Origin of the sequence: Paenibacillus thalictri, from assembly GCF_004307995.1 — a bacterium.
In the GTDB taxonomy this organism is placed as follows: Bacteria; Bacillota; Bacilli; order Paenibacillales; family NBRC-103111; genus Paenibacillus_AF; species Paenibacillus_AF thalictri.
Map to the genome: position 1 here is coordinate 1 of NZ_SIRE01000044.1, position 57,671 is coordinate 57,671.

Sequence of the window (57,671 nt, forward strand, 5' to 3'; positions counted from 1 at the left end):
GGGCGGCGCGCTCGGCGCGAGCCGCCACCGCGCGCGGCTCGCTGCCGCGGCGGCGCAGCTCACGGCGGCGGAGCGCGCCATCGGCGACATCCGCGCGCTCGCTTCGGTGGCGCGCGCGATGCGCGAGAAGGCCGGCCGGCTCGCCTCGAGCCGCTTCACGATCGCGCTGTTCGGCGCTTTCAGCGCGGGCAAATCTTCGTTTGCCAATGCGCTGATCGGCCAGCGTGTGCTGCCGGTGTCGCCGAATCCGACGACCGCGGCGATTAATAAAATCATGCCGCCGGAAGCCGATTGGCCGCACGGCAGCGTTAAAGTAAAGATGAAAACGCTGGATGCGCTGGGCAGCGACATTTTGCATTCGCTGAAGGTGCTTGGCTCTGAGAGCGCCGATCTGCCTTCAGCGATCCGCGCGATTGGCAAGCTGTCGCCCGCTCATGTGACGGCCAAGGGTAAACCGCATTTTACCTTTTTAAAAGCCGTAGAGAAGGGCTGGACGGCGGCTGAGCCGCATCTGGGCCAGGAGCTGCGCGTTGGTCTGGACGAATTCCGCGAATATGTGGCCGACGAAAGCAAATCGTGTTTTGTCGATTATATCGAGTTGTATTATTCCAATCCGTTGACTGAGCAGGGGATCGTATTTGTCGATACGCCGGGTGCGGATTCGATTAACGCGCGCCATACGGGAGTTGCTTTTAACTATATCAAAAACGCGGACGCGATCCTTTTTGTCACCTACTATAATCATGCGTTTTCGCAGGCGGACAGAGAATTTCTGCTGCAGCTCGGCCGGGTGAAAGACAGCTTTGAAATGGATAAAATGTTTTTTATCGTCAACGCCGCCGATCTGGCGTCGAGCCAAGAGGAACTGGACGGCGTCGTAAAACACGTCGAGGATAATTTGCTGACGCATGGCATCCGTCATCCGCGCATTTACCCTGTATCCAGCCAGCGCGCGCTGGAAGGCAAGCTGGCCGGTGATGCGGAGCTGCAGGAGCAATCCGGCTTGCCGCCGTTTGAACGGGATTTCGTGCAGTTCTCGCTGGAAGAGCTGACCGAAATCGCCGTCCGTTCCGGAGAGCAGGAAGTAAAGCGGGCGGCAAATGTGCTGGAGCAGTGGATGGTGGAGGCGCAAAGCGATGTGCAGCAGCGGCAGCGGAAAGCCGAAACGATCCGCGAGGCGCATGCCGCAGCCAAACGGCAGCTGCTTGACACGTCTGCGTCCAACGACGAACGGGAGCTGGCGAAAGAAATTCAAGAGCTGCTGTATTACGTGAAGCAGCGAACCTCGTACCGTTACGGGGAGCTGTTTAATCTGGCGTTTAACCCGTCGGCCTTCCGTGAGGACGGACGCGATACGAAGACGCTGATGCAGTCGGCGTGGGATGATTTGCTGGGCATGATCGCCTTTGATTTGACCCAGGAATCGCTGGCGACCACACTGCGGATTGAGAACAAAATGAACGAGTTGGGACGCAAGCGTTATGCGGCTTGGGAAGAGCAGATTGCCGGCAAGGTGGACGCTTATTCGGCCGGTGAATATGAGCCGGGCCGTTATGTGACGCCGCAGCTGGAGCTGAAGCTGGAAGTGGAAGACGTTCAGGTCAGATGGCTCGCCGGTTTTTATAAAAATGCCAAAGCTTTCTTTGAAGGGGATGGCAAAGCAAAGCTGAAAAACGAGCTGGAGCAAAAGCTTATCGAGCCGATGAACCGTTATGCCGCCGCACATGCCGAGCTTTTGGAGCATGCTTATGTCCGGCAATACGCGGAACGTTTCGATCAGCTGCGCGAGCTGCAGCTTTCCGCCTTGGAGGAACATGTGTCGGGCTTAACCGATGCGCTCGAAATGAAGCTTGATTTAGACGAGCTGCAGCGTAAGAAAGAGGAGCTGCTTACGTTGTTGAAGTAGCAAAGGAAAACAATGCGCAAAATCGCATGATTAAGGCAGGCTTTATCGTTTTAGCGATGAAGTTTTGCCTTTTTTTATCGTTTTTACTGAAAGGGTTTTCATTGGCGGGATTTGGCACCATTTACGTGAGATAGGTGGATCAGAGGCATTTTTTGTATGGAAACGGGGTTAAATGTGTCAAAACCATGAATTATGGAATAAGCGTTTGTTGCTCCATACGATTGATGGTGTTAATATTCATAAAAACGCTTGCAGACTCGCATATTTGGGCTTGTAAAGCGGACAACGGCACACAGGTGCGGGAGGGAAAAATGGAAGTTTTCAGGCAACTGAAAGAGTATTACTGGCCCGAGAGGCGCTTTCTGTTCGCGGCGATCATCAGCTTGCTGCTCGCGACGACATTGGGGCTTGTTTACCCCAATCTGCTACGGTATTTGATCGACGAGGTGATTTCCAAAAAGCAATTTGACGGCGTACCGTATTTGGCGCTGCTTGTCGTTTGCGTAGTCACCGTCAAAGGGCTGTTCATGCTGGGCCAAGGGATGACAAGCGGCCAATTGGCCAACCGTACCGCTTACAATTTGCGCAAAGCGTTGTACGAAAAACTGCAGTATTTGTCCTTTCAGTATTACGATCAAGCCCGCACCGGCGATTTGATGTCGCGTTTGACGGCCGATCTGCAGGCAGTGCGCGATTTTATCGGGTTTGGTTTTGTGCAAATTTTAAACGTGATCTTCATGTTTACGTTTGGCACCATCATGATGATGACCATCAGCTGGAAGCTGACGCTGCTGACCATGGTGGCGATGCCATTCCTGGTTTATACGGCGATCCGGTTTGAAGGGAAGATTCATCCGGCCTTTCGCCAAATCCGCAAATCAATGAGCGAGATGACCACCTCCGTTCAGGAAAATATTACGGGTGTACGCACCGTCAAGTCGTTTGCCCGGGAGATTCATGAAATCGATAAATTCGCCCAGCGCAATGGAGATTATAAGGACAATAACGTCGTTACCTCGAATATTTGGGCCAGGTACTTTCCGCGGATGGAATTTTTCGCAAATGCGAGTGTTGTTATTCTTCTGGGGGTCGGCGGTTATTTTGTGCTGGACCGGACGATCACGCTTGGCGAGCTTGTCGCCTGCTTCTCTCTGATCTGGTATATCATCGGTCCGATGTGGCAAATCGGATTTCACATTAACAACTACACGCAGTCCAAAGCGGCCGGCGAGAGGCTGCTGGAAATTTTGCATCAATACGTACACGTCAAAAACAAAGACAATGCAATTGTACTTAATCCGCAGCAAGTCAAGGGCCACGTCAAATTTGAAAATGTGACGTTTGCTTATCCGGATAAGCAGCCGGCGCTGCAGGACTTTAATCTGGATGCTCCCGCAGGTTCGATTATCGGATTGCTGGGCGGCACCGGTTCAGGCAAATCGACGGTCATTCAGCTACTGCTGAGGGCTTATAATGTCAGGCAGGGTAAAATTACGGTGGATGGCATCGACATCCGCGACGCCCAGCTGGAAAGCTTGCGCCAGCAAATGGCGATTGTGTTCCAGGAAACGTTTTTGTTCTCCTCAACGATCCGCAACAACATCGCTTACGGCATTCGTGACGTGTCGATGGAAGAAGTGGTACGGGCGGCTAAGTTCGCTAAAGCCCATGATTTTATTATGGAGCTGCCGCTGGGTTACGACACCATTGTCGGCGAACGCGGGCTGGGACTTTCCGGCGGACAGAAGCAGCGGATTGCGATTGCGCGGGCGCTGCTGAAAAACCCGAAAATTTTGATATTGGACGACGCGACAAGCGCCGTGGATATGGAAACCGAACATGAAATTCAGCAGGATTTGCAAGAAGTTATGCAGGGCCGCACCACGTTTATTATCGCCCACCGCATCTCGTCGCTGAAGCATGCCGATGAAATTATTGTGCTGGATGAAGGCCGTATTGTGCAGCGCGGCACTCACGAACAGCTGATGAAACAGGAGGGGCCTTATCTCAAAACGTACCGGATTCAGTTTGCCGATGATCTGTCAATCGACGGGAATCAGGCGCAGGGAGCTGCCGCTGGGAACGAAGCCGAAATGCTGGCCGATTCGGAGCGCTTGACCGCCGCCGCTTCGCAAACCGAAGACGAAGAGGACCTGTACCGCGATCCGAAAGTAACGCCGATATTTAAGAAACGGCTTTCTTGATGGAAAGCCCAAGTTAACGAAGCGGGCTTTCCTTCGGAAAGCCCAAGCATATCCTTACGAAGCGAACTTTGCTATCACAAAGTTCAGCATACTCTTACGAAGCGGGCTTTCCTTCGGAAAGCCAAGCATATCCTTACGAAGCGAACTTTCCTACGGAAAGTTCTTAGGAGGTAACCACCTTGAGTTCCACCGGTTCAGCAAAAGCGGGGCAAATTCCCGAAGACTCCAATCAAAAGCAAGGCGTGCAGCATCGTTTCGTATACCAGGACGATGTGCAGATCGAAAAACCGTTCGACTGGACGCAGATCAGGCGTCTGGGCAAATATATCAAACCATACGGCAGGCAGCTTTTGCCGGTCATGATTGTTATGATGTGTGTCGGCGCGTTGTCAAAGCTTTTTATTCCGCTGATTATCAGCTTTGCGATCGACAAGGCGCTGCTCGTCGGCAACGGAAAGCTGCTGGCGCTTTCCGTTGCAGGCATTTTGGCCTTGTATTTGATTCAATGGGTAGCCAATACATATCGGATCCGTTACACAAATACGATTGGCCAGCGCGTTATTTACGACTTGCGGGACGACTTGTTCAGCCATATTCAGAAGCTCAGCTTCAATTTCTTCGATAAACGTCCGGCCGGTTCGATTCTCGTACGGATTGTCAACTATGTCAATTCGCTGCAGGATTTGCTGACCAACGGTATCGTTAACTTGCTGATCGACTGCGTGCAGCTGACAGGCATCATTATTATTTTGCTCATTTTTAATTTCAAGCTTGGCGCCGCCATTATGATTACCGTTCCCATCATGTTCCTTGTTTCAACCAAGCTGCGGGTAGCCATTCGCCGGGCTTGGCAGCTGGTGCAGATCCGCACTTCGCGGATTAACGCCCACTTGAACGAATGTATTCAGGGCATCAAGGTAACGCAGGCTTTCACGCAGGAGAAGGAAAACATCGCTTTCTTCGACCATATGAACGTCGACAATACGAAACATTGGAACCGCGCCTCCACGATGAACCAAAGTTTTAACCCGATCATCGAAGTCACGGGAGCCATCGGTTATTGCATCTTGTTCTGGTACGGGGCTTACCTCATCCAGCAGGGGGAAATTACGGTGGGGCTGCTTGTCGCATTCGCCAACTACATCGGCAACTTCTGGGAGCCGATCAACCGGCTTGGCCAGATGTATTCCAACTTGCTTGTCGCGATGGCTTCTTCGGAGCGGATTTTTGAATTTATCGATGAACAGCCCTCTGTTCCCGAGAAGAAAAATCCGAGCGAACTGCCGCCCGCCAAGGGAGACATCCGCTTCGAAAATGTAGTGTTTGAATATGAGCCGGGCCGGCGGGCGTTAAAGGGGCTTAACCTGGACGTCAGCGCCGGGCAATCCATTGCCCTGGTAGGCCATACCGGTTCAGGCAAAAGCACGATCATCAACCTGCTCTGCCGCTTCTACGATGTAACAAGCGGAAGTATTACGATCGACGGTCACGATATTCGCGATGTGTCATTGAACAGCTTGCGTTCGCAGGTCGGCATCGTGCTGCAGGATACGTTTATTTTCTCCGGCACGATCCGCGACAATATCCGTTTCGGCCGGCTTAACGCCACCGACGAAGAGGTGGAGCAAGCAGCAAAGGCGGTCAGAGCGCACGATTTTATCGCAAAATTGCCCAGCGGCTACGATACCGAAGTGCAGGAGCGCGGTAACGTGCTGTCGATGGGGCAGCGCCAGCTGATCTCGTTTGCCAGAGCGCTGCTCGCTGATCCGCGCATTCTCATCTTGGATGAAGCGACGGCCAGCATCGATACCGAAACGGAGCTGAAAATTCAAGAGGCGCTGAAAACGCTGCTTAAGGGCCGCACGTCCTTTATTATTGCACACCGCCTGTCGACGATCCGGGGAGCCGACAATATCGTGGTCATGGACCACGGAGAGCTGATGGAAATGGGCGATCACAGCCAGCTGATGGAGCATAAAGGGATTTATCACGGCTTGATCCAAGCGCAGTACAAATTTTTAAAAGAAGTGATTTAATCTAGGGCCGTCTCTTGCAAAAGGAGGCGGCTTGTTTTAGAATAAAATAGGAACATATGATCCTATTTGATCATCCTAAGCATGAAACTGGCAATTCCGCTTAACACTACTAGCGGAGTTGTTTTTTTGTCCATTCCCGCTGGCACATATTTGCAAAATCGGATCAGAAGCTTTACTCTTGAACTATTGTTATGCATGTTTCACTTCAAGCTTGAGCTGTCGGGGGGACCATCGGTGAAATCGACAAAATGGATGTGGCGTACAGTAGCAGTTTGCGCCGTTCTTGCAACGGCCCTTTGTATTTTCGGATTTGTATATGGCGTAAATCAGATTATGTACCCAAAGGCATCCGCCGGTTTGCTGCAGCAGCAGCCTGCCGAAGAGGCCAAAAAAGCGGAACCGCTGGCGGACAAGCAGCAGGTCCGGATCGTGGCGTTGGGCGATTCTCTAACATCCGGAACGGGCGATTTGTCGGGAAAAGGTTATGTCGGACAAGTCCGCGACAAGCTGGAGAAACAGCTTGGCAAACCGGTATTTGTCTACAACAATTATGCCGTGCCGGGCTACCGCACCAAAGACGTGCTGACCGCTATCGATACGAAGAAGGATATGTCCGCGGCGCTCAAAGAAGCCGATCTTATCATGCTGACGATCGGCGGCAACGATTTATTTGAGGGCGGTACAGGCGTATTCGATCAAAGCAGCCAAGGTTTTAACGCCCAGGCCGCGGCAGAACGGATGCCGGAGGCGCTGAAGCGGCTCGAGACGATTCTCGACTATGTCGCCAAGCAGAACGATCAGGCGCCGATTTTTTATATCGGCTTGTATCATCCGTTTTTGGATATGGATCCGGCGCGGGAAGGGTCGGCGGTTGTTCAGAAATGGAATCAGGCGGCCTTCGAAATCGCGAATAAATATCCTCACATGATCATGGTGCCGACCTACGATTTGTTCGAATTGAACCTGAACAAATACCTTTACAGCGATCACTTTCATCCGAACCAGGACGGTTATGAGCGGATTGCCGAGCGGGTCGCTCAGATTTTGAAATAATGCGAAGAGGGGGCCTTCAGCTTGATGCATGAACGTGAAGTCGTCTTGTCCGTCAACCGGCTGCGCAAAAAACTAAGCGGCAAGTGGATCATAAAAGGCATTTCTTTTGAAGTGTACGCAGGAGAAATCTTTGGTTTTCTTGGTCCGAACGGCTCCGGGAAAACAACAACGATCCGGATGCTTGTCGATTTGATCGAACCTACGGAAGGCAGTGTGGAGATTTGCGGTTATGACGTGCACAAAGCTCATAACCAAGCGCTGCGAAATGTAGGTTGTATCGTGGAAAATCCGGAGTTGTATTCGTATTTGTCGGGCTGGGAGAACTTGGAGCATTTCGCCCGCATGCTGCCCGGCGTCGGCCAGCAGCGCATTCAGGAAGTGGTCGATATTGTCGGGATGGATCAGCGTATCCATGACAAGGTGCGCACTTATTCGCTGGGTATGCGGCAGCGGCTTGGAATCGCGCAGGCGCTGCTCGGGTATCCTAAACTTCTGATTTTGGATGAGCCGACCAATGGTTTGGATCCTCAAGGCATTAAAGAGATGCGTGAATTTATTAAACGGCTTGCCGCCACGGGTTTAAGCCTATTTGTGTCCAGTCATTTGCTCAGCGAAATCCAGATGATGTGCGATAGGGTGGCGATCATTAGCCATGGCGAGGTACTGCAGGTCGGCGAAGTCGATACGCTAATCGCACAAGCCGGCGGCAGGGTCGTATGGAACGTGCAGCCTGTCGAGCAGGCATTGTCCGTTTTTGCCGCAAACGATCATATTCAGGTTGCGGGACCGGTGAGTGCGGACGACTCCGGTGCCGGCGTTCATACCGTAACAACCCAGATGAATGAAGCGGACATTCCCGATTTGACCGCACAGATGGTGGCTGCCGGTGTCCGCATATATGGAGTGGAGACGAGAAATCCGACGCTGGAGGATTTGTTCCTGAACTTGACGGAGGGTGAGCGAATTGGGTAGCATATATCCGTTAATCCAAAACGAAAGTATTAAAATGCTCAAAAAAAAGCGGTTTTTGGTCGTGCTGCTTATTTTGGCCGCACTTATTCCGATGTTTACTTATGCGCAGTTCAAAGTATCGCAAAGCAATCTGAAGCAGTTCGGAACGGCGGATTGGCGTGTGGAGCTGCGGCAAAAAATTACGGATTATACGCGCAGCATTGGCAGCAACCGCGTTCCCGAAGAATGGAAGCAGTGGCGGCGCGTTGAGGTCAGCCGGCTGCAGTATTATTTGGACCGCGACATTAACCCTTCGGCGCCCAATGCGGTGACGTTTACGGTCGAGTTCATTAAAAACGCCATTAACCTGTTTATCCCGTTGATGGTCATGGTTATCGCATCCGACCTTGTGTCCTCCGAACATTCGAACGGAACGATTAAGCTGCTGCTAACCAGGCCGGTCGAACGATGGAAAATATTGCTAAGCAAGCTAATTACGCTTATCCTATTCATATCACTCACCGTATTATCGACGGCTGCTTTATGTTATTTGATTTCTGGTATCATATTCGGGTATGGTGGATGGGACATGCCTTTGTTTATTGGCTTCAAGGTGGCGGGTACGGAGCTTGATTTCAGCACAGTCCGGCCTGTCGGACAATGGTTGTATCTCATTATCGAATTCGGCCTCGTCTGGTTTGCGGCGCTGATCATCGGGGTGATGTCGCTGATGATTTCCGTGCTGGTGAGAAGCACCGCGGCGGGTATGGGCATCATGCTGGCGCTGATCATTGCCGGCACGATTTTGACGAATATGGTATCGTCTTGGGAGACGGCCAAATATTTGTTTATGGTCAATTTACGCTTAACGGACTACTTATCCGGCGCAATGCCGCCGATCAAAGGAATGAGCCTGGGATTCTCGTTAACCGTGCTTTCCATATGGGGAATTGCCTCGATTATCACCTCTTTTTGGGTATTTACGAAAAAAGACATCTTGAACTAGTCGGGATGAATGCATATAATGCACAATAGAACGTGTAACAAATAAGAAACAATTTCCAAGGATCGAAAATCAAGGATTCGTGACAACACGTAAGCCTTTGGTTTTTCGTCCGGACAGGATATTTTATTTAGGGGGAACCTCAATGCCCGAGCAGATCGACATATTTCCGAACACAGAAGCCCAAGCTTCCGACTACGGCGCAGACGACATTCAGGTTCTGGAGGGGCTCGTCGCTGTTCGCAAAAGGCCGGGCATGTATATTGGCAGCACCAGCTCTTCCGGCCTGCACCATCTTGTGTGGGAAATCGTAGATAATGCCGTGGACGAGCATTTGGCGAAATTTTGCTCGAAAATCGATGTAACGATACATAAAGATAACTCCGTCACCGTGACGGACAACGGCCGCGGCATTCCGACAGGGATGCACAAGGCGGGCATACCGACACCGCAAGTCGTCTTTACGATGCTGCATGCGGGGGGCAAATTCGGAGGCAACGGCTACAAAAAATCAGGCGGCCTTCACGGCGTCGGCGCATCCGTTACCAACGCGTTGTCCGAATGGCTGGAAGTCGTCATTTACCGTGAAGGCAAGACGCATCGCCAGCGGTTCGAATATTGGACCGGCCCGGACGGCAAGGAGCATGTCGGGGAACCGGTAACGGGTCTTGAAATTACGGGGAATACAAATAAAACCGGCACCAAAGTGACGTTTAAGCCGGACAAACGTGTTTTCCAAAACGGCATAGCGCTGAGCTACGATACGTTGTCCGAACGTCTGCAGGAAATCGCCTTTTTGAACTCCGGTCTGCAGGTGCATTTGAAAGATGAGCGCGCGGACAAAGAAGAAACCTTTCAATACGACGGCGGAGCCAGTCAATTCGTACAGTTTCTGAACGAAGAAAAGACGGTGCTGCACGATGTGATTCATTTTATGTCGGAGAAAGACGATATCGAGGTGGAAGTGGCGCTGCAGTACAATGACGGCTACACCGAAACGATTGTTTCTTTCGTCAACTCGATTCCGACCCGGGGCGGCGGCACGCATGAGACCGGGTTTAAAACCGCTTATACGCGCGTGCTGAACGATTATGCCCGGAAAAACGCCTTTTTGAAAGAAAAGGAGAAAAATTTGGACGGCCAGGATTTGCGCGAAGGCATGATGACCGTCATCAATGTGAAGATGGGCGAAGTCGAATTTGTCGGACAGACGAAGGACCAGCTTGGCAGCGCCTCGGCGCGCAGCGCGGTTGATTCGGTTGTAGCCGAGAAGATGGCCGTTTTCCTTGAGGAAAACCCGCAAACCGCGCAATTGATCATGAGAAAAGCGATTCAGTCGGCCAAAGCCCGCGAAGCGGCGCGTAAAGCCCGTGAGGAAGTGCGGAGCGGCAAGAAGGGCAAAAGCGAAAGCTCCAACTTGAACGGCAAGCTGACGCCGGCTCAATCCAAGGATTACACCCGCACCGAGCTGTTTATCGTGGAGGGCGACTCCGCGGGCGGTTCGGCCAAGCAGGGGCGGGATTCGAAATACCAGGCGATTCTGCCGCTGAAGGGCAAGCCGATGAATCCGGAGAAAGCCAAGCTGCTCGACATCATGCGCAACGAGGAGTATAAAGCGATTATTTCCGCCATTGGCGCAGGGGTTGGCCCCGAATTCGACCAATCCGAAAGCAACTATAGCAAAATCATCATTATGACCGATGCGGATACGGACGGCGCGCATATCCAAGTGCTGCTGCTGACATTTTTTTACCGGTACATGAAACCGCTCATTGACAACGGCAAAGTATATATCGCCCAGCCGCCGCTGTATAAAGTGACCAAAAAATCGGGCAAAACAAGCAATATCAGGTATGCTTGGACCGATGAGCAGCTCAGCGCTTTGACCAAGGAAATGGGCAAAAACCTGGAACTGCAGCGTTACAAGGGACTTGGCGAGATGAACCCCGACCAGCTGTGGGAAACAACGATGAATCCGGAATCCCGCACTTTGCTTCAGGTGCAGATCGAGGATGCGGCGAAAGCGGAAAGAAGGGTATCGACGTTAATGGGCGACAAGGTGGATCCGCGCAAGCGCTGGATTATCGAAAACGTCGATTTCACCGAATTCGAGGAGTAGACGCCTATGTCCGGGTGTCCGTGCAGTAGACCGCGCGGAATAAACGCCGGCTGCGCGAATTTGCAGGATAAAAGGCAACGTTATCGACAGGAGAGGTGTAAGTGAGCATACTCGAGAATTTTTTACCCGCGTATCTCGAAGAAATGGTTGGCGACCGGTTCGGCCGCTACTCTAAATATATTATTCAGGACCGAGCGATCCCCGATGTGCGGGACGGTCTGAAGCCGGTGCAGCGGCGCATATTGTATGCGATGTACGATGCCGGCAATACGCCGGACAAGCAGTACCGCAAATCGGCCAAAACCGTCGGCGACGTCATGGGCAACTACCATCCGCATGGCGATTCCTCGATCTATGACGGCATGGTGCGAATGGCTCAGCCATGGAAAATGGGCCATATGCTTGTGGATGGACACGGCAACTGGGGATCGATCGACGATGACCCGCCCGCCGCTATGCGGTATACCGAAGCAAGGCTGTCGGAGATTGCGATGGAACTGCTGCGCGATATCGAGAAACGCACTGTGCAATTTAAAGATAACTTCGATAATTCCACGAAGGAGCCGGTTGTGCTGCCTTCGCGTTTTCCAAATTTGCTTGTTAATGGGGTTAGCGGCATATCCGCCGGTTTTGCAACGGAAATTCCCCCGCATAACTTGCGTGAGGTTATCGATGCCTGCATTGCGCTGATGGACAATCCCGATCAATCCCTTGAGGATCTGATGGGCATCGTCAAAGGTCCCGATTTTCCCACCGGCGGCATTATTATGGGCGAAGAAGGAATCCGCGACGCATATCGTACCGGCAAAGGCCGGATTTACGTTCGCTCCAAAACGGATATTGAAGACCTGCGCGGCGGTAAACAGCAGATCGTTATTACGGAGATTCCTTACCAGGTCGTCAAGTCGCGGCTGGTTACGGCGATGGAAAATATCCGTCTGGAGAAAAAAATCGAAGGTATCGCCGAGGTGCGCGACGAAAGCGGCCGCAATGGTCTGCGGATCGTGGTAGAGCTGAAGAAAGAAGCCGATGCGCAAGGCATTTTGGCCTATTTGTTCAAGAAAACCGATCTTCAGGTGACCTACAATTTCAACATGGTCGCCATTGTCAACAAGACGCCGAAACAACTCGGCCTGCTGGACATTCTTCGCGCTTATATCGAGCACCAGAAGGAAGTTGTGACATTCCGTTCGCGTTATGAGCTGGAAAAAGCGGAAGACCGCGCCCATGTGCTTGAAGGTTTGGTGAAGGCGCTCAATATTTTGGACGAAGTGATCGCCACGATCAAAGCTTCCAAAAACCGCCAGGACGCGCAAAACAACTTGGTGCAGCAATATGGATTCACCGAACGCCAAGCCGATGCGATTCTGACTTTGCAATTATACCGGCTGACGAATCTGGAGATTCATTCACTGGAAAAAGAGCACAAGGAAGCGATGAAAACGATCGCGTACTTGCAAGGTATCTTGTCCAGCACCAAGAAGCTGCTTGGCGTCATCAAGGAGGAAATAACGGGAATCCGCAATAAATACGGGATTGACCGGCGTTCCGACATACAAGGCGAAGTCGAAGAGCTGAAGGTCAACCTGGAAGTGATGGTGACGGCGGAGGATGTGTACGTGACCTTGTCCAACGAGGGCTACATCAAGCGGACAAGCAAGCTGTCGTTCACCCGTTCAGGCGGCGAGATCGAAAACACCGGCGTCAAAGAAGGCGACTATGTGCGCCATCTGCTGGAGGTCAACACGCTGGAGAGCCTGATGATTTTCACCCAGAAAGGCCAGTATTATTTACTTCCCGTACATCAGGTGCCCGAATACAAGTGGAAGGAAAACGGTACGGCGATCGTCAACGTCATCCCGATTCCGAAAGATGACCGGATCGTTAATGTCATTCCGATCAAAGATTTTGAGGATCCCGGCAAATCCGTTGTGTTTGTTACGAAAAACGGCCAGGTCAAACGCACCGAGCTGAAGGAGTATATGACCAACCGCACGACCGGCATCGTGGCCTGCAAGCTGGGTGAAGGCGACGCCGTTATCGATGTGAGGTTGAGCCAGAACAATAAGGAGATTCTGCTTGTTACGAAGCTGGGGCTCAGCATCCGTTTCCGCGAAGATGAAGTGAATCCGATGGGCCGTGCTGCCGCGGGCGTAAGAGGTATTCAACTGAAGGAAGACGATGAAGTCATCGCTTCCGAGTGGGTGGAGGGCGAGGAGGGAGAAGTGTTCGTCATCTCCGATCTTGGTTACGCCAAACGTTCGCTGCTGATGGATTACTCCGTGCAAGGACGGGGCGGCAAAGGGATCTTTACCTTCGAATTCAAAGAGGGCAAGCGGGTCAAACCAAACGGCTCCAGACTCGTTCGAGCTTTTGCAGTCAAAGAAGCGTTCCACCTGGTTGCGGTACTGGGAAGCGGGCCGAAAATTACGATCTATACCGAAGACGGTCCGATCGAAGAACGCAAATCGTTCGGGAAGCAGATTGTTGCCGTGGATAAAAACGATGCGATCACCGACGTGCTCCGGCTGTCTTAATCATAACTTGAATATTCGCTTTCCAGCTTGTTAGCCAGCTGAAGCGCCAGTTCCAAGACGACCCACAACGGAACAAGCTCATCCAGCTTGTGCATCCATTGCGGGTCGTTTATTATGCCTTTCTCCAGAGCTTTTTCCGCAATTTTTATTTTCCATTCCTCCATTACAGAACGCTCCTTTACTCAAAGTGAATGTTCAAACTTCGTGATCAAAAGACGACTTTTTGAGCAACCTCTCAAAAAAAAATTTTTTTCGGCGGGCCGCAAATACGACAAGCCTCAACAGTGCGTCATCCGCCTATATGGCAGTATATGTAGAATCGGGTCAAACGGTACTTTTTTTTGGCTAGGCTTGTCCTAAAATGTTAACGGGATTAACCTTTTTTTCGCGCGAAAACCTTGGTATAATAAAGGAAAAGTCTGGTTCTACAGGAGATGATATTGTGATATCGAGCGATTTTGTCAAAGTTTGGTCCAAGCTCTCCAAAGAAATACATACGTATATGGATTCCCAGCTTTCGCCCGCACTGACCGAAGGGCAGCTTAACGTGCTGGAACTGTTATCCTCGAACGACCGCATGAAACCATCCGATTTTATCGATTATTTGGCAACGACTCCTGCCGCGATTACGACGCTGCTTGACCGCATGGAAAAAGGCGAGCTGATCGTCAGAGAAAGGGACGAGAAGGACCGCCGCATCGTGTGGGTCATCATGACCGAAAAAGGCCAGCGGGAATGCGCGCGGGGACTGGGACTCCGCGAAGAGTTCATTCGCCAATATTTAAGCCGCATCTCCTCCCATAACCAGCAGCTGCTCGTTTATTTGCTCGGGAAGATGGCGGGTTGAACGGCAAAAAAGCCGGAACCCGAAGGTCCGGCTGGTATGAAGGAACACGATAAGTGAGACTTGCTGCAATCACTCAATCATTCGCTTTATTCGGCGCCGCCAATCAGTTCCCGGTTCCACAACGTCCAAGGCTCCTCTTCGGGAGGCAGCGACGTGAAGCTCAGCGGTTCTTTGGTCGTAGGGTGTTCAAAGCTTAAATGCGTCGCCCATAACGCGATTTGCTGGCCAGGACGGTTTACCGCCGCGCCGTAACGCTGATCGCCGTATAACGGGCAGCCGATCGTTTGAAATTGGACGCGGATTTGATGCGGCCGGCCTGTATGCAGATGCACGCGGACAAGGGACAAGCCCCCGGAGGAAGCAAGCACGCGGTAATCGAGAATCGCCTCTTTGGCGCCTTCTGTTCCCGGCGGCACGGAGGTTACGGTGTTCGTCCGCGTGTCTTTGAGCAAATAATGCTTCAGCGTGTCTTGCGGGGCCTGGGGTTTGCCGCGGACAACCGCTGTGTACGTTTTGCTGATGGAGCGTGTTCTGACCGCATCGGACAGTCTGGAGGCGGCCTTCGACGTTTTGGCGAACACCATCGCCCCGCCGACCGGACGGTCCAGTCTGTGCACCAAGCCGAGGTACACGTTGCCGGGTTTGCTGTATCGCTGCTTCAAATCGTCTTTGAGGAAACTTAGCAAATCCGGGTCTCGGGATTCGTCTTCTTGTGTTGGCATATTAACCGGTTTGACAACGACAAGCAGATGGTTGTCTTCGTACAGAATCGGAACGCTGGGAAAAGCGGAGGAAGGCACGGTTAGGCCTCCCATCGTCCCAAAATCCCGCAAGGCAGCGATAAGCCGGATTTGGTGATCGGAAGTCCAATCTCTCCGCTTGTGATCGTGCCTTGGAATTTGCGGCCCAAAGATAAGCTCAGCACGTTGGTCAGCACACTTGCCGACAAGCCGGTCGTATACGAATTAATCAGGAAAAATAACGGTTGATCCGTTAAGATGCTCATGCAGGATTCGATAAACGGATACAAGTCGGTTTCGAGTTTCCACGTTTCGCCGTTCGGCCCGCGTCCGTAAGAGGGCGGGTCCATGATAATGGCATCGTATTTGCTGCCGCGCCGCTGTTCGCGCTGCACGAACTTAAACACGTCGTCGGTAATAAAACGGACCGGACGGTCGCCGAGGCCCGACAGGTGCAGGTTTTCTTTGGCCCATTGTACAACGCCCTTGGAAGCGTCGACGTGGCATACGTCCGCGCCGGCGTAAGCACAAGCGACAGAAGCTCCGCCCGTATAGGCAAACAGGTTAAGCACACGGATTTTTCGGCCGGAATGGGCGATTTTATCCATCATCCATCTCCAGTTCACGGCTTGCTCCGGGAACAAACCCGTATGCTTAAAGCCTGTCGGCTTAATGTAGAACTGAAGCTGGTCATAACGAATCGTCCAGCGCTCCGGGATACTTTGGCGGTATTCCCATTCGCCGCCGCCGCTGGAGCTGCGATGGTAATGCGCGTCGGCATTTTTCCATTCGCCGGTTTCCTTGACGATAGGCCATATAATCTGCGGATCCGGCCGGCGCAGCACCACATTGCCCCAGCGCTCGAGCTTCTCGCCGCTGCCAGTATCTATCAATTCGTAATCCATCCAATCCTGAGCTGCAAACATATGTGAAAATTCCTTCTTTCGTTCATGTTCTAGTGTCCAACTTCATATTGTACATGATGTGGCAGAAGAATACAAAATCCCCCTGTATAGGAGGCCACTGAAAAAAAGAACGCTGCATGAGCGAATCATGCTTACGATCGCCCATTGTCCCCAAATTTCTTGAATAGTACCTGCTTGTAGCAGGTGAAATTCGGGGACAAAAGCGAACGCTGATGCTTCTCCAGCATGATTTCGCTCACTCCGCTACTTTTTCGGTAGTCCCAGGGGCCTTGGCTCCGGTAACGATTCGGGGCGTTTTACCGCAAAAAAAGCCGCACAAGGCGGCTTAAGAATGCGGCGTTTTACTTCGGCATCGTGATGTTTTGAATGATTTCGTTTAATTCGCCGCCCATAAAGCTATTGTACTCGCTGCTAACCGTTTGGGCTTTCAGCTCGTCCTTCACTTCTTCAAACGGCATATTTTTGCGCAGCTCCACTCTCATGACATGGTAGCCGTAATCGGTTTCCACCGGATCGCTGACTTGGTTTAATTCCAGCGTCAGAGCCGCTTGGCGGAACGGAGCGACCCAATTGTTAACGGGAGCATTTTCGTATAAACCGCCGTTTTGCTTGGAGCCGGGATCATCGGAATACTCTCCGGCGAGCTTGGCAAAATCCGCGCCGTTCTTTAATTTGTCTTCGACTTCCTGGGCGCGTTTCAAGGCGTCATCTTTCGATCTTGCCTTGCCGTCGCTGTCCGTGAAGCCGATCAGGATGTGGCGAACCGATGCCATCGTATATTCGCCTTTCTGAAATTTGATCGAGTAGTCGTACAGCGATTGAAGCCGTTCGTCGGTTGCTTTCAGTTCCAGCACTTTCTGCGCTGTGATCGCTCCCGTAATGTACTGCTTGAGGTCGTCTTCTTGAAGTCCTGCATCCTTTAACTGCCCGGCGAAGTCGACGGTGCTTTGACTTGCAAAATACTCTTTGATCTGTTTGAGATGCTCGTCAACAATGGGAGTCACCTCGTTTTTGATGTCATCGGTGGCGCGGTCGCTTAATACGCGGTAGCTAATCATCTGTCTCAACAGATTTTCCTTGTAATTCGACGTGCTCTCGCGTGGTTTGTTGCTTGGATCAAGGAAGCTGATCACGGATACGTACCGGCTTAGCTCGCCCCATGTGACGGTACCGCTCTTATACGTGGCGACAACGGCCTTATCGTATTTGCCGATCCAGATCGTTTCGTTCTCGGGATCCCAGTTCACGTCTTTACCCAGCGCTTCGCTGAGAAAACGGATCGGTACATAGGTTGTGCCGTCATACACGATGCTTTGCTGATCATCCGGCTGCGCGATTTCTTTCCCGTCGAACATAAATTTCAGCTTTTTCATGACTACGTCTATTTGTGCGCTATCTGCAAAAGCGATGGAGCCGCTCAGCATGACGCCGACGGACATGCCAATAATCATACCTTTTAATTTGTCTTTCACTTTGTCACTTCCACCTTTCGTATCGATCCTTAAACTATTCTCCTTTATGGCTGTGAAATCCTCCTTTTTTGTCGATTAGTGCGAAAATTTGTGAAAAACTCGTGAAAATGGCGTGGATGGAAAGGAATTTTACATAGCGATGTAGTATTTGTGATATGAGGAATCCAATCCACTTCCTAAAGGGGATGACACCATGGAAAGCTTATTCCCGAGCGCCGAAGACTTGCGTTTATTTCATGAGGGCGGTTTGCATGACAGCTACCGCGTATTCGGAGCGCACCTGATGACGTGGAACGGCATCTCCGGTGTCCGATTTACCGTCTGGGCTCCGCATGCGAGCGCGGTTCGCATCGCAGGTGATTTTAACCTGTGGGACGGCCGCAGCCATCCGTTGAAGCGAATCACCGCAAATGGCGTGTGGTTTGCTTTTATCCCAGGGGTTAGGGAGGGGGACTTGTACAAGTATGAGCTGGAAACCTCAAACGGCACGCTGAACTGGAAAGCCGATCCTTACGCGTTTTACTCCGAACTCAGGCCCGGCACCGCATCCCGTGTTTATGAGCTGGGCGGTTACGAGTGGAACGACCGCGAATGGAGAAACAAGAAATCCGCGGCTTCCCCTTATCATGAACCGATGCTGATTTACGAGGTGCATCTGGGTACATGGAAAAAGGACAAAGACGGCAACAGTTTATCGTACCGTGAGCTCGCTGACGATCTTGTGCGTTACGCGGCGGAGATGGGTTTCACCCACATTGAGCTGCTGCCGTTGTCGGAGCATCCGTACGACCGATCCTGGGGATATCAGGCCACGGGATATTATTCGGTCACGAGCCGGTTCGGCGAACCCAAAGATTTCATGTATTTGGTCGACCGCTGTCATCAAAGCGGGATCGGCGTCATCATGGACTGGGTGCCCGGGCATTTCGTCAAAGATGAACACGGATTGCGCCGTTTTGACGGCGAGCCGCTGTACGAGCCTGCGGATTCCAGACTTGCGGAGAAAAAAGAATGGGGGACGCTGGCCTTTGATTTTTCCCGGCCGGAGGTTGTCAGTTTCTTGATCTCGAACGCTTTGTTCTGGATGGAGCAATTTCATATCGACGGGCTTCGCGTGGATGCGGTGGCCAGTATGTTGTACCTCAATTTTTGCAAACCGCCTGAGGACTGGGTAACCAATTCGCAGGGCGGATACGAGAACCTGCAAGCCGTCCGTTTCTTGCAAACGCTGAATGAAACGGTATTCTCCCGTTTCCCGGACACGCTGATGATGGCCGAGGATTCCAGCGATTGGCCGCTTGTGACGGCGCCGGTATATGCCGGAGGGCTTGGTTTTAATTACAAGTGGAACATGGGCTGGATGAACGATTTGCTTGCCTTTATGGAACTTGATCCGCTGTTCCGCAAGAACAGCCATCAGAAGTTGACGTTCTCGTTTATGTACACATTTACGGAAAATTACGTGCTCCCTTTGTCTCATGACGAGGTGGTGCACGGTAAAAAATCTTTGTTAAATAAAATGCCCGGCGATTATTGGCAAAAATTCGCCAATTTGCGCGCACTGTACGGTTATATGATGGCCCATCCCGGTAAGAAGCTGCTTTTTATGGGCGGTGAATTCGGTCAGTTTGACGAGTGGAAAGATCTGGAGGATGTGGACTGGGAAATGATCGAGCAATACGACAGCCACCGGAGCATGTTGCGTTATACCCGCGATATCAATCACTTTTACCTGCAAGAACGGTCTTTATGGGAGCTGGACCATCACCCGGACGGCTTTCAATGGATCGATCCTCACGACGACTCCCAGAGCATTGTTACCTACATGAGAAAAGCCAAACAGCAGGACGATTACCTCATCTTTGTTTGCAATTTTACTCCCGAATTTCACGCCGATTACCGAATTGGCGTACCGGAGCAGATCCGGTACAAAGAACTGTTCAACAGCGATTTGCCGCAATACGGAGGCTCCGGCCTGCAAAATTCCGGACTTCTTGAAGCGGAAGCGATCCCGTGGCACAACCAGCCGTATAGTGTCCGCATTGCCGTGCCGCCGCTTTCCGCCGTTTGGTTCAAACCTGAGCGCACACGGAAAAGATCGGCCCGCAAAACCAAAACAAAGGTATAGTCCCTACAAAGACCCGCCGGTTCAGGCAAACCGATAAGGAGGCGTTCTCGATGCGCAGTAAACAATGTGTAGCCATGCTGCTTGCAGGCGGCGAAGGAAGAAGACTCGGCCAGCTGACCAAAAATTTGGCGAAACCCGCCGTTCATTTTGGCGGCAAATACCGGATTATCGATTTTACGCTTAGCAATTGCACCAACTCCGGCATCGATACGGTCGGCGTGCTGACCCAATACCAGCCGCTTGTGCTGAATTCTTATATCGGGATCGGCACCCCATGGGACTTGGACCGCAAAAACGGCGGCGTCTCCGTGCTGCCTCCATTCGTCGAGCAGGGCGGAGGAGACTGGTATCAAGGAACGGCCAACGCCATTTACCGCAACATCCCTTTTATCGAGCAGTACAATCCGGAATATGTGTTAGTCATATCCGGAGATCACATATATAAGATGGACTATGATTTGATGCTGGATTTTCATAAGCGCAAGGGAGCGGAAGCGACAATCGCCGTCATTGAGGTCAAATGGGAGGAAGCAAGCCGCTTTGGCATCATGAGCACGGACGACGATGACCGGATTATCGAATTCGCCGAGAAACCGAAGGAACCGAAGAGCAATTTGGCGTCGATGGGCATTTATATTTTTAATTGGGCTACGCTGAAGTCGTATCTGGTCAAAGATGAGGAAAATGCGCAATCCAGCAAAGATTTCGGCAAAGACGTCATTCCCCACATGCTGCGCGACCAAATCGGTCTGTACGCTTACCCGTTTCAAGGTTACTGGAAAGATGTCGGTACGATTGAAAGCTTGTGGGAAGCGAATATGGACCTGCTCGAGAACGAACCGGACTTTAATCTGAACGACCGCAGCTGGCGTATCTATTCGGTAAACTATTGCCAGCCCGGCCAGTACATTGCGCCTCAAGCGCTAGTGCGGCGTTCTTTGGTTAACGAAGGCTGCTGCGTGTTTGGCGATGTCGACCATTCGGTACTGTTCTACGGCGTGGAAACGGGCGAGGGCAGTATCGTCAAAGACTCGGTCATCATGCCCGGTGTATCCATCGGCAAAAACGCCCGGATCTATAAGGCGATTATCGGCGAAGGCACGGTCGTCGACGATGGCGTCACGATCGGCAATCCGGACGGCAGCGGGGACATTATTTTGATCGGCGGAAACGAACATATCAGCTTGACGACGGCGAAAGGGTGAGTAAACATGAGACGATTAATGGGTGTTATCAATTTGGTTAACGAACCGGACGATTTGGAGGAATTGACGTATCACCGCTGCTTGGCGTCCGTACCGTTCGGCGCAAGATACCGGCTGATCGATTTTCCGCTCTCCAACATGGTTAATTCCGGCATTGAGAACGTAGCCTTGTTTACTCAGCACAAATACCGCTCGCTGATGGACCATCTCGGATCGGGAAAAGAATGGGATCTCGACCGTAAACGGGGCGGCTTGTTCCTGCTGCCCGCCGTGCTTCACGAAACGACCGGCATGGCCCGCGGCGACTTGTTCCAGTTCTACAGCCACCGCGATTACTTCTATCGGGGCAAAGAAGAGTATGTCGTCATTTCCCGCAGCCATGTCGTCTGCAACATCGATTTCAACAAGGTGCTGGATTACCATCTGGATCATACTGCCGACATTACTGTCGTGTACAAAAAAGCGGAGAACGACGAAGGCGGCAAGTTCCGCCGGCTGGCGGTTAAAGAGAGCGGCCAGGTCACGCTGATGGAAGACCATACGGGCCGGCTGCGCACGGATAATGTCTCAATGGAAATGTTCATAATGAGCAAGGAGCTGCTGCTGGATATGGTGGAATCTTGCTTGGCGCAAGGCTACGATCATCTCGTCCGCGACGGCATCATGAAAAATATCGACAAGCTGAGTGTGTACGGTTATCTTCATGAAGGCCATTCGGCTATTGTCAATACGATTCAAAGCTACTACAAACACAGCATGCAATTGCTGAACCCGCGCATCTGGCGGGAGCTGTTCTTTCAGAAGAACCTGGTCTACACCAAGGTCAAGGACGAACCTCCGGCCAAATATTTGGACAGCGCGGCGGCGCGGAATTCGCTGATCGCCAACGGCTGCGTCATCGAAGGGAAAGTGGAGAACAGCATCTTGTTCCGCGGCGTGAAAATACGCAAGGGCGCTTATGTGAAAAACAGCATCATTTTGCAAAACTGCGAAATCGAAGAAAATGTCATCATCGAAAATTCGATTCTTGACAAAGACGTCTTTATCAGCCGGGGCCGCGTGCTTACGGGCGACAACAAGGCGCCGTTCATCGCTTCCAAGACCAAGGTGATTTAAAGCATTGTAGGTTCTTGCAACCTACTTGTTGCTGAAAGCCGACTTTTTGAACTCGCACTTAAATATAGAGAACAAATCGGGGGAGTGGAAGCAGATGAAAATCTTATTTGCAGCATCAGAAGCGGTGCCTTTTATCAAAACGGGCGGACTTGCCGACGTGATCGGCTCGCTGCCGAAAGAGCTGGCCAAGCTGGGGGCGGATGTGTATGTGATCCTGCCTAAATACGGGGACATTCCGTCCCAGTATACCGAGCAGATGGAAACGGTAGCCGAGTTTCAAATCGAATTGGGCTGGCGCACATTGTATTGCGGCATTCAAAGCTTGCGTTATGAAGGAACGACCTTCTATTTCATCGACAACGAATTTTATTACCGCCGCCAAGGCTGCTACGGTTACGGGGACGATGCGGAACGGTTCGCCTTCTACTGCAAGGCTGTGCTTGAATCGCTGCAGCATATCGATTTGCTGCCTGACATCATCCACTGCCACGATTGGCAGGCCGGCATGATCCCGGTTCTGCTGAAGGCGCATTACAGCTGGCAAGAGCCATATCGGCACATTAAAACGATGTTTACGATTCATAACTTGAAATATCAAGGTGTTTTTGGCAAAGAACAATTGAAGGACTTCTTTTCTTTGGGCGATGAGCATTTCACGGGGACCGCTTTGGAAATCCATGGCGGAGCCAGTTTCTTGAAGGGCGGATTAAATTATTCGGACGTAATGACCACTGTCAGTCCGTCATATGCCGAGGAAATACAAACCCCGTATTACGGAGAAAACATGGACAGCTTGCTGCGAAGCCAATCGCACCGGCTGCACGGCATCGTCAACGGCATCGATTATCAGGAGTGGGACCCGATGACGGATGTTCACATCGAGGTCAACTACCGGGATTCCTTCAGCAAGAAGCTGCAAAACAAGATGAAACTTCAGGAGCGGCTTGGACTTCCGGTCAACAAGCAGGTGCCGCTCATCGCGCTGGTGACACGTCTTGTCGACCAGAAAGGGCTGGATCTGATTGACGGTGTGATCCATCAATTGCTGTCGATTGATGCGCAATGGGTGATTCTTGGCACGGGCGAATCCAAATTCGAACAAATGTTCCGCTGGGCGGCCAGCAGTTTTCCCGAGAAGGTGTCGGCGAATATCCTGTTTGATGAGGCGCTGGCCCATCAGATCTATGCGGGATCGGATTTGTTCCTGATGCCTTCCAAATTCGAGCCGTGCGGGATCGGCCAAATGATCGCCATGAGGTACCGCTCCGTTCCGATCGTCAGGGAAACGGGAGGTTTGCGCGACACGGTACAGGCCTACAACGAGGAAACCGGGGAAGGCACCGGCTTTAGCTTCGCTTATTACAATGCCCACGACATGCTGCATACCGTATATAGAGCCGTAGCGTATTATCAGGATGCGGATTTATGGACGGCGATCTTAAACAATATCAAAAAGAAAGATTTCAGCTGGCGTAAATCCGCTTCCGCTTATATGGCGCTGTACGAGCAGACAACCGGCGTATAGAGCCGCGCCAATTTGGGGAAATTAATGGAAACCCAAATTGGATGAGGTGAGCGTATGCCCATGCTTCGCATGTTTGGCATGATGCTGGTTTGTATAGCGGTGTTAGCGGCCTGCGGAGGAGCCAGCAAGGCCAAATCCGGCAGCGGCGGTTCCGGAGGGGGCGGTAATGGAAACATCATCGACCAGGAATCGGAGTTCCATTTGAAAACGCTGCAGGATATTCATCAATACAAGCAAAAGCAGGAAAAAAAGATTGAGCAGGAAAATAAGAAGAAACAGCAGCAGTATGAACAGCAAGGGGAAAAAGAGCAACAAAACGGGAGTAATAAGCAAGGTGGAAAAGAACAGCAGACCAGCAATAATAAACAAGGAAGTCAACAGCAAAGCGGGCAATGAAGCCAGCGCATAAAAAGACGCCGCCAAAAGCTGCATACGCAGTTCTTTGGCGGCGTCTTCGCACGAATTTGGGAGTGCCGCCCTTGGGGGACGGTGGCCACTGCAAAAGCGAACGCTGGCGCTTCTCCAGCATGATTTCGCTCACTCTGCTGCTTTTTCAGGGGTCCCGCAGAGATGGGCTCCTTTTTTTGTGTTAAGAGGGCTGCTTTTTTTATGCGCAAAGAGCATTAAAGGGCCGACAGTTAGACGGGCATTGGCGTATTCGTTGGTTTGGCATACCCTTTTTGATATGTCGCGTCGATGAACTGGCGGATTTCTTTGGCCGATTTCCCGTCCTGCTTGAGCTTGGCGGCGGTTACCGCAATTTCCATGCAGGTAACGCAGCGGGTTCCGTGGTCGTCCCAGACAACCGAGCCGTCAGGCAATACTTCCTTGATAAAGCAGTTTTGATTGCTCTGATGTCCTGCGCTTTCACCGCACCCGCAATAACAGGGCATCCATTTTAACATATCGGTATTTTGGGCGGCAAGCTGATACACCAGCCGAATTTCATCTTTTTGGTTTTTCAAAAAATCAGGCATCGCTTGAAGTGAAACGGTTTTCTCCTGCAAGTCCCCGCCGGGCGTCCGGTGAACGTGTTGTACGCCGGCTGTGGAATCGGGCTTACCGCAAGCGCTTAACGCTGCGGAGAGGAACAGGATGGAAGTGAACAAGGCAAGACGTTTTTTCATGACACACCCCATAAGCAGAACATTTATCTATATTATACCATAGTGGTGTATTGTATAAGTGTTTCAAATTTAAGAATTTTCGTCCGGTGAAGAGGGGAATGGAAAATTGTGTCGAAAACATTAAAAGAACGTCGGATTATGCACACAGAAGCTACTAAAGGGGTCTGATAGCAGGTATGAAAGGGATTCATTGGATCAGGAAGCAGCTGGCGCTGCGAATCGCTATGGTGGTAGTGGCGGTTATTTTCATCTTGTCAGCGGGATACGTCTATTTGCAGATCAGTAATATCAAAACAGCGGCTCAAGGCGTCATCACAAGTTACGGCACAAGGATGGCGGGCAGTTACGGCAAGCAAATGAATGTAGGGAAGCTGGAACCGTTTTTGAAAAATCCGAAAGAAGACGATACGTATTGGGCGATTCGGCAGGAGCTGAATGTATTCCGCGAGCAAATCGGAGCATTGTACGTTTATATAGTCAGAATCGACGATAACCGGCGTCCTCTTATCATCATTGACGGTCAACCGAAAGATTCGCCATCGGCTTCTCCGATCAATGAGGTTACGGACATTCCGGATGAGGCGGTCAGTTTGTTGTTGAAAGGGGAGGCCACCAGCTCCCAAGTGATCGATAACCCGCAGTATGGTAAATACATTTCCTCGTATACACCGCTGAAGGGAGCGGATGGGTCGGTCATAGGCGTGCTGGGCATCGATACGGAAGCGGCGGTTATCGATTCGATATCCGGGCAAATCATTAAGGAAAGCGTTTTATATTATGTACTGATGTTTGTGATGACGGTTATCGGGCTTGCGTTAATCACTTGGGTGCTCATTCGTGCACTGAAACCTTTGAAATGGATCGTTTCCGGCACGGAAAACATAGCTCGAGGCGAATTGGCTAAAGCAAACCGCCTGCTTTCGGAGCATCCGGTGCGTTCCGCTGATGAAATCGGGGCTGTATACCGCGCCGTCGCACAAATGTCCGTTAACCTCAATGAGATGATCGGCGGTGTTGTCGCCCATGTATCGAAGACGTCCGACCAGCTCGTTCAGTCTTCGGACTCATTTGCTTCCGAAGCGAAACAAGTGCTGGATATGAACATTAAAGCCAACCAGGTCGTCAGCCGTGTGTCCGAAGGCGCTTTAGTGCAAAGCCAGAGCACGGAAGAAAGCAGCCGGGCGATGGATGAGATCGCAACGGCGATCCAACGAATTTCGGAGGCTTCGCTGTCTGCTTCCGACGCTTCATCCAAAGCGCTGGACAATGCCGAGAGCGGCAAGGAGACGATCCGCCAAATGAATTTGCAAATCCGCGCGATTGCATCGGCGGCACAAGAAGCCGGTGCAAGGGTAGCCGTTCTGCAAAGCCATTCCCGCGAAATTGAATATGCGCTTTCGGGAATTTCTGAAATCGCCAACCAGACGAAACTGCTGGCGCTTAACGCTTCGATTGAAGCGGCACGAGCCGGCGAACACGGAGCCGGGTTCGCTGTTGTTGCGGGCGAGGTAAGGAAACTTGCGGAAAGCGCGGCAGCTTCTGCGGAAGCGATCGGAGATTTGCTGCGCAAGGTAGGCGGCGAGTCCAGCCGCATCAGCGAAGCGATGCAAAGCGGAGCCGAGGAGATTCAGACGGGAACCGTTTTATCCGAAAAAGCCGAGCGTTATCTCGTTCAAATTGTGGAGAATTTTGGTTATGTCACAGAGCAAATTCACGATATTTCTTCCGCATCGGAACAAATATCGGCAGGAACGGAAGAAGTTGCGGCTTCCGTAGGAGAAATCGCACATATCGCAAAATCTTCCTCCGAACAGACCGAGCAAATCCGCGAACTGACGGACGCACAGCTCCATTCGGTGCAGCATATGGCCGACTCCGCCGCGCAGCTGTCAGGTATGACTCACGATATGCGGGAAGCTATTAAACAGATTAAAGTGTAGGCCAAGCGGCATCCGGCGATTCTAGCAAATTGCCTTGTCCAAAAAATTATGCTAATCGCCAATGTCTCTTTACTCATACTTGTTCGATAGAATCGGAATATGATGGGGATGTAGCTAGTTCTCTAGTTTACACAACAGACAAGGAGGAGATTACATGCCCGTAATTCCGATTCAGAGGATTACAAGCAGGACTACAAATGTCGTCGGAGCAGCCAATAGAGCAACTGCAATTGCCAGCGTATTGGCCAACCAGCCAGGCAATACCGTCAATGTATCCGGAGCATATCCCAATTGGCCGTCGCTGACGCCATACACCAATGACAACAATACCTCTTTTAGTGGGATTACCCCGCCGCAAACCATATGGACGGTCAATCCGCCGCTTCCCGGGACTACCCAAGGTTTTGCAGTTAGGTCGGTTAGCATTCCGTTATCAGTTAGCTTACTGGGCGCCGATTTTGTTTTTAACGTCGCCGTATTTGCGGATAATGCCCACAATTTGCAGATTCAAGCATACAATGCCGTGTCGCTGGAATTGTTCACTATGTCCAACCTGAACGTTATTTTAAATGACGGCTCCTTGGCGCTGGATTCGTCTTTTACTACGGATTCGACCAAACCTTACAATTGGCAGCAGGTGAGATATTATACAATCACCGGCAGCACGGGGGCCATTGCGGTAGCACTCGGAGTCTTTTTTGTTATATCGTTTGAGGTTGCCAACTATGATACCAACAAGGGCTTAAATACGGCGGGTCTTTCGTTTGTTACCGATATTTATGGAGCGGACATCGTTGTCGGCTAATTTCTGTCCAACCGCTTTCTGTCCAACCGCATAAAAAGATCGCCGTTCCTTGGCCGCTAGGCTGAAGGGAACGGCGTTTTTTTTGGCGGATGCCAGCGTTACTCTTTGCCAGGAGTGGGACCGGTGGCGGAATCGTTTATTTTGGGGATAAAATCAAATATTTCGTGAGTCTCGAAGCTGTGAACCAGCTTTTCGAGCCAGCGGTAATAGTCGAGAGCGTTGTTTAACTTGGCTATATCTTGCGACGCGAGGTCTTTGACCGCGGATTCCGCCGCCGGATCCTCCGACAGCTGCTCCAGTTCTTTTAAAGATTGACGGATGGCATCCATGTTCATTTTTATCGCTTTGCGCCATTGATTGGAGAAATAGTCAAAAAAGCATTGATGCCAATCGTCTTCGGCTTTGTAGAGATCTTTCCGCTCTCCCTTGACCCATACTTTCTCCAGCATCTTCAGATCGGAGAGCAGCTTAACGCCTACGCTCATACTCGTTTTGCTCATGCCAAGCGATTGCATCATCTGTTCGAGAGTCATCGGCCCATCGTTAAAATAAATGGTTCCGTACAATCGGCCGATGGAAGGGGTCACACCATATAAATCCATATTTTTCGCGACAGAATCGATAACCCGTTCCCGCGCTTTCTCAACACGCATCATGCCGTCCATATTGGCCCCTCATCTCTCAAGTAAATAAACAATTCATATTATACAAATCCAGATATAAATAGCAAGAAAAATAAACGGACGAATAAAAAAATGGAAACCGATGTGAAAATAACTATTTGTACGGTATTTACTGTACAAAGTGTATGTGTTATAATTAGGACATCATAAATACTCTTATATGGCACATTAATTACAATGCTTAATTCCTAACAACCGTTAGGAAGCGGGGGAACCACGTTTTGGGGCGAATCGGAAGTGCAGCATATACTTCAGTAGGGAACCATCTATCCCGAGTCCGTCAGCTAACCTCGTCAGCGCAGGATGGGTCTAATTCAATGATGATAGAAACAGAATTGGCCCGGGGATAGAGGGTCTTTTTTTGTCTTGGACCCAAGATTGCTTGGGTCTTTTTCTGTTTTTTTATCGCCGAAATAGGGTGAGGAGGAGAGTGATGCTGATTTGAACAATGCCGTAGAGTTTCAAAATGTAAGCAAAATGTACGGCGACAAAACGATTATCGAAGGACTGAACCTGCGTATTCCCGCAGGAAAAATCGTCGTTTTCGTCGGTCCGTCGGGCTGTGGGAAAACGACCACCTTAAAAATGATCAACCGGTTGATTGAACCGACTTCCGGGGTCATTTTGCTGAACGGTCAGGATGTGCTGAAGCAAGACAAAGTGGAGGTGCGCCGTTCCATCGGTTATGTGATCCAGCAGATCGGTTTGTTCCCGCATATGACGATTGCCGAGAACATCGCGCTGGTGCCGCGGCTGAGCAACCGCAAAGCGGGCATCGATATCGCGAAGACGGACCGGATGCTGCGGATGGTCGGTCTCGATCCCGATACGTATCGCGACCGTTATCCGTCGGAGCTGTCTGGAGGTCAGCAGCAGCGAATCGGCGTGGCGCGCGCGCTGATGAGCGATCCCCCGATTATCCTCATGGATGAGCCTTTCTCCGCGCTTGACCCGATCACACGCGAGCAGCTTCAGGACGAATTGATCCGGCTCAACGAAGATGTGCACAAAACGATTGTGTTTGTCACCCACGATATGGACGAAGCGCTGAAAATCGCCGATGAAATCGTCATTATGCAGGCGGGGAAGGTCGTTCAGCAGGGAAGTCCGGAGCAAATCTTGCGCCATCCGGCCAATCCGTTCGTCAGAGAGTTTCTCGGAGAAAAGCGGCTTACGCCGCACCTGTCTTTGGTCGTCGACGACGTGATGCTGAAGCAGCCGGTGAAAATCGATCCGCGCAAAGGGCTGGCCGAAGCGATTCAAGTGATGCAGAACCGCAAAGTAACCGGCATTATCGTTACCGATAAAAACGACAACTATTTGGGGGTTGTGGATACGACGGACATTTACGCCAAATACAGCGAAGAATCGCTGTCGATCGGCGATGTGATGCGTAAAAATGCCGTAACGGTGCTTTCCGGCTCTGCGCTGCTGGAGGCGATTCCGCTGGTGCAGCAGGCTCCATTCGGATTTGTTCCGGTCATTGACGCTCAAGAGAGGCTGAAGGGGCTGCTGACTAGAGGCAGCTTGGTTGACGTGCTCGCCAAACCTTATTTGGAGGAGGTGAAAAGCGAATGAGCGAGTTAATCAGGGTCATTGCCGACCGCTGGACAGACATTGTCGCCGCTACGGGACAACATATCGTTTTGGCGTTAACCGCGATTTTTTGGGCTGTGCTGATTTCCTTGCCGATAGGGATCGCCTTGACCCGTTACCGCAAGCTGGCGGGTCCGGTGCTGGCTGTCGCTTCGATTTTGCAGACGATCCCAAGTTTGGCGCTGCTTGGCTTCATGATCCCGCTGTTTGGCATCGGATCGCTGCCGGCGGTAATTGCGATGATTTTGTACGCGCTGCTGCCGATTATGCGCAATACGTACACGGGGATCCGCGATGTGAATCCGTCTCTGCTGGAAGCGGGCAAAGGGATGGGCATGACCGGATTTCAACTGCTTACCATGGTGAAGCTGCCGCTGGCCCGGCCGATGATTTTTGCCGGCATCCGCACGGCTACCGTGATGACGATCGGTGTGGCGACGCTAGCTTCGTTTATCGGCGGCGGGGGCTTAGGGGATCTGATTTTAAGAGGCATCGCGATGACCGATACCGGCATTATTTTGGCGGGGGCCATTCCTGCGGCGCTGCTGGCGATCCTGTTCGATATGCTGCTGGCTTCCCTGGATCTGAAGCTGACGCCCAAAGGACTTAGAGTGAGTAAACAACATTAAACAAATTATTGAGGAGCTGGTTGTGTGAAGAATGGAACGCCGAAAGCAATTTTGATAGGGGCTATGTGCATCGTGCTGGCCGTCATGGCCGGGTGTTCGATCCCGTCAAGTTCAAAAGCGTCCGATACCGTTACCGTTTTGGGAAAAGATTTTACAGAACAAGACATCCTGGCCAATATCGTTAGCATCATGATTGCGAAAAACACCGATTTGAAAGTGAATACGAAAGCCTTTTTGGGCGGCACCGACGTTGTGTTCAAAGCCTTGAATTCGGGCGACGGCGACGTTTATGTGGAATATACCGGCACTGGGCTGGTCAACATTATGGGCGAGGAGGTCATCACCGACCCCGACAAAGCCTATGAGAAAGTCAAAGAAGAGTTTCCGAAGAAATACAACATCGAATGGCTGAAGCCGATTGGCTTTAACAACACCTATGCGATTGCGGTCCAAGCCGAAACTGCGCAAAAGTACAACCTCAAAACCGTTTCCGATCTGAAGGCGCATGCCGGAGACATCGTATTTGGGACGGAGCAGGAGTTTTTGGAGCGGGACGACGGCTTGAAGGGCTTGCTCAAAACGTACGACCTGTCTTTTAAAGATGTGAAAGCAATGGCAGTCGGCCTTAAATACCAGGCGCTCACTTCAGGCAAAGTGAATGCGATGGACGCCTTTACGACCGACGGGCTTTTAATAAAAAATCAGCTGGTGCTGCTGGAAGACGACAAGCACTTTTTCCCGCCGTATTATGCGGCTCCGATCGTAAGAAGCGACACGCTCAAAAAACATCCGGAAATCGGGCAGGTGCTGAACCAGCTGGCCGGAAAAATCGACGAGAAAGCGATGGCCGAGCTGAACGCGAAGGTCGATGAAGAGAAGAGAAAAGCAAAAGACGTCGCCGAAGAATGGCTGACAACAAACGGACTGATTAAATCATAATATGACCTGAAGCGACCGCTTCCCATCAAGGGAGCGGTCGTTTTTATGCAAATCTTTCGGATGGAATATGAAAAAAGGATTGTGATATTGATAGGGTGTCATTATACTGAACTTTGTATGATTATGTAATTTTTTCATGACATTTAATAGATAAAGTGCCAAGTAAAGAGAGGAATGCGAAGTGGAGCATATTCATGGTTCTTATGACATGGTGTTGGTAGTATTTTCGTACGTAGTGGCGGTAACGGCTTCTTACACCGTTCTTGACTTGGCTGGAAGGGTCAGCGCGGCGGAAGGAACAAACCGCTTGTTATGGCTTTTATTTGGCGCGGTAGCGATGGGGATGGGGATCTGGTCGATGCATTTTGTAGGGATGCTGGCGTTTACGCTCCCTGTGCCTGTAGCCTACGATCTTATGTATGTGCTGGCATCGGTCATTGCGGCGATTGTTGCTTCTTTTATCGCGCTTAATGTGGTTGGCCGCAACCGCTTATCGCTGCCGAAACTGCTTGGCGGCGGACTGCTGCTGGCAACCGGGATAGCGGCCATGCATTATATCGGGATGGCGGCTATGCAAATCGATATCGTATACGATCCGCTGTTGTTTGCGCTTTCGATTGTCATTGCGATTGTAGCTTCGATTGCCGCGTTGTGGCTCGCTTTTTATTTTCGCAAGGGCGGCGACCGCGGAGAGATATGGAAAAAGCTGGGGAGCGGGCTGATCATGGGCGCCGCGGTTGTGGGCATGCATTTTACGGGCATGGCGGCGGCCCAATTTCATATGGGCGGGAAATCGGCGTTATCCTCCGGCATGATGCTGGATCACAAATGGCTCGCTTATTTTATCGCGGGCGGCACCTTATTTACGCTGGGCCTGTCTTTGCTGGGCATCTTTGTTTCCAAAAAAATCTCCTCCAAAGATTCGGAAATCCAGGAAAAAACAAATGAAATTTATTTCATTAACCAGGAATTGCGCCGCATGAACGATCATCTGGAAGAATTGGTCAAGGAGCGGACGGAGCAGCTGGAAAAAGCGCATGACGAAGCGATTAAAGCCAATATGATCAAAAGCCAGTTTCTGGCCAATATGAGCCACGAATTAAGGACGCCGCTGAATGCCATTATCGGTTACAGCGAAATGCTGACCGAAGAAGCCGAAGATCTCGGCGAACCGACGTTTGTCGAGGATCTTGGGAAAATCAGCAAGGCCGGCAAACACCTTTTGTCGCTGATTAACGACATTTTGGATATTTCCAAAATCGAAGCCGGCAAAATGGATATGTATTTCGAAACGTGCAGCTTGGACGAGATGATTCAGGAAGTGGTGACCACAGTCCAACCTCTGGTTGAAGCCAACGGAAACCGGCTGGACATATCGGCAGCGGCGGGCGAGATGACAACCGATGTGACCAAGCTGCGGCAAATATTGATGAACCTGCTCAGCAATGCAAGCAAATTCACGAAAGAAGGAACTATATTTTTCCACGTGCATCAGGAACAGAGGGACAGCAAGATGGGGTATTGCTTCAGCATCAGGGACACGGGAATCGGAATGACGCCGGAGCAGGTCGATAAGCTGTTTCAGCCGTTTACCCAGGCGGATTCGTCGACTACGCGCAAATACGGGGGGACCGGTCTTGGACTGGCGATCAGCCAGCGGTTCTGCCAAATTATGGGCGGGGACATTCGGGTAACGAGCGAGCCAGGGTTGGGCAGCACGTTTACCTGCTGGCTCCCGGTTGCGCCGCCGGAACAAGGTGAACCTGCGGTTGCGCCGGTTTTATCTCACGATTATGAAAAAGACAGCCATGTGAGCATCCTGCTTATCGATGACGAGCCGTTTAATCAGCAGCTGATGAAACGGTATCTTGCCGGCGAAGGCTGGACGCTCGCCTTTGCCGAAAGCGGGGCGATTGGTCTGGAACTGGCGAAGAAACTCAGGCCCAAGGTCATATGCCTTGATATTTTGATGCCGGGCATGGACGGTTGGAGTGTGCTGTCTTCGCTAAAAAACGATCCGGAGCTTAAAGACATTCCGGTAGTGATCTGGTCGATGACGAACGACAAAAGTTTAGGTTACTCGCTGGGCGCTTCGGAGTTTTTGACGAAACCGGTACAGCGGGAGCGGCTGATCGAGATGATGAACAAATATGTGGAGAATCGGGCCGACCATCCGGTTCTGGTCATTGAAGACGATGCGGTGACCAGCGAGCTGATGACCAAGCTGCTGAAAAAAGAAGGATACGCGGTGCGTCAGGCTGCAAATGGCCGGGCTGCGCTGGAAAGTATCGGGAAAGTAACGCCAAAGCTGATATTGCTTGATTTAATGATGCCGGAGATGGACGGCTTTCAATTCGTTGCGGAGCTGCGGAAAAACGAAGAATGGAGCCATATCCCGATTATCGTTGTGACGGCTAAAACAATTACTGCGGAGGACCGTTTGAAATTAAACGGTTATGTCAAAGGGGTTGTGCAGAAAGGTTCGTTTGATCATCGCACATTGTTATCGGATATAGGGCGGTTCGTAGCGGTTGCTTCCGAACGGGAGAGCTGAGAAACAGCCGGTAAATACAAGAAGATGAAGATACCTCTAGGGGTATCTTTTTTGTTTTCAATTTATTGAAATTGAAAAAAGGATGCATGTTTCCCGACCAGACGCTGCAAAATAAGGAGAAATAAACCAACAGCATTCAGGAGGGCTGCGGACTTTTATGGAACTACTTAAGCAAAAAGCCCATGAACTTGCCTTAACCGACGATTCGCGGATCAACCGAAGAGCTTCCAGGCGAATATTGCGTACATTCAATCAGGATGTACAAGTCATAGATCAGTTTATTGACAGTTTGCACGATTGCAGCGCTGCGTGCTCCCAGCAAGCCGAAGCGTGGCTGCTCGACCACGCGGGGTTTCTTACAGAACAAGCGCTGGTTGTAAAAGACCAGCTAAGCGGCCCCTTGCTGGGCAAGCTGCCGGTCTTGAAAAAAACCGGCGAACCGCGGCTTATGCCGTTATGCGCCGAATATTTTGCCCATACGGAATGGGTGTGGCAGGATGAAGACCTGGTTGCTTACCTCAAGCATTTTCAAAGCGTTACAGTGCTCACGCAGGCGGAAGTGTACGCCTTGCCTCTTGTGTTGCGCATCGTCTTGTTCCGCCGGCTGGCTGAGCTGGTAGAGCAAATTCGCGAGCGGCGAGAAGCATGTTTTGCCGTTGAGCGTATCTTTTCCAAGTGGAAGCCGGACGGTGACGATGATCTATCGGAACTGCGCAGTCTGCTGGCCGGCGAGGGCTGGGATTTGCCGTTATCGGGACCGAAAATGGTTCATCTGCTCAGCCATTTGCGGGAATGGGAATATGACGCCGCGGCATTGCGCGAATGGCTAGCCTTCCAGTTCGATAACGGCGCGGACGAGCTGGAGCATATCCAAACCTACGAGTACCGGCTGCAGGCCGGCTACAACATGCAGGTCGGAAATCTGATCAGCAGCATGCGGGGCATGGAGCGCTGGAATTGGCGGATTTCGTTCGACCGGTTAAATCGGGTCGACCATATTTTACGCGAGGAACATGCCGGACTTTATCCGCAGCTGGATGAGGCCAGCCGGGAGCTGCTGCGCAAGCAGGTCGAACGGCTGGCATGGGCCTGCCGGGTTCCGGAAAGTTATGCAGCCGAGCTGGCCGTGGAGCTGGCCGCCAAGTTCCAGGTTCCTTCCCAAGCTGCAAATAGGGCTGAAGAAGCCGCTGAAGGTCCGGAGCCGGGGGATCAAGTAGAGGAATCTTATCGGGCGCGTTATGCCGCATATTATTTGTTGGAACCTCAAGGTATCGCTCGCTTGCGCAAGGAACTTGCCGCATTCAGGAGGCAAGATGCGACAAGCGGAGAATATGATAACGACGGCAATACGAGGGCAACCGCTTATTTTGGCATGTTATTTTCCGGTATGGCCGTTGTATGGCTGGCGCTTACGATATGGATGGGTTATGGCATTACCGATCATCCGCTTCAGTGGCTGGCGGTTTTGGCCGCTTGCTTATTTCCGGCCAGCGAGTGGGGCGTTACCGCCGCCCATTGGATGATTGGGTACCGCTATAAGCCGCTTCCTCTGCTGCGCAGTGAATTTCTTGACGGCATCCCGGACCAGGCGGCAACGATGGTTGTTGTTCCGGTCATTTGGTCATCGGCGGATGAAGTGGATGAGATCATGGACCGTTTGGAGCTGCACTATACGGCCAACCACGATCCGCATATCCGTTTTGCCGTGCTGAGCGATTACACCGATGCCGCGGCGGAGCGCGGACCGGGCGACGAAGCCCTCACAGCGGCTGCGAAACAGCGGATTGAAGCGCTCAATCGCAAATATGCCAATCAAGGGGAAGACATCTTTTATTGGCTGCACCGCCGCAGAGTGTGGAACCCATGCGAAAATACGTGGATGGGCTGGGAGCGTAAACGCGGGAAACTGGTGGAGTTTGTCGAGCTGCTGCGGGGCCGTCAAGACACGAGTTTTGAAACGGTGGTCGGCGACCGCCGCGTGTTCTCCCGAATCCGTTACGTCATTACGCTGGATGCGGACACCCAGCTTCCGCTTGGAGCGGCCCGCCAAATGATCGCCGCGATGCACGTTCCTTACAATCGTCCCCGTTTCAACGGAAAAGGGACGCGGGTGATCGAAGGATACGGCGTGCTGCAGCCGCGTATCGCTACCAGCTATAAAGGCGCGCTGCGTTCCCGGCTTGCTTTGTTATGGTCGGGGGCGCCGGGAATCGACTCCTATTCCTTTGCCGTATCGGACCCATACCAGGACAGCATCGGCGTGGGGATTTTTACCGGTAAAGGAATTTTCGACGTCGATGTATTCGCCCGGTTATTGTGCGAACGGATACCCGAGAACCGGGTGCTGAGCCACGATCTGCTGGAAGGCGGTTTTATGCGGGCCGGATTGCTCGCGGATATGGAGCTGCGGGACGAGCAGCCGGCGACGTTTGCCTCATTCCAGAAAAGGCTGCATCGCTGGGTCCGCGGGGATTGGCAATTGCTCTGCTGGCTGCTTCCGCGGGTCTGCGACCGGAATGGGACATCCGTTCCGGTCGATTTGTCCGCTGTGACGCGTTGGCAAATCATCGACAACTTGCGGCGGAGCTTGATGCCGCCGATTTTATTTCTATTGCTGCTGCTGGGTTGGACGGTGCTGCCCGGCTCGAGCGGCCGCTGGCTGCTGCTTATTTTGATAACCTGGTTTTTGCCGGCCATTCGTTACGTGCTTTCGCTGCGGCAGCTTTGGTCCAACCCGCGCGGGCTGGCGGAGGTCGGAAAGCAATGTTTGCTGCTGCTGGCCGCTTGGCCGTACCAGAGCATTCTGATGATCGACGCGATTGTCAGAACCGTATACCGTTTATCCGTGTCCAAAAGCCGCCTGCTCGAGTGGGTCAGCTCCGCTGAAGTGGAGCGAAGCAACCGGAAAGGCAAACAGCCGATTCTTCTCGGCATGAGGGGAGGTTATACGGCGATTGCGCTTTTCGCAATTGCCACTGCCTTTCAGCCTACGGCCGGACTACGTCTGATTGGCTTGATTGTCGCCTTGTATTTGGCGGCGGCTCCCGCGCTGGTCAAACGGTTGAACTCGCCGGTGGCGTGGGAAGAGGAACGGTTGGACGAATCCGAACAAGGCGAACTGCGCAGGCTGGCCGGACAAATATGGCACTTCTTTGAAGACAGCGTTACGGAGCAGGAGCATTGGCTGCCTCCCGACAACGTGCAGATGGACCCGCCTAACGGCATCGCACACCGCACCTCGCCGACGAACATCGGCTTGTATCTAGCTTCTGTGCTGGCTGCAAGGGATTTACAGCTTATTGATACTCCGGGGTTGATCCTGCGTCTGGACCGCACCGTCAAGACGATGGAAAACCTCGACTCGTGGCGCGGACATCTCTACAACTGGATCGACACCCGCACGCTTCAGGTGCTGCATCCGCGGTACGTTTCGACCGTAGATTCGGGCAATCTGATTTGCAGCCTGGTGGCCGTTAAGGAAGGTTTGGCGGAGTGGCTGGAGAAAGCCGACGATCTTCAGGATGCGGAAACCAGATCGCGCGGCGAACGTTTGCTAACGCGTATCGATGCGTTTATCGAGCGGACGGATTTTACGCCGCTGTATGAACCGGCTTCGCAGTTGTTTACGATTGGTTACGACGTCTCGCAGGAACGGAAAGATTCGGGATTGTACGATTTGATGGCTTCGGAATCGCGGCAAACCAGCTTTATTGCGATCGCCTTGGGGCAGGTTCCGGTAACGCATTGGCAGAAGCTCGGCCGCACCATGACCCGTCTGGAGCGGAAGCTGGCGTTAGTTTCCTGGTCGGGGACGATGTTTGAATATTTGATGCCTTGCTTATTTATGAAAACATACCGGAAAACGTTGTGGAGCGAAACATGCGAGTCCGTCGTGAAGCGCCAGATCGATTATATGCGGCAGCGGGAACTGCCCTTTGGCGTGTCGGAGTCCGGTTATTACGCTTTCGATTTTCAAATGAACTACCAATACCGGGCGTTTGGCGTGCCGGGGCTCGGCTTTCAGAGGGGGCTGGAAAGCGAAGAGGTAGTCAGCCCTTATGCTTCGATATTGGCGCTGCCTTTTGCCAAAAAATCCGTGCTGGGTAATATGCGCAAGCTGGAGGATATCGGCGCCCGCGGCGATTACGGCTTTTATGAGGCTGTAGATTTCACGTCCAATCGTTTGCCTAACGGGGAGAAATATCAAATCATCAACAGTTTTATGGCCCATCACCAGGGCATGAGTTTTCTTGCGATTGTCAATGAGCTGCATGGCGGGATCATGACCGAACGGTTTCACCGCGATAAGCGGGTGCAGGCTGCCGAGCCGCTGCTTCAGGAGCGGATTCCGGCGGCCGTGCGGACGGTGCGCAATCCGGCCGCAGTGTGCCGGACAAGGCCGCACGAGCCGGCGGAGCCAACACGGGATGTGTCGGTGCGGGAGTTTTTGCGCCCGGGCCGTCCGCTGCCTGCCATTGAACTCGGCGTTCTGTCCAACGGGAGGATGACAACGATGGTGACCGACAGCGGGAGCGGGTTTATCCATTACGGCAAAACGGCGGTTACACGCTGGAAAGAAGACCCGGTCAAAGATGAAGACGGATGTTTTTTCTATATTCGGGATGTGATGGACGATCGCGTATGGTCGCCGTCCTATCTGCCTTGCCGGGTTCCTTCGTCAGCAGGGCAGGTATCGTTTGGCTTGGACCGCATCACCTTCACCCGCGAAGACCGCGGCATCCGCACACAGCTGGATATCATCGTATCTTCGGACAGCAATGCCGATATTCGGAGATTGACGATGAAAAACAACGGCTCGGAAAAACGGATTTTGGAGGTCACGACGTACGCGGAAATTGTTCTTGCCCAGCCGATTGCCGATGAGTCTCATCCCGCCTTCAGCAAGTTGTTTGTCGAAACCGAATACGCCAAGGAAGCGGGCTGCTTGCTCGCCCGCCGCAGACCGCGGCAGGAAGGCGATGAACCGCTGTGGGCAGCCCACGCCTTGGTGCCGCAGCATCCTGCGTTAGGCGCGGCGGAGATCGAAACGGACCGGTCGGCGTTTATCGGACGGGGCTACACCCGTGCCAATCCGCAGACGCTCCATTCCCGGCTGAAGGGAACGGTGGGCGCGGTAACCGACCCGATTTTCGCCATGCGGTATCGCATCGCCATTGAACCCGGGGAAGAGGCTCAGCTGTATGCAGTCACTTGCGCGGGTCATTCCAAGGAAGAAGTGCTTGGCATGGCCGCTCCCTTCACCGCGGCCCGTCCGGTTGAGCACGCTTTTCAGCTGGCCTGGATCCGCAATCGCATCGAGCTGCGCCATCTGCGCTTGTCCACAGCGGATGCCGCCGAATTTCAGCGGCTTGCCGGCAAGCTGCTGCTGCGATCGCCGTCCGGCGACGAGCGAAAGCGGGATGTGGCCGCAAACATCAACGGCCAATCCGATTTATGGCCGCATGGCATATCGGGGGACCGGCCGATCCTGCTTGTCCGCATCAAACATCAGGAGTTTGTCCCTTTTATCGTCAAGCTGCTTACCGGATGCGATTATTTGCAGCGTATGGGTGTCGTGTTTGATCTTGTGCTGCTTAACGAATCCGAAGGAGGTTATCATCAGGAGCTCCAGGATGCACTGCAGCGCGTGGTGGAGAGCGGATACCGGCAGGATGGCGGCAATGTGCGCGTGCTTAACAGCAGGGTCATCTCGCAAGAGGTGAGGACGCTGCTTCTGTCCGTGGCGCATCTTGATCTGCGAGCCGACGGCCGCAGCCTGAAATCGCAGCTGAGGTTTTCCCGCAAGGATGCGGAGCTGCCGGAAGCTTTTGCGCCTGCGGCTTTGTCACAAGAGGAGACGGAACGGAGAAATGCGGAGGATATCGTCATTCGCGAGAGCGGCTCGGCGGAGCGGCTGCAATTTTTTAACGGTTGGGGCGGCTTTACCCAGGATGGTCGGGAATACCGGATTCAACTGAAGCGTGATCATCCGCTGCCCGCGCCTTGGATTAACGTGCTGGCGAATCCTCATTTCGGCTGCCTTGTTTCGGAACGGGGAACCGGCTACACCTGGTGGCGCAACAGCCGGGAATGCAAGCTGACTCCGTGGTCCAACGACCCGGTGCTTGATCCGCCCGGCGAAATGGGCTATTTCCGCGACGAAGAAAGTGGTGAATGGTGGACGGTGTACCCTACGGATTCATCGTCATCCAGCGGATTTGAGGTCGCCCATGCACGCGGGTATTCCCGCTTCAGCCATGTAAACGGCGGAATCCGGCATGAAGCCGGCATTTGCGTAGCACCCGACGATCCGTTAAAAGTGATAGAAATCCGTGTGCGCAACACATCGGCCCGCAAGAGAAAACTGAGCTTCACCTATTATGCGGAATGGGTGCTTGGCGTTCGCCGGGAACAAAATACGGCGATGATTGTGACGGAGTGGGACGACCGTTCTCAGACGCTGCAGGCTCATAATACGTACCAAGAGCATTTCCGCGGCGCAACGGCTTTCTTAGGCATTCATACGGCCAAGTCCGGGGCGGATGCGAACAAGGGAACAGACCGGCAGCCGGAGGGGCAAGGCGACGTGTCATGGACAAGCGACCGTCGGGAGTTTATCGGGCGGGGCGGGTCGGCAGACCGGCCCGATGCGCTGTGCCGAACCCGGCTGTCGAAACAAACCGGAGCCGGAAGCGACTCTTGCGGCGCCGTCCAGCTCCCGTTCGAGCTGGAAGCGGGGGAAGAACTCCGCGTGTATGTGACGCTTGGCTGCGAAGCTTCCAAGGAGGAGGCGACGGCATTGGCGCAAGCGTACCGCGATGCCGCGCGGTGCCGTTCCGCTTTTGAACGGACGGAGCAGCGGTGGGATGACATTGCCGGGCAAATCGAAGTATCGACGCCAAATGCCGAGATGGACCTGCTGCTGAACGGATGGCTTATTTATCAATCGCTCGGATGCCGGATGTGGGCCCGATCCGGGTTCTACCAAGCCGGCGGCGCCTACGGCTTCCGCGATCAGCTGCAGGACTCGCTTTCGCTGCTGCATACGCGCCCTGATCTGACGCGGGAGCAAATCCTGCTGCATGCCGCCCATCAATATGAAGAAGGGGACGTCCAGCATTGGTGGCATGAGGAGACAGAACGCGGCATCCGCACATTGTTCTCGGACGATTATCTATGGCTTCCGTATGCGGTCGGCCGTTATATGGAGCATACGGAAGACGGATCGATATTGGACGAACAAGTGCCTTATTTGCACAGCGGCGCGCTGCGCGACGGGGAACATGAACGTTACGAACAAACGGTGGTCTCACCTAATAGCGGCTCCTTGTACGAGCACTGCTTGCGCACATTGGACCGCTCCATGCAGCAGCTTGGAGAACATGGGCTGCCGCTGATGGGCATCGGAGACTGGAACGACGGCATGAGCCGGATCGGGGCGGACGGCCGCGGCGAAAGCGTCTGGCTGGCCTGGTTTATCGGCGAAGTGCTCGGCAGGTTCGAGGCCATATGCCGGGAGCGCGGCGAACCGGAACGCTCGGAACGGTACCGCAATTACCGCGAACAGCTGGCGGCGGCGGCCAATCAGCACGGCTGGGACGGCCGCTGGTACAGGCGGGCCTTCACCGATGCGGGGCAATGGATCGGCTCCGTCGGCAATGATGAATGCCGCATCGACGCGATCGCGCAATCGTGGTCGATTATCAGCGGCGGCGCGCCGGCCGATCGATCCATATCGGCAATGGAGTCGTTCGACCGCGAGCTGGTGGACCGCAGCTTGTCCGTGGCCAAGCTGCTTGATCCGCCGTTTGACCGGATGTCGCCGAGTCCCGGCTATATTCAAGGTTATCCGCCGGGTATACGCGAGAACGGCGGCCAATATACGCATGGCGTCATCTGGAGTATTATCGCCTGGTGCATGTTAAGCAACGGGGATAAAGCGTCGGAGCTGTTTCACTTATTAAATCCGATCTCCCATACATCCACGGCGAAGGAGGTTCGGCGTTATCAGGGAGAACCGTACGCCATGGCTGCGGATGTGTACACGGCCTCGCCTCACGAAGGAAAAGCGGGCTGGACATGGTACACCGGCGCGGCCGGCTGGATGTATCAAGCGGGAATCGAATGGATTCTCGGGCTGCAGCGCAGAGGATCGCGCCTGTGGATTCGCCCGTGCTTGCCGGGGGATTGGCCGGGTTATTCGGTACGTTACAAGTTTGGCAACACGTTGTATGTGATCAAGGTTCGCAAGGAAAATGCAACCGGCCCTTCCGTCACCGGCGCCGATCGCGGGAAAATTGCGGAGGCATATGTCGATCTGATTGACGATGGCGGACTGCACGAGCTCGAATTCACCATCAGCGGCAAGGCGGAGCAACACGCCGCTCTGCTGAATGTATAAGCGCAACTTTAACGATAAAGCATGGTATCGTCCTGCCTCTTGAGGACCTTATCATGCTTTTTTCTAAAAAAACTACCAAAATATATGCAATTACTCATGTTCACATTTGTTATGAAAACCCTTACAATATGTTCGAGCCTATGCAAATACGGAAAATGATCAAGAGGAGGGAATTAAAGTGAAGGAACAATTACAAAAAACCTTAAGCATCTCTTTGATCGTTGCCATCCTGTTGTCGATGCTGACACCGGCGGTAGTAGCTGCAGATACGGGCAGCAGCGGCAGCGATGATGCGTTTGATGTGCTGAGGGGGAGATGGTTTTATCAGATTACCGGAGGAAAAGATTATAACGTCAACGACCCGGATGTGCAATTCTACATTGAAAATGTCGTCAATGCCAAAGCAGATGATGTATTAAACGGTTTTGTCGACGCCAATATGCAAGGCGGTGTGGATACACGTGCTTATGTATGGGCGGATTTGCCGATGGTGGCCAGTTCGAAAACCGACAATACGGCTTCAAGCCAAGTTACGTTAACGTACGACCGCTTGAAAACGCTAGCATTGGCTTATCAGACCAAAGGCGGCAAATATTATCAGGATCAGACGCTGAAGACGAAAATTATTCAGGCCATGAACTGGATGTATTACGATGGGCGCAGATATAGTGAAAATCCGTATTTGGGCACGCTGAGCTCGCCATCCAGCTCAACCTTGCCTTACGGCAACTGGTACGATTGGGAAATCGGAACTCCGCTGCGATATTTGGACACGATTATATTGATGTACGATGAGTTGACGTCCCAGCAGCTGACGGATTTTATGAAGCCGCTTGACCGCTTCTCGCCGAACGTCGGAAGTTATACCGGCGCTAACCGCGTGTGGAAAGCAAGCATCGTAGCCGAATCGGGCATCATTCAGAAACAAGACTCGAAGCTGGTGCATGCCAAGGACGCTCTGAAAGAAGCGTTTACCTTTGTCGCGACAAGCGACGGTTTTTATCAAGACGGCTCTTTTGTGCAGCATTCTTATTTTCCTTATACCGGAGGGTACGGAAAAGCGCTTCTTGTGACTGTAGCTCCGCTGATGACCGTATTAAGCGGTTCGGCGTGGGAAATTAAATACAGCACCGCCGAAGGAGAGCTGGAGAAAAACTTTTACAATATGCTTTTTGAGGCGTACGAACCTCTCATCTATAACGGCGTGATGATGGATATGTCGCGAAACAGGGAAATTTCCCGGGCCGGCGGCCAGGACCATATTGCAGGCAGACAAATTATCCGCGCATTAATCACGATGGCGGGAATTCTTCCGGGTGACCAGCGGGAGCGCTGCCTGAGCATGGTTAAATATTTTCTGGAAAACGATACCGAGAAGCAAATATACAACGATCCGGTAGGCGAAGGTTTTCTGGAGTATTATGTATCGTTATCGCAAATATTGGACGCCAAATCGATCTTGGCCAATCCCGCGATTCCATCCAGGGGCGAGCTGATCAAGCATAAACGGTATTCGTCGATGGATCGGGTGGTGCACCTCCGGCCGGGTTTTGCTTTTGGGCTTGCGATGTTTTCCGACCGCATCCGCACCTACGAGGTGGTAAACAACGAAGGGACGAACATGTGGCATACGGCGGACGGGATGACCTACTTATACAATGCGGACAAAAAACGCTACAGCGACGATTTCTGGGGAACCGTTGATCATAACCGGCTGCCCGGGACGACAGTGGAACAAAAATCGAAGGCAAGCAGCTACAGATCCAATACGGCGAACCCGTATAATTGGGTCGGCGGCACTGACATTTCCGGTTTGTACGGCGCCTCCGGCATGCAGATGAACAATGACGTCGACAGCAAAAAATCGTGGTTTATGTTCGACGACGAGATTGTTGCCCTAGGTTCGGGAATTAAATCGACCTCCGGCAACCCCGTCGAAACGATTATTGAAAATACCAAGCTGAAAAACGACGCGACCAACCGGATTACGATCAATGGCACGGACATTGCTTTTGATGCCGACGCGATCATTCCGCCGGCTCCGGTGACTACGGTGTATCAGGCGATTACGGTATCCGCGCCGACGTCAGGCAAAAACAAACTGGTGCGAAGAAAATTTACGGAGCAGTCCAGCGGTACGCTGGTCGTCGAGATGGACGCATATTTGCCGGCCAAAGACAATTTCTTGGGCGTGAAAATATTAAAGGAAAAAACAACACCGGACACTTTCGACACCGCGATTTATTTGGATTTGCGAAATATGACATGGGCTTACCGGCTGGCCAACGGGAACGACGGCATGGCCGACGATGCCATCGTAAGCGAGAACACATGGAATCACATCAAGATGGAAGTGAATCTCGATCAGAAAAAAAACGTCTATTATATTAACGGCAAAAAAATAAAAAATGCCAAAGATCACGTATCCAGCGCAGCCGTAGATCTGGAAAATGTGCCGTTTCCGACGGCGACGTTAGGTTCGGTCGATACGCTTGAAATTACGGCGCCCAAGGGCAACGCCGGTACAATCTGGGTCGACAATATCCGGATGTATAAAGACACCGATCCAAACACGGATATTTACAACGAAAATTTTAACGCCATTACTCCGCTGCCGGCGAATCCGGCTTCGAGCGGTTGGACGGTCAGCGGCGACGATACGGCGGGTTATGCCAAAATCGATAATTTGTCCGTAACGGGGCCGGGAGCGCCGAAGACTGAAGCGTTCACCAAAGTGCATGACAACGTGCGGTGGATCAACGTGGAAGGCAACGTGGCGGGTGCGGATGTCGGGTATTATTTCCCGGAAGCCGCTTCGATTACAGGCAAGCGGGAGCAAAGAACGCAGTCTTGGCTGTTGATGAATACGTACGAGAAATTCCAGGATTCCGTGCCAAGAACGAAAAATTTCGCTACCTTCTGGTTTGATCACGGCAGAAGTCCGACGGACGCCGGTTATCAATATGTGCTGCTGCCCGGCAAAAATGCGGCGCAAACGGAAAGCTACAGCCAACATCCGGACATTGCCGTTGTCGAAAAAAGCGCGGCCGCGCATGCGGTGCAGGAGAACAAGCTGGGAATTTTCGCCGCGAACTTCTGGAACGACGGGATTTATAAGTCTGGGAAGGTGACCGTCAACAAGAAAGCTTCGGTGATGGTAAAAGAAGACGCCCGGGAAATCGAGCTGTCAGTGTCCGACCCGACACAAAAAAATACGGGCACCATCGAGGTGGAAGTCGATACGGTCGCAGGGAATTATATCGAAAAGGATGCGGGCATTACGATTCTGCAAACATCTCCGACGTTGAAAATTCAGGCAAACGTCAAAGACAAAGCAGGGCGTTCGCTGCGGATCAAGCTGAGCCGCCCGGAAATTTTCGACGACTTTGAAGCGGGCAGCGCAGGCGATCAGCCGGAAGGCTGGAATGTGCAGAACGCATCCGCCGTTGTGGAAGCCGGAGCGTCCGGCAAAAGCTTGAATATCCAAAGCGCAGCCGGCGGTTATGCCTATAAAACATTCCCCGCCAAATCGGAAGGGCTTTCGCTTGAATTGGACGTCAAGGCCGCCGACTATGCGAATGTGGCGGTAGGCAATGAAACGGCCCAAGCGGCAAGTGTTGTGTTCAACAACGGGTATGTGTATGTCGGGGGTCAACAAAAGGCCGCGTATACGCCGCAAAATGTTCATAAGCTGAAACTGGATATGAACATCTTGGCGGGGACGTTCAGCGTTTATATGGACGGAACGAATATCGGCAATGATGTGCCTTTTGCAAACCGCTTATCGGCAGTAAACCGTCTTACCGTGTCTTCCAATGCCGGCGGAGCGGTATACATCGATAATGTAATAGGGGTAGCGACAGATAAAACGCCGCCATCCGTTCCTGCGAATTTGACCTACACAAATGCAGGCAGCGATTATATCGGCCTTAAATGGGATGCCGCCTCCGATGCGAGCGGGGTTAAGGGCTACAATGTGTATGTAAACGGCGCGCAGACGCCGATCCCGGTAACCGCAGCTACGTACAAGCTTGCCGGTCTTAGCTCGAACACGGCTTATTCCGTACGTGTCGCTGCTGTAGACAATGCGGACAATACGTCGGAGAAAAGCAGCGAGCTAGTCGTTGGCACAACAATGCCACCTACGGGCAGGTTCATTTCGTTTGACGATATGCCGGTAGGCGGCAGCAGCAATATTACAGGGTTTACATTTAACGATGCCGGCGGCTATTCGGAAATTGTCGCGTTAGGGGCAAATCGTGCCCTGAAGGTAACATCGAACAATCAAACGGTGGGAGCAAGCGCGCTCACGCCGATCGGAGATGTGAGCGGTGAGCTGGTCTTCCGCTTTAAAGGGATGTGGGATGCGATTGTGAAGTACTCCAACATCAACATTTCCGGCAAAAACAGCGATGGCCAGTTAAAACAGGTCGTTACGGTGATGGTCGGCAATAACAACGATCTGATTTATAAGAGCTCCAGCAATACGGATCAAAGTTTTATGGCGTTACCGGTCAATCAATGGCTGGACTTCGCAGTGACGATCAATACGGCGACATCGACGTTCTCCATTAGTGTGGATGGAGTGGAGAAAGTCAAAGATGCGCAATTCCGGAATCCCGCCGTCAGCATGTCGGAGTTTTCGGTGTCCGCTCCTACATCGGGTGTGGGCAGCATTTATGCCGATGATATTTTTATACCTGACGGCGTCGTTCCAGCGGTCAGTGTTGACCGTCTTACGGTCAGCCAGCCGGCTTTGACGATCGGAGTAGGCCAGCAGACAACGTTAAACGCAGCTATTTATCCGGTCAACGCGACGAACCGCAAAGTTTCGTGGACAAGCGACAATCCGTCTGTAGCCGCAGTCGTATACGGCGTAGACAACGGTTTGCCATACGCAGCGGTCACGGCTTTGAAAGTCGGAACGGCCAACATTACGGTAACATCGGAAAATGGCGGCAAAACGGCCGTCAGTCTGGTTATGGTTACGGAAACGCCGCCGCCGCGTTACGATTTAACACTTTACGCTAACCCGGCTGAAGGCGGGATTGTAACGGGAGGAGGCTCCTATATTGCGGGGCAGCCGGTCACCATTGGAGCCCAAGCAAACCGCGGGTACGTTTTTGTAAATTGGAGTATCGACGGATCCACCGTTACCGGAGCAACCTACAGCTATGTGATGCCGGCGCGGGCTGCCAGCATAACGGCGAATTTTAGAGCTGACGAACCGGTTGTCAGCGTCAGCGGAGTGGAGTTGACTCCTTCCGAAGTACAGTTAACGGCAGGTCAGCAGCAGAAATTGACGGCGGCCGTTTATCCGGTCAATGCGACCAACCGCAATGTCGTTTGGGCCATTGATAATCCGGCGGTAGCCTCTATTGTCGAAGAAACTGAAAATGGCGTCCCTTATGTTATGGTTACCGCCTTAAGCAAGGGCACCGCCCGTATTACGGTGAGTACCGAGGATGGCAACAAAACCGCGGTCAGCCTGATTACGGTTACGGATAGGCAGCCGCAGAAATATGAGCTTTCCGTCATTGCAAATCCGACGGAGGGAGGAACCGTGTCGGGTGAAGGATCTTATGCGGCCGGCGAAGTGGTAACACTCAGCGCTAAGCCGAACTTCGGTTATTTGTTCACCGGTTGGACCATCGGCGGCATAGAGATAACGGAAGCAGACTACAATTACGTGATGCCGGAGGATTATACCGTCGTAACGGCCAACTTTAGACGATATCTGTACGGCAGCGGCAGCTCGCCGAGTGGCAGTACGACTGCAAATGAGCAAACGGGCAATACCGGCAGTACGCAGGAAAACCCAGCGGAAGGCAGCACCGTTTCAGCCGGTACGAACGTTCAAGTTGCCCAAATTGAAACAAGATCCGAGAACGGAGCGACGACCGCTTATGCAACCGTCGACGATGCGCAGATTGCGAAAGCTTTGGAAAATAAACCGGCAGGAGAAACACGTATCGCGATTAAAGCCGATGAACAAGCTGGAGCCATTGTTGCATTGATCAGCGGTAAATCGGCCAATGAACTGGCGCGCCGGGAGGCCGTGCTGGAAATCGCGCAAGCGGATATCATTTATGTGCTTCCGATGAACGCGATTGATCTGTCGGACGTCGCATCCCGTGTCGGAGCGCAATCGATCGAGCAGGTGCAGTTTGAAATTAGGGTGCAGAACGCTGACACCCAAACCGCGGCTTTCGTAAAAACAAGCACGGATGCCGCAGGCGTACAATTGGTGCTGTCTCCGGTCCAATTCGAAATTACAGCGAAAGGCAATAACAATGAAGTTGAAGTCAGCTCATTCAGCCGTTTTGTTGAAAGACTCGTCAAGCTGCCTCAAGGTGTATCCGAATCGGACATTACAACAGTCGCTCTTGTACATGCGGACGGCAGTCTGACTCATGTGCCAACCGCTATAGTGACTGTGAACGGCGAGAGATATATCAAAATCAACAGCTTAAGCAACAGCACTTATGCGTTTATCCATAATGCATTGACGTTCCGGGATACCGCCGGCCATTGGGCGCAGCAGGATATTGAAGATATGGCATCCAAACTTGTCGTTGGCGGGATAGGGGAGTCCGTCTTTGCACCGGACCAATCGATTACGAGAGCAGAATTTGCGGCTATTGTGACACGGGCGCTTGGTATTGAAAAACGCGGCGCAAGCCAAAATGTTTTCGCCGACGTAACCAAAGATGCCTGGTATTACGACGCCGTATCGACCGCTTATACATTCGGACTTGTCGCCGGGGACGGAGGCCGGTACAGAGCGGCGGATTCCATTACCCGCGAGGAAGCGTTCACGATTTTGTCCCGCGCGGCCCAATATATGGACAGTCTGAGCTCGGCGGCTTCCGCCGATAACGGCAAAATCGAAAAAACGCTGCAATCGTTTGCCGACGGCAGCCGCGTGTCCGATTGGGCGAAAGCTTCCATGGCAACCTGCGTGGAGTTGGGCATTGCGCAAGGCGACGGCACCATGCTTCATCCCGGCGAGAACATCACTCGCGCGGAAACTACCGCCATTGTCAAAAGACTCTTGCAAAAAGCCGGTTTGATCGGCAAGTAAATCGTTCGGCCAACCAGATCATTCCGGTTGGCCGAATGTTTGCGGGGCAAAAGCGGTATATTCAGCGGCGCAGACATGCGCTCAACTGCTAATGTCAAGATACAACCGGCTTAAGCGAACAGCTGGAATTGGGCTCAACAATTAACGGTATGGGCATATGCTGAAGTGTAATGACAAACGGAAAGGATGAAACACTTTGGCAATGACGTATCCCCATTATCCGCATACGGGCCACCATCACCTGATGCAAGAAACGTTAGCCGCCGTTGAGCCTTGGGTTCGGCATGGCATGTGGGAAGCTCAAAAATTTGGCACCGAGCATGCGCTGAGAGAAGCTGCGGCCATTACTTATCTGATCGGCAGAGGATACCCGCCGCAACAGGCTCACCAAATTGTCGAGTCATGGTGGCATCACCACTAAAACACCCGTAATTGCTTAAGGACCGCCATGGGCGGTCCTTTTTGTCGCAGCTTAGTATATTCAAAGCTCTTTACCGTGCAAATAAGCGATGGCTTCGGAACGGCTGGTTACACTCAGCTTTTTGTAAATCGAACTTAAGTAATTTTTTACGGTGCCTGTAGTCAGAAACAATTCGTCGGCAATCGCTTGATTGGATTTTCCTTGCATTAAGCTGCCGGCAATTTTGCGTTCCTGCAAAGACAAATCGTTCATTTTTTCGTTTTCGTCCGGGTGGTGAAGTAATTGGGCAAGCCGTTGTTGAATGCTGGCAGGGAAGTTGATTCTGCCGTCGAGGCAATCTTGGATAATGGAGAGCATCTTTGCCGTTTCGATCCCTTTCACCAAATAACCGCTGGCTCCATGGCGCATCGCTTCCCATACGTATTCGGTGTCTTCAAACGTGGTCAAAATCAGTATTTTGATCTCGGGAAATTCCCGTTTGATCCGCTCGGCTGCCTGCAATCCGTCGAGCTTCGGCATATGGATATCCATCAGCACAAGGTCGGGACGCTGCAGCTGCACCTGTTCTATTGTAGCTAATCCGTCGCCGGTTTTGCCTACTACGATGTAATTGTCTTCCATGTCCAAAATAGCTGCAATGCCGTCGCGTATCAAGGGCTGGTCGTCGGCTACGATAATGGTTGCTTTAGACAATGGACTCACTCCGTTCTTCTATATCGGGCTGGACAGGAATAGCGATTTCCAACACGAACCCGTCTCTAGCCGCCCCGCTGGAAACCGACAGCGTTCCTCCAACACCCTCGACTCTTTCTTTCATGGCGTTTAAGCCAAATCCGTACATAATCTGCGCCGGCGGTTTGCCGTTATCCGTTAAGCGAAATTTGATGCGCTCGGCTTCGCGGGTCAACGAAAAATGAAAAACAGTGCTGGCGCCGTGGCGTATGCCGTTCGTCAAGCCTTCCTGCAAGGCCCGGAACAGCGTGATTTCCACCATGGGCGAAACGTTGGGCAGTGCCTTGTCGATGATGTATTCAATGGCCACACCGGTTTGTTTTTTTGTTTCCTCGATGAGCTCCAGCAGCTCCGGGATCAACTGCTGACCGGGATGATTTTCACTCAGCAGGTGTACGGAAGTGCGGACATCGTCCAAGCCGGTAAGGATGTTCTCCCTTGTTCTTTCGATCATCTCTACGGCAAGGGAAAGGCGGTTTTTCTCAATGGCCTGCGCCGCTGTCTGCAGCCCCGCTAATGCGGACGTCAGCGTATGTCCGACCGAATCGTGAATATCGCGGGATATGCGCGCCCGTTCCTGCAATTTGGCTTTGCGCTCCAGCTCGATGGAGGCGATTCGCAGCTGCTCATTATCCCTCGCCAGCTGATTTCTTTGCTGGAACGCAATTTTGGCCAGCAGGCTGCCTCCGAACATCGCTAAATATTCGATGAACCGCGGAAAAATATAATAGATTTGCTCAAAAGGCGGGAAATCACGGTAAATCCAGAGACTAAACACACAACTGATGTAGGTGAGTATCGTAAATGCGAGGGAATATTTTCGCGAGTGATAAAATGTAAATTCACCGATCAGGATTAATATAAACACCTGCGCGAAAAAGTCTTCCGACAAGATCAATATGGCAAAGGCCGCAATCAGCTGCAAGCCAAGAAACAAAGTGCCGGCCAGCCGCTGCAAATCGAGCCTGATGACAAAATTGCGTATGACAACCATGGCGACATATAGACCGACCAGCCAAAAGAGCTCAATTGAAAATTGGCTCGTATGAAGCAATAACAAGCCCGCCGCAATGATCACGGAGAGCGTGCAATAAAACGCTATTTTTTGCTGAAAATTGGCATCCATTTCAGTCCTCGCATGGAATGATATAGAAAACTCTCTTTCATTTTAGCACAAACATGACTTTAGTCATATGCAATCGGAAAATAATGCTAAAATAATGCGAAATATAGAGAAGATTTTGGCCAATCGGGTGAACTTCTTCATCTATAAATAGGCCGATAGGTTCACATATAATTAGAGGTAACAACAGGGTGCTGAGAGATCATAGAATACTATTCATAAGACGGGGGTTCGATATGAATAAAATAAGCTTGTGGCCTATGATCGGATCGTTGTTACTGGTGTTCCTCGCAGCTTGCTTTATTAGCGACAAAGCGGCGGCTGAACCGCAGACGCTGACGATAAGCGGGGCGACAGGCAGCCCGGGAGCAACGGATCCTTATACGGAGTTCTCATTGGACAACGGGCAAACCTGGAGTCCGGCTTATCTGTACGGCGAGCATCCATGGGGGGTTATACCCGGGACGAACAGTTGGATCAACTGCGGTCCCAGCGGTACCGACTACTGCATCGGACAGTCAGTCCTTTACCGTGTCCAATTTAACGTACCGGCTCCGTTTACGAACCCGCAGATTGCTTTTGAAGTGAAGGCGGACAACTATGCGGACATATGGCTAAACGGCACCTCGGCCGGCCATATTGAATCTTCGGGTGTAATTAGCGGCGATGCAACCGTCAATAACGCGGTGTACGCCGGGGTGAATGAAGCGCGAATACTGCTTACCGACAGCGGCGGCTGGGTTGGCCTAAACTTTAAAATCACCGTACAAGTCGATGCGCCGTTTCCCCCGACTTTAGCGGATACGATACCTCCGACGACAACGGACGACGCGCCGGCCAATTGGGTGAACCATAATGTGGATGTGCGGCTGACAGCGGCCGATAATACAAACGGCTCCGTAGTTGCCGCTACCTATTACAAAGTTAATAACGGAGCGATTCAGAATGGACAAATTGTTAGCTTGTCAGCAGAAGGCATTCATACGGTGAACTACTGGAGCGTCGACCATGCAGGCAATGTGGAAACGACACGTACGGCAACGGTGAAAATTGACAAGACGGCTCCGGTGACAACAGACAATGCTCCGGCGCATTGGGTAAATAATGCGGTAACTGTCACTTTGCAAGTGTATGATACGGGGGCTGGCGCTGCCGCCACGTATTACGTTCTGGATGGCGGTGCGCAGCAAACGGGAACTGCGATTGAGCTATCCACGGAAGGTGTACATACAATCGATTATTGGACCGTCGACCAAGCGGGAAATGCAGAGACTCCGCATCGCAAAAGCGTTATCGTGAAGTTTATCCCGATGAACAATGGGGAATTTCGTATCGACGATATAGTAAAACTGCTCGATCAAGGCACAGTGCAGCAGAAGGATATGAACTTCGATGGCATATTTGATGTCCGCGATCTTGAAATCATGTTAATTGGAGTCACCCCTGTTGTCATACGATAAATCAATCATTCGGAGGGATTATGATTTCAAGACAAATGGCATTCAAATTAGGTGCACTGGCGACAAGTGCCGCCGTTATATTGTTGATGATGATGCTAATCTCCAGTCCATCCGAGTCTTACGCGCAGAATGCGACGAATCTGGCTTTAAACCCGGCAGGAACGGGATATCCGCAAGTATCCGCATCTTACACTTGCGGTTGCGATAACGTATGGAGCATCGTTAACGGGATTCAATCCTATACGGAAAACCCGCGCGACCGCTGGACTAACTATGGCTCCCCTAATACGTCGGATACGATTGACATTCAATTTGGCGCGGCGGCATCGTTTAACCAAGTCAAGCTGTATATCTACGATGATCATGGCGGTGTACAGCCTCCGGCAAGTTATGAGGTCCAATATTGGAATGGCAACGCTTGGACCGGTGTAACGAACCCAATAAAAAATCCGGCTATTCCGGCAGCCTATCTCAATACGGTCAACTTCGATACGGTGTTTTCCAGCAAGCTGCGGATCGTTATAACGAACAGCAGCCAGGCATACAGCGGGCTGGTGGAACTGGAGGTGTTTTTGGGCGATACAGCTGCGGATAACAATGCGGCATCGGCGGTGATGACGGCAATCGGACAACTGCCGGAGCGGGCTGCGGTTACATTGGCGGACAAACCGGCTATCGCCGCGGCGCGCACGGCTTACGAACAACTTACGGCTTATCAAAAAAACCTCGTCACAAACTTGGGTAAGCTGACGGAGGCGGAGGCGGCCATATCGGAGTGGGAGTTATACATCATTCCGGGAGGAAAAGATCCGGGTGTCCTATCGGCATTTAGCGATGCAGCGGGTTACTCGGCAACAGTCACGTTATCTTCGGTATTAAATGCAACCTATGGCGTGCAAGCAGGCAAATTCATGGCCGCGGGCAGCGGAGCAACGGCCACCAGTGCAGTTTACGCCGTGTACGCCGCGATCGATTCCAACCTGCAAACGATAAAAGTCACGTTTCCCGCACCGGTATTTCTGAACGATGATGACGTTACATTAAGCTTCCAAGGCGGCGCCATGATGACCGCTAATAACGAACCGGTGAATGGCGTACGACAGCTTCCGGTCATTCCTTTTGGCAAACTCGATTTGTCGCACGATGGCCGCATTGGTATAGAAGATATCGTGCTCATGTTAGGGAATCCTGTATTCCGGCTTGACCTGAACCGGGACGGAACCTTTGACCGGGATGATGTGCTAATTTTTATGAGGCAGATTTCGCCGTATTCCCGTTAATGTTTACAACTGCAAATAGCAGTGAAAACTGAGATTTTGGCACAATGTTTTTTCTTCTCGCTCAAATGGGCCGCATGCCGGCATTTACCCGCGCTTTCAATGAGAGCTGCGGGTTCTTTTTATGCGTAGAAGTGTATGAACAAACAGACCACTGGTATATACGCGGCGATGGGATTGAAAAAAGCATTTTTTGGAAACCTAATTCTGGCACTAACTTTGGAAGGAGCGTCCTTATGAAAGAGCATATTGCAGCGGAAATCACCAAAACAAAGGGCAGAAAATCGCTTTACCATTTTACCCGGGTTCAAAATCTTCAGGCAATGGCTCATTTCGATGCGCTGTTTTCAAGCAATGCCATCAACCCCGGTCATGCCGGGGAACGCCGTTTGCAAGCAACGGTAGTCGATTATCAACAATATGCGATGACGATCAACTCGCACCTGAGAATAGCGGACTCAATGATCGACGCCGGAACAACTCAGGAGCAATTCCGGGCATGCTTGGATGGCCATGTGTTTTTTTGGCCGACTTTAAGGGAGTGCCTGAAGATGCTGGACACCTATACGCGGAGGGAACCCGAAGGGAAGTTTGCCGTACTGGAATTCGAGGCTTACCCGCTCATAGCGGGCCATTACTCGGCCGTTAAATTATCGAAATACGACTCCGGCAGTTCTCCGCGTTTTCCCGTGCATTGCAGCTATAGGAAAAGCCCGGCTATGTTTTTGCCTCTGAGTCAATTCAAGAGTGTAACGAATCATCTGGTGCCTGTAAAAACATCGGAAATCAAAGAGATTTTGTTCGAGGATCGCGTTATGGATGTTTCTGAATTTTTGAAAGCGGTCTATGCGGATTACCGCGAAAATATGCCTGAAAGATGGAGGGCATTGGTGAAACCTTTGATGATGTTGCATGAAGATAAGAGGTAGGAAGTAAAGGATAGGGGATAAGGGATAAGGAATAAAGATGAGGAGGAGATACGTAATGGGGATCTGCGCTTCAAAGGAGGACAAAGTCAAAATGGTAATTCATAAATTACAATTGACAATGAGAATCATTATCATTATCATTATCATTATCATTAAAATAACGATAGTACTAATATCAGCCATTGGAGTGGCCAGCATATACAATTAGCCATTCTTCGGCATTAACTTAAAGGAGGACCCGTCATGGGACTTATGTATAACATATATCGTATGCTGCAGGATCGGAGCGAATCGTCAGAGGCAACGGCGGTTTGGCATGAAGAGGTAAAAGGGGAAGAACCGAGTTCGCTAATCGAACTGCTGAATAAACCCGTCAGTAAGAAGCTGCCGCCGGACCCAAGCGCTGAGTCTACATATCGTTATACGAGCGGTTAAAGATTGCAAGTCTGTGGAAGCCGCCCTATATAAAGTAAAAGGCCCGACAGTTCACGATGTCGGGCCTTTCCTTTTAAGGCATAAAAAGATGATTTAGCACGACTTAAGTTTTTCTCGGATCAGATCGGTTACAAGCCGATCCGGGGAGCGCTTGCCCCGTCCCACCTTCATACGGTTACACAGTACCGCCACAGCAAGGCAATTTGTTGGATCGGCATATCCAATCATGCCCCCTAAACCGGCATAACCAAAAGCCATCGGGTTGCCGCCCATTACATCGCCGGCTTGGCTAAGGTTATATCCAAGTCCCAATCTAATGGGAGCAAGTGCAACTTCGTCGATGCCTTCGAAATGGAGTGACATCGCCTCCGCTATGGTAGCTGGCTCAAGCAGACGTTTACCATTCACGCCCTCGCCAATCAGCGAGGCATACATATACGCTAACGCCTGCGCCGTAGCGACGATATTCACAGCGGGTACGGCCGCTGCATGGAACCAAGGCGAATTCCATTCCGGATTTGCAACCGGGACCAGGGCAGGAGGCAGCACTCGCTTGAAAAGCATGTCGTCCGGCATGGAAGCAATCGGTACGGCGTCACCGCTAATCTCGGCGATACGGGATTCTACTTCCGAGGAAGCGCCTAAATACAAACTTTTTTCGATGCCTAAAGGCTTGCATATTTCGTCATGAACAATTTGAGATAAGGTCCGACCGTCAGCCCGAGATGCGGTTTCTCCCAAAATCCAGCCGAAGGTGAGACCATGGTAACCTGACTTGCTGCCGGGCTCCCAGATTGGCTCCAGCTTCTCCATCTCACAGACCATCGTTCGCCAGTCTGTGATAAGCCGCATATCCGCGTACGTGGGCATCAAGGGAACTCCTGAAGTATGGGTAAGCACCTGACGGAGAGTAATCTTTTCCTTTCCGTTTGCTCCGAACTCGGGCCAGTAATGAGAGATCCGCTCATCATAAGCCAGCTTGCCCTGTTGGACGAGAATATGAATGGCAGTCGAAATAATGCCTTTGGAGCAAGATTGCACAACGAATAAAGTATCTGGGGTCACGGAGTGTCGTCCTGCGGCATCAGCACTGCCTGAAAAAGCATTCAGAACCGGCTCTCCGTGCCAGTAGGCTGCTGCTTGGAACCCTGCGCCGATATCGTCTTTCGCGAGTTCAACTAACAATTGTTGGACATGAATTTGCAGATCCATGAGATGTTGACGTTTGAATGGATTAGTCAATGCACTCAACTCCCTTATTTTAAAATTAAACAATAAGGTGCAAAGCCCATCCTTTGAAACGTCTTGCAGGCGGACAGGGTTACTGATCGTCCGCCCATACAAAGGTCCGCCCTAAGAATAGGCTTTGTATGAGCCGCGTGGCATACTGGCAAAATGATTCGCCATCAAAATCGACCACCTTTCACTGCAAATTTTAGCAGAGAGTAATCGATGCTTCAATATTAATCCACGCACTTGAATGGGGTGCGACGCTGTCTCTACAACGAATTCGAACTCCTTACCGAGATTTCAATCCACGCATCCGCATGGGATGCGACGTGCGCGGTGTTGTGTCTAAAATGCGCGTTGATCGTCTATTTCAATCCACCCACCCGCATGGGATGCGACATCGAAGGCAATAAACATTTTGATGATTGGGACAATTTCAATCCACGCACCCGCATGGGATGCGACCGATTGCCGAGATACAAGCGGGCGTACCTTTGGTAATTTCAATCCACGCACCCGCATGGGATGCGACCGTACC

The 57,671-nt window shown here is 52.0% G+C and carries 36 protein-coding genes and 1 riboswitch; of the genes, 27 read left to right on the forward strand and 9 right to left on the reverse strand.

Annotated features, from left to right (window positions below):
- The 8 genes from EYB31_RS37745 to gyrA form a co-directional block, all read left to right on the forward strand.
- Positions 1 to 1,906: dynamin family protein (locus EYB31_RS37745; RefSeq protein WP_240763204.1), on the forward strand; the 1,906-nt coding region annotated here is incomplete at its 5' end.
- Between the two features lie 311 nt (positions 1,907 to 2,217).
- Entirely contained in the window at positions 2,218 to 4,110 is a 1,893-nt protein-coding gene (locus EYB31_RS37750) for an ABC transporter ATP-binding protein (RefSeq protein ID WP_131018786.1), read from the forward strand.
- A gap of 212 nt (positions 4,111 to 4,322) precedes the next feature.
- Positions 4,323 to 6,146, forward strand: coding sequence for an ABC transporter ATP-binding protein (locus EYB31_RS37755; RefSeq protein ID WP_131018815.1), 1,824 nt, complete (start codon positions 4,323 to 4,325; stop codon positions 6,144 to 6,146).
- A gap of 234 nt (positions 6,147 to 6,380) precedes the next feature.
- Positions 6,381 to 7,199, forward strand: a complete 819-nt coding sequence (locus EYB31_RS37760; protein ID WP_131018787.1) for a GDSL-type esterase/lipase family protein — start codon at positions 6,381 to 6,383, stop codon at positions 7,197 to 7,199.
- Between the two features lie 24 nt (positions 7,200 to 7,223).
- Positions 7,224 to 8,171 (forward strand): ABC transporter ATP-binding protein, encoded by a 948-nt coding sequence (locus EYB31_RS37765; RefSeq protein ID WP_131018817.1) that lies wholly within the window; start codon positions 7,224 to 7,226, stop codon positions 8,169 to 8,171.
- The gene (locus tag EYB31_RS37770) at positions 8,164 to 9,156 is read left to right on the forward strand and encodes an ABC transporter permease (protein ID WP_131018816.1); all 993 of its coding nucleotides are present in this window, start codon (positions 8,164 to 8,166) and stop codon (positions 9,154 to 9,156) included. Before EYB31_RS37765 ends, EYB31_RS37770 begins: the two co-directional genes overlap by 8 nt.
- A gap of 142 nt (positions 9,157 to 9,298) precedes the next feature.
- Positions 9,299 to 11,272 (forward strand): DNA topoisomerase IV subunit B, encoded by a 1,974-nt coding sequence (gene parE, locus EYB31_RS37775; RefSeq protein WP_131018788.1) that lies wholly within the window; start codon positions 9,299 to 9,301, stop codon positions 11,270 to 11,272.
- A gap of 101 nt (positions 11,273 to 11,373) precedes the next feature.
- A complete protein-coding gene (gyrA, locus tag EYB31_RS37780; RefSeq protein WP_131018789.1) occupies positions 11,374 to 13,809 on the forward strand; it encodes a DNA gyrase subunit A in 2,436 nt (811 codons plus the stop codon).
- Here the strand turns inward: gyrA and EYB31_RS40525 are convergent.
- Positions 13,806 to 13,973, reverse strand: a complete 168-nt coding sequence (locus EYB31_RS40525; RefSeq protein WP_165452819.1) for a hypothetical protein — start codon at positions 13,971 to 13,973, stop codon at positions 13,806 to 13,808. The genes gyrA and EYB31_RS40525 overlap by 4 nt on opposite strands.
- Positions 13,974 to 14,251: 278 nt before the next feature.
- On the opposite strand from EYB31_RS40525, the gene EYB31_RS37785 reads away from it, so the two are divergent.
- Complete coding sequence (locus EYB31_RS37785) at positions 14,252 to 14,656, forward strand: MarR family winged helix-turn-helix transcriptional regulator (protein WP_131018790.1); 405 nt, start codon at positions 14,252 to 14,254, stop codon at positions 14,654 to 14,656.
- An 86-nt stretch (positions 14,657 to 14,742) separates the two neighbouring features.
- On the opposite strand, the gene EYB31_RS37790 is transcribed toward EYB31_RS37785, so the two are convergent.
- From EYB31_RS37790 to EYB31_RS37800, 3 genes are all read right to left on the reverse strand, one after another.
- The gene (locus tag EYB31_RS37790; protein WP_131018791.1) at positions 14,743 to 15,471 is read right to left on the reverse strand and encodes an RluA family pseudouridine synthase; all 729 of its coding nucleotides are present in this window, start codon (positions 15,469 to 15,471) and stop codon (positions 14,743 to 14,745) included.
- On the reverse strand, positions 15,459 to 16,322 hold the full coding sequence (locus EYB31_RS37795; protein ID WP_131018792.1) for a class I SAM-dependent methyltransferase: 864 nt from the start codon (positions 16,320 to 16,322) through the stop codon (positions 15,459 to 15,461). Before EYB31_RS37795 ends, EYB31_RS37790 begins: the two co-directional genes overlap by 13 nt.
- 341 nt (positions 16,323 to 16,663) lie before the next feature.
- The gene (locus EYB31_RS37800; RefSeq protein WP_131018793.1) at positions 16,664 to 17,794 is read right to left on the reverse strand and encodes a peptidylprolyl isomerase; all 1,131 of its coding nucleotides are present in this window, start codon (positions 17,792 to 17,794) and stop codon (positions 16,664 to 16,666) included.
- Between the two features lie 193 nt (positions 17,795 to 17,987).
- On the opposite strand from EYB31_RS37800, the gene glgB reads away from it, so the two are divergent.
- From glgB to EYB31_RS37825, 5 genes are all read left to right on the forward strand, one after another.
- Entirely contained in the window at positions 17,988 to 19,922 is a 1,935-nt protein-coding gene (gene glgB / locus EYB31_RS37805; RefSeq protein ID WP_131018794.1) for a 1,4-alpha-glucan branching protein GlgB, read from the forward strand.
- Between the two features lie 50 nt (positions 19,923 to 19,972).
- On the forward strand, positions 19,973 to 21,127 hold the full coding sequence (locus EYB31_RS37810; RefSeq protein WP_131018795.1) for a glucose-1-phosphate adenylyltransferase: 1,155 nt from the start codon (positions 19,973 to 19,975) through the stop codon (positions 21,125 to 21,127).
- Positions 21,128 to 21,133: 6 nt separating this feature from the next.
- Positions 21,134 to 22,243 carry a glucose-1-phosphate adenylyltransferase subunit GlgD gene (gene glgD, locus EYB31_RS37815; RefSeq protein ID WP_131018796.1) on the forward strand — a complete coding sequence of 370 codons (1,110 nt, stop codon included), beginning with the start codon at positions 21,134 to 21,136 and terminating at the stop codon, positions 22,241 to 22,243.
- A gap of 94 nt (positions 22,244 to 22,337) precedes the next feature.
- The gene (gene glgA, locus EYB31_RS37820) at positions 22,338 to 23,768 is read left to right on the forward strand and encodes a glycogen synthase GlgA (RefSeq protein WP_131018797.1); all 1,431 of its coding nucleotides are present in this window, start codon (positions 22,338 to 22,340) and stop codon (positions 23,766 to 23,768) included.
- Between the two features lie 54 nt (positions 23,769 to 23,822).
- A complete protein-coding gene (locus EYB31_RS37825) occupies positions 23,823 to 24,164 on the forward strand; it encodes a hypothetical protein (protein WP_131018798.1) in 342 nt (113 codons plus the stop codon).
- Between the two features lie 242 nt (positions 24,165 to 24,406).
- Here EYB31_RS37825 and EYB31_RS37830 read toward each other — a convergent pair whose 3' ends face one another.
- The gene (locus tag EYB31_RS37830) at positions 24,407 to 24,895 is read right to left on the reverse strand and encodes a PCYCGC motif-containing (lipo)protein (protein ID WP_131018799.1); all 489 of its coding nucleotides are present in this window, start codon (positions 24,893 to 24,895) and stop codon (positions 24,407 to 24,409) included.
- Between the two features lie 176 nt (positions 24,896 to 25,071).
- Here EYB31_RS37830 and EYB31_RS37835 point away from each other — a divergent pair, with 176 nt between their 5' ends.
- The gene (locus EYB31_RS37835; RefSeq protein WP_131018800.1) at positions 25,072 to 26,835 is read left to right on the forward strand and encodes a methyl-accepting chemotaxis protein; all 1,764 of its coding nucleotides are present in this window, start codon (positions 25,072 to 25,074) and stop codon (positions 26,833 to 26,835) included.
- A 154-nt stretch (positions 26,836 to 26,989) separates the two neighbouring features.
- Positions 26,990 to 27,640: a hypothetical protein gene (locus tag EYB31_RS37840; RefSeq protein WP_131018801.1), complete on the forward strand. Its 651-nt coding sequence runs from the start codon at positions 26,990 to 26,992 to the stop codon at positions 27,638 to 27,640.
- 98 nt (positions 27,641 to 27,738) lie between these two features.
- Here EYB31_RS37840 and EYB31_RS37845 read toward each other — a convergent pair whose 3' ends face one another.
- Positions 27,739 to 28,305, reverse strand: coding sequence for a GbsR/MarR family transcriptional regulator (locus tag EYB31_RS37845; RefSeq protein WP_131018802.1), 567 nt, complete (start codon positions 28,303 to 28,305; stop codon positions 27,739 to 27,741).
- Between the two features lie 186 nt (positions 28,306 to 28,491).
- Positions 28,492 to 28,638, forward strand: a riboswitch (cyclic di-AMP (ydaO/yuaA leader).
- 162 nt (positions 28,639 to 28,800) lie between these two features.
- On the opposite strand from EYB31_RS37845, the gene EYB31_RS37850 reads away from it, so the two are divergent.
- The 7 genes from EYB31_RS37850 (at position 28,801) to EYB31_RS37880 (ending at position 49,947) form a co-directional block, all read left to right on the forward strand.
- Entirely contained in the window at positions 28,801 to 29,901 is a 1,101-nt protein-coding gene (locus EYB31_RS37850; protein ID WP_131018818.1) for an ABC transporter ATP-binding protein, read from the forward strand.
- The gene (locus EYB31_RS37855) at positions 29,898 to 30,548 is read left to right on the forward strand and encodes an ABC transporter permease (RefSeq protein ID WP_131018803.1); all 651 of its coding nucleotides are present in this window, start codon (positions 29,898 to 29,900) and stop codon (positions 30,546 to 30,548) included. Before EYB31_RS37850 ends, EYB31_RS37855 begins: the two co-directional genes overlap by 4 nt.
- Positions 30,549 to 30,572: 24 nt before the next feature.
- Entirely contained in the window at positions 30,573 to 31,487 is a 915-nt protein-coding gene (locus EYB31_RS37860) for an ABC transporter substrate-binding protein (protein ID WP_240763205.1), read from the forward strand.
- A 208-nt stretch (positions 31,488 to 31,695) separates the two neighbouring features.
- Positions 31,696 to 34,041 (forward strand): response regulator, encoded by a 2,346-nt coding sequence (locus tag EYB31_RS37865; protein WP_165452820.1) that lies wholly within the window; start codon positions 31,696 to 31,698, stop codon positions 34,039 to 34,041.
- Positions 34,042 to 34,198: 157 nt separating this feature from the next.
- Positions 34,199 to 42,442, forward strand: coding sequence for a GH36-type glycosyl hydrolase domain-containing protein (locus EYB31_RS37870; RefSeq protein WP_131018805.1), 8,244 nt, complete (start codon positions 34,199 to 34,201; stop codon positions 42,440 to 42,442).
- 178 nt (positions 42,443 to 42,620) lie between these two features.
- Positions 42,621 to 49,526 (forward strand): polysaccharide lyase family 8 super-sandwich domain-containing protein, encoded by a 6,906-nt coding sequence (locus tag EYB31_RS37875; protein WP_131018806.1) that lies wholly within the window; start codon positions 42,621 to 42,623, stop codon positions 49,524 to 49,526.
- Between the two features lie 202 nt (positions 49,527 to 49,728).
- Positions 49,729 to 49,947 (forward strand): hypothetical protein, encoded by a 219-nt coding sequence (locus tag EYB31_RS37880; RefSeq protein WP_131018820.1) that lies wholly within the window; start codon positions 49,729 to 49,731, stop codon positions 49,945 to 49,947.
- Between the two features lie 60 nt (positions 49,948 to 50,007).
- Here the strand turns inward: EYB31_RS37880 and EYB31_RS37885 are convergent, their stop codons facing one another.
- Positions 50,008 to 50,640: a response regulator transcription factor gene (locus tag EYB31_RS37885; RefSeq protein WP_165452821.1), complete on the reverse strand. Its 633-nt coding sequence runs from the start codon at positions 50,638 to 50,640 to the stop codon at positions 50,008 to 50,010.
- Positions 50,633 to 51,805 carry a sensor histidine kinase gene (locus EYB31_RS37890; protein ID WP_131018808.1) on the reverse strand — a complete coding sequence of 391 codons (1,173 nt, stop codon included), beginning with the start codon at positions 51,803 to 51,805 and terminating at the stop codon, positions 50,633 to 50,635. Before EYB31_RS37890 ends, EYB31_RS37885 begins: the two co-directional genes overlap by 8 nt.
- Before the next feature lie 233 nt (positions 51,806 to 52,038).
- Between EYB31_RS37890 and EYB31_RS37895 the strand changes: the two genes are divergently transcribed.
- From EYB31_RS37895 to EYB31_RS37910, 4 genes are all read left to right on the forward strand, one after another.
- Positions 52,039 to 53,262 carry an OmpL47-type beta-barrel domain-containing protein gene (locus tag EYB31_RS37895; protein ID WP_131018809.1) on the forward strand — a complete coding sequence of 408 codons (1,224 nt, stop codon included), beginning with the start codon at positions 52,039 to 52,041 and terminating at the stop codon, positions 53,260 to 53,262.
- Between the two features lie 35 nt (positions 53,263 to 53,297).
- A complete protein-coding gene (locus EYB31_RS37900; RefSeq protein WP_131018810.1) occupies positions 53,298 to 54,542 on the forward strand; it encodes a galactose-binding domain-containing protein in 1,245 nt (414 codons plus the stop codon).
- 233 nt (positions 54,543 to 54,775) lie between these two features.
- Positions 54,776 to 55,468, forward strand: a complete 693-nt coding sequence (locus EYB31_RS37905; protein WP_131018811.1) for a DUF7002 family protein — start codon at positions 54,776 to 54,778, stop codon at positions 55,466 to 55,468.
- A gap of 243 nt (positions 55,469 to 55,711) precedes the next feature.
- Positions 55,712 to 55,903: a hypothetical protein gene (locus EYB31_RS37910; protein WP_131018812.1), complete on the forward strand. Its 192-nt coding sequence runs from the start codon at positions 55,712 to 55,714 to the stop codon at positions 55,901 to 55,903.
- A 93-nt stretch (positions 55,904 to 55,996) separates the two neighbouring features.
- On the opposite strand, the gene EYB31_RS37915 is transcribed toward EYB31_RS37910, so the two are convergent.
- Positions 55,997 to 57,115, reverse strand: coding sequence for a serine hydrolase domain-containing protein (locus tag EYB31_RS37915; RefSeq protein ID WP_131018813.1), 1,119 nt, complete (start codon positions 57,113 to 57,115; stop codon positions 55,997 to 55,999).
- Between the last annotated feature and the right edge of the window lie 556 nt (positions 57,116 to 57,671).

Coding starts and splice junctions, on each gene's coding strand:
- EYB31_RS37750 (WP_131018786.1), top strand. CDS start 2,218: ATGGAAGTTTTCAGGCAACTGAAAGAGTATTACTGGCCCGAGAGGCGC.
- EYB31_RS37765 (WP_131018817.1), top strand. CDS start 7,224: ATGCATGAACGTGAAGTCGTCTTGTCCGTCAACCGGCTGCGCAAAAAA.
- parE (WP_131018788.1), top strand. CDS start 9,299: ATGCCCGAGCAGATCGACATATTTCCGAACACAGAAGCCCAAGCTTCC.
- EYB31_RS40525 (WP_165452819.1), bottom strand. CDS start 13,973: ATGGAGGAATGGAAAATAAAAATTGCGGAAAAAGCTCTGGAGAAAGGC.
- EYB31_RS37790 (WP_131018791.1), bottom strand. CDS start 15,471: ATGGGAGGCCTAACCGTGCCTTCCTCCGCTTTTCCCAGCGTTCCGATT.
- EYB31_RS37795 (WP_131018792.1), bottom strand. CDS start 16,322: ATGTTTGCAGCTCAGGATTGGATGGATTACGAATTGATAGATACTGGC.
- glgB (WP_131018794.1), top strand. CDS start 17,988: ATGGAAAGCTTATTCCCGAGCGCCGAAGACTTGCGTTTATTTCATGAG.
- EYB31_RS37810 (WP_131018795.1), top strand. CDS start 19,973: ATGCGCAGTAAACAATGTGTAGCCATGCTGCTTGCAGGCGGCGAAGGA.
- glgD (WP_131018796.1), top strand. CDS start 21,134: ATGAGACGATTAATGGGTGTTATCAATTTGGTTAACGAACCGGACGAT.
- glgA (WP_131018797.1), top strand. CDS start 22,338: ATGAAAATCTTATTTGCAGCATCAGAAGCGGTGCCTTTTATCAAAACG.
- EYB31_RS37825 (WP_131018798.1), top strand. CDS start 23,823: ATGCCCATGCTTCGCATGTTTGGCATGATGCTGGTTTGTATAGCGGTG.
- EYB31_RS37830 (WP_131018799.1), bottom strand. CDS start 24,895: ATGAAAAAACGTCTTGCCTTGTTCACTTCCATCCTGTTCCTCTCCGCA.
- EYB31_RS37835 (WP_131018800.1), top strand. CDS start 25,072: ATGAAAGGGATTCATTGGATCAGGAAGCAGCTGGCGCTGCGAATCGCT.
- EYB31_RS37840 (WP_131018801.1), top strand. CDS start 26,990: ATGCCCGTAATTCCGATTCAGAGGATTACAAGCAGGACTACAAATGTC.
- EYB31_RS37845 (WP_131018802.1), bottom strand. CDS start 28,305: ATGGACGGCATGATGCGTGTTGAGAAAGCGCGGGAACGGGTTATCGAT.
- EYB31_RS37850 (WP_131018818.1), top strand. CDS start 28,801: ATGTACGGCGACAAAACGATTATCGAAGGACTGAACCTGCGTATTCCC.
- EYB31_RS37855 (WP_131018803.1), top strand. CDS start 29,898: ATGAGCGAGTTAATCAGGGTCATTGCCGACCGCTGGACAGACATTGTC.
- EYB31_RS37865 (WP_165452820.1), top strand. CDS start 31,696: ATGGTGTTGGTAGTATTTTCGTACGTAGTGGCGGTAACGGCTTCTTAC.
- EYB31_RS37870 (WP_131018805.1), top strand. CDS start 34,199: ATGGAACTACTTAAGCAAAAAGCCCATGAACTTGCCTTAACCGACGAT.
- EYB31_RS37880 (WP_131018820.1), top strand. CDS start 49,729: ATGACGTATCCCCATTATCCGCATACGGGCCACCATCACCTGATGCAA.
- EYB31_RS37890 (WP_131018808.1), bottom strand. CDS start 51,805: ATGGATGCCAATTTTCAGCAAAAAATAGCGTTTTATTGCACGCTCTCC.
- EYB31_RS37895 (WP_131018809.1), top strand. CDS start 52,039: ATGAATAAAATAAGCTTGTGGCCTATGATCGGATCGTTGTTACTGGTG.
- EYB31_RS37900 (WP_131018810.1), top strand. CDS start 53,298: ATGGCATTCAAATTAGGTGCACTGGCGACAAGTGCCGCCGTTATATTG.
- EYB31_RS37905 (WP_131018811.1), top strand. CDS start 54,776: ATGAAAGAGCATATTGCAGCGGAAATCACCAAAACAAAGGGCAGAAAA.
- EYB31_RS37910 (WP_131018812.1), top strand. CDS start 55,712: ATGGGACTTATGTATAACATATATCGTATGCTGCAGGATCGGAGCGAA.
- EYB31_RS37915 (WP_131018813.1), bottom strand. CDS start 57,115: ATGGATCTGCAAATTCATGTCCAACAATTGTTAGTTGAACTCGCGAAA.